Source organism: Geodermatophilus sabuli, assembly GCF_010686765.1.
Taxonomy (GTDB): Bacteria; Actinomycetota; Actinomycetes; order Mycobacteriales; family Geodermatophilaceae; genus Geodermatophilus; species Geodermatophilus sabuli_A.
The window spans coordinates 1-52,660 of the sequence record NZ_JAAGWF010000026.1 but is presented as its reverse complement, the minus strand read 5'-3'; the positions used below and the strand labels follow the sequence as shown (position 1 = coordinate 52,660).

Here is a 52,660-nt window from a genome sequence, read left to right as displayed (position 1 = left end):
TGACGCTGGTCGGGAAGCTGCCCGGCACGTGGGCGGCGCTGGCCGACGGTCGGCTGGACTGGCCGCGGGCGCGGGCGATCGCGCACGAGCTCGGATGGAAGGCCCGGTCCACCGATCCGCTGGTGCTCGCGGAGGTGGAGGCCGCGGTGCTGCCGACGGCGATGGAGCTGTCGATCCGGCAGCTGACCGCGGCGGTGCGGCGGGAGCTGACCGCCCGGGATGCCGCCGCGGCCGAGGTGCGCCGGCGGGATGCGGAGGCGGCCGCGGACGTGACCGTCCGCCCGACCGGGGACGGGATGGCCGAGCTGGTGGCGCGGATGCCGCAGCCGCTCGCCGCCGCGGTGCGGGACACCCTCACCGCTCATGCGCGGGCGGTGAAGGCCGCCGGTGACGACCGCCCCCTCGGCGTGCTCCGCGTCGGTGCACTCGCCGACCTGACCCTGCGCCCCTGGGACGACACCCGCGACCCGGTGACCGCGCAACTGACCGTCACCACACCCATGGACGCGCTGGCTCCCATGCCACCGGCGGTGGCACGGCCGGGGTCGGTACCCGCACCGACCGCGGTGATAGGTGGCGAGCCGATCACCGCCGCCCACGTCCGGGAGCTGCTGATCCAGTTGGATGCGGTCTGTCCCGGCGGGCTGCAGGCTCCGACCGGGGGCAGTCTGACGGTGGCGATCACCGACCCGGACGGCACCCTGCGGGCGACCGCGTCCCGGCGGGAACTGGAGAGCATCGCCCGCCGCGGCTGCCCCACCCACGACCAGCCCCCCGGCCGGAGACGCCGCCGACGACGGCAACCCCACGAGGGGCAAGACACGGCCGGTGCCGCCCGCGACTGCCCGGTGCTGGACCGGCCACCACCGATCGACCGCTACCAACCCACCCCCGCGCAGCGGCGGTGGGTGCAGACCCGCGACCGCACCTGCCGGCATCCCGGCTGCTCGAACCGGGCCGGCTGGGCCGACCTGGACCACGTGGAGGCCTACGCCTGCGGTGGACCGACCGCCTGCCAGAACCTGTGCTGCCTGTGCCGCCGCCACCACCGGCTCAAGACCCACGCCCGTGGCTGGCGCTATGTCATGACTCCCAACGGGGTGCTGACCGTGACCACCCCCAGCGGCGTCACCCGCACCACCCGACCACCCGGCAGCTCACCCGACGGCCCCGACCCAGCCGACCGACGCCCACCCGACCGGCGCGCAACCCGACTGCCCGTCAGCGGCGCCCGGGTGCTCACCACACCACCGGGACCCCCGCCACCAGCACCGGACTCCGCCGACGACCCACCGCCCTTCTGAACGCCAGCTCGGCGACCGCCCCCGCTCGTCGGGGCGGTCGGGGTCACGTCCGCGGACGCCAGTCCGGTCGTGGGCTGCCGAGGAACCTCGCCGCGGTCGTCCACGGCGGCGAGCCCGGCGGCGCCACGACCGTCACGTCCCCGTCCGCCGAGGGCAGGGACAGGAGGTAGGGCGCCGGATCGATCGGTCCGGCCGCAGCGAGGGCCGCCGGACGGGGTGCGTTCAGCAGCCAGTGCGCCGTCCGGGCGAGGGAGAGGTCGGCATGCCACCCACCGCCCTCCACCCGCTGCCGCGCCAGCGCACCCAGGACGGCGGCCGCGGCGAGGTGGCCGGTCGCATGGTCGAGCGCCTGGGCCGGCAGCGCCCCCGGCTCCGACACCGAGCCACAACAGACCGCGATCCCGGTCGCGGCCTGTACCAGCGAGTCGAACCCCCGCCGATCCCCCCACGGCCCGACCGAGCCCCACGCGGAGATCTGGACGACCACCAGCTGCGGATGCCGCTCGCCGAGCGCCGCTGCGTCGAGCCCGAACCGGGCGAGCGCCCCGGGCCGGTACCCGGACACGACGACGTCGGCGGCAGCCAGCAGCTCCTCGACCGTCCGGCGGTCGGCCGGGGAGGCCAGGTCGAGCACGACGTGCTGCTTGCCCGGCCCGGTGTCGACCAGCTGCGCGGGGTCTTCGGCGAGCCGGGGACCGTCCACGCGGAGCACGTCGGCCCCGTGCGAGGCGAGGGTGCGGGTCGCGACGGGCCCGGCGATGACGCGGGTCAGGTCGAGGACCCGCCGGCCGTCGAGGACCCGCAGCCCGGACGGTACGGCCCGTCCTGGCGGCCCGTCGGCGACCCGGCGGAGGTCCACCAGCGGCCGGTCGGCGACGGCCCGCCCGGGCGCTGAGGCGGTCCAGTTCGAGGCGGGGCGCACGGCGGCCGCGGCTCCCCCCGCCGCCACGACCGCCGACTCCAGCTCGACCGCCGCCCACCGGGCCGCCGAAGGGCCGACGTCCTCCCCGAGCACCCGAACCGCCGCCGCACGGTGGTGCGGGTAGTTGGCGTGCAGCCGCAGCCAGCCGTCAGCGGTCGGCCAGAACCGGGACAGCGGATGGAACCCCACCCCCGTGGGCCGGCCGCCCACCCGTGCGTACCGCTCGCTGCGGAAGGACAGCCCGACGTGCGCGGCGTCCACCTCGACCGGATCCGCGTCGGCCCGTGCCCGCCGCCCGGCGGGGGAGCGCGTCTCACCGGGGCGACGCGTCCCGGCAAGCAGACCCGTCCCGGCCAGCAGCCGCGCCGCGGCCAGTTGAGCCGCCACGGCGCCCACGGCCAGGTCCGGAACCGGGAGGACGCCGTCCAGACCGGTCGTCCCGCGCACCCGCACCGTGGGGACCGCTCCCAGCCCGAGCAGCCCCCACACCTCGGCGAGCAGGCCGGTGCCGGTCACGGCCGGATCGTAGGCATCCTCCGCGGCCGGATCAGGGCTCGCGGGCGCCCAGTGCCAGCGTGAGCTCCAGCACGCACTGCGGATCGTCAAGCCGGTTGCCGAACAGCTCCCGCAGCTGCCCCATGCGGTACCGCACCGTCTGCGGGTGCACGAACAGCTCGCTGGCCACCTTCTCCCGCCGGCCGTGGTGCAGCAGCCAGGAGCGCAGCGTCTCCACCAGCTTCTCCCGCGGCCCGGGCCCGAGGCCGTCGAGTGGGGCCAGCACCTGGGACCGCAGATCGGCCAGCGCCTCGCCGTCCGCCCGGAGCACGAGGTCGGCCAGCCGGACCTCGGTGTCGACGGCCGCGTCGCCCTCGGGTGCGAGTCCCAACTGGACCGCCCGCAGCGCCCGCGAGTAGGACGACCGGGCCTCCTGCCAGGGCCGGGGCGGGCCGACCACGGCCGACCGCCCGCTGAGCGCCCGCAGCAGTGCCGCCCGGCCGAAGCCCTCGGCGTCGGGCACGAGCAGCACGGAGCGCTCGGTCGACGGCTCGGCTCCCGGCAGGTCCTCTCCCGCCTGCAGGGTGCGCGCGTCGAGCACGGCCAGGGCCCCTCGTGCCCAGGGCTCGGGCAGCAGGACGGCGGTGAGGGTGCGCGGCGGCGTCCAGTCGGCGCGCTCGGCCGCGGCGACCAGGTCGTAGGCGGGCCCCCCGGTGAGCACGAGCCCGGCCAGGCGCTCCAGGTGCCGGCGGCGCACCAGTCCGCTGGTGGCCAGCTGCTCGCTGTGGCCGGCGACGCTGGCAGCCGACAGCTGGTCGATGTAGGCGAACACCAGCTCGGCGAACCGCGCCAGCGACTCCACGGCCATGCCGGCCCCCACCGCCGTCGCGCTCATGTGCCGCCACGCCACCCGCGCGCCCACGCGGTAGGCCCCCAGCAGCGCGTCCATCGGCCGCCCGGCCCGCGCCTCGCCCCGCCCCAGGGCGTAGGCGCCCTCGAGGGCGGGGGCGATCGGCCGGCTGGCATCGGCGCCACCGGTGGCGGTCGCGAGCTCGAGGAAGCCCCCCAGCGCCAGCCGGACGGCGTTCTCGATGGCCCGGCCCATGTCGCCCCGGAACGCCTCCGTGTAGCTGGGCACCTCGACGACGATCGCGGCCACGGTGCGCTCGGCCACCGCTGGGAGCTCGGCGTGCATGGCGGCCGCGACCTCCGGCGTGAAGGTGTTCTGCTCCGGCGTCATCGGCGTCCCCTTTGTTCGGTGGGAACAGTATCCGGGCTGACGTTCACGTCGAGAGTGCAGGTAGTTACGCGCGAGGCTGGGAACCATCAAGTCATGACCGCGACCGTCCCGCGCCCTTCCCCGGCCCGGCAGCCGCTCACCGCACTGCGGGACCGGGCGCTGCGCCTGGCCGAACTCGTCACCACGCCACTGCTGCCCGCCGACTACCTCGACATGGTCAACCCGCTGCGGGCGGGCACCGACCTGCGCGGGCGGGTCGAGGCCGTGCACCCCGAGACCCGGGACGCCGCCACCCTCGTGATCCGGCCCGGCGCTGACTGGCGGCCGCACGTGCCCGGCCAGTGGATCCGCGTCGGCGTCGACGTCGACGGCGTCCGCCAGTGGCGGGCCTACTCGCTGACCTCCGACCGGACGCGCACCGACGGCTGCATCAGCATCACCGTCAAGGCGATGCCCGGCGGGAAGGTCAGCAACCAGCTGGTGCACCGCACGGCGCCGGGCACCCTGGTGCACCTGGACCAGGCGGCCGGGGAGTTCGTGCTCCCGACGCCGGCCCCGGCCAAGGCGCTGTTCGTCACCGCGGGCTCGGGCATCACCCCGGTCATGGGCATCCTGCGCAACCACCCCGAGCTCTCCGACGTCGTCCTCGTGCACTCCGCACCCACGGCGGACGACGTCGTGTTCGGCGCGGAGCTGCGCGACCTCGCCGCCGCGGGCCGGATCCGGCTGGTCGAGCAGCACACCGACACCGCCGGTCAGCTCGACCCGGCGGCGCTGGCGGCGCTCGTGCCCGACCTCACCGAGCGCGCGGCCTGGGCCTGCGGCCCGGTGGGCATGCTGGAGGCGCTGGAGGAGTACTGGACGTCGGCGGGCCTGGCCGACCGGCTGGTCACCGAGCGCTTCCGGCCCACGGTCGTCGTGGCCGGCGAGGGCGGGACCGTCTCCTTCAGCCGCACCGGGACGACGCTCGAGGCCGACGGCGCGACGCCGATCCTCGACGCCGCCGAGGAGGCCGGCGTGCTGATGCCCAGCGGGTGCCGCATGGGCATCTGCTTCGGGTGCGTCCTGCCGCTGCGCGAGGGCGCGGTCCGCGACCTGCGCAACGGCGAGGTCACCACCGCCGCCCCCGGGGACGGCGTCCTCATCCAGACCTGCGTGAGCGCCGCCGCCGGCGCCTGCGACATCGACCACTGACCCCGCTGACCCGCGACCCCGCCGAGGAGCCCACCACGTGACCGTGCTGCAGAAGAAGTCCGACAACCCGATCGCCCACCTCACCGCCGGCGACGTCGAGCTGCTCGGCAAGCAGCTGGACGAGATCCGCCAGGAGGTCATCGACACCCGGGGCGAGGCCGACGCCGCCTACATCCGGAAGGTCATCGACGTCCACCGCAAGATCGAGCTGGGCAGCCGCGCCGTCCTGCTCGCCTCCGGGTTCCCGCCGGCGTGGATCCTCGGCACGGTCGGGCTCTCGGTCGCCAAGATCCTCGAGAACATGGAGATCGGGCACAACATCCTGCACGGCCAGTGGGACTGGATGCGTGACCCGAAGATCCACTCCACGACGTGGGAGTGGGACATGGCCAGCCCCGCCGAGCAGTGGAAGCACTCGCACAACGAGTTGCACCACACGTACACGAACGTGATCGGCAAGGACAACGACCTGGGCTACGGCATCATGCGGGTCGACGAGGACCAGCCGTGGCAGCCCTTCCACCTGGGCCAGCCGCTGTGGAGCTTCATCAACGCGTGCTTCTTCGAGTACGGCATCGCCGCCTATGACCTGGAGCTGGGCGCGGTCATCGCCAAGAAGCAGACCGGCGACCCGGAGTTCCGGGCGCGCGGCAAGGCGGTGCTGCGCAAGATCGGCAAGCAGGTGCTCAAGGACTACGTCGTCCACCCGCTGCTGTCCGGCCCGAACGCCGCCGCGACCCTGACGGCGAACTTCACCGCCAACGTGGTGCGCAACCTGTGGTCGAACTCGGTGATCCTCTGCGGTCACTTCCCCGAGGGCGTCGAGACCTTCGAGAAGCGCTCCATCGACGGCGAGACCCGCGGCGAGTGGTACCTGCGGCAGATGCTCGGCTCGGCCAACATCTCCGGGTCCAAGGCCATGCACCTCATGACCGGCAACCTGTCGCACCAGATCGAGCACCACCTGTTCCCGGACCTGCCGAGCAACCGGTACGCCGAGATCGCCCCGAAGATCCGGGCCCTCTTCGACACCTACGGGCTGAACTACCACGCGGCACCGCTGCCCCAGCAGGTCGCCTCGGCCTGGCACAAGATCTTCCGGCTGTCGCTCCCCAACGGGTGGCTGGAGCAGACGACGGTCAGGAACCTGCCGCGCCAGCTGGTGAAGCTCTACAAGATGACCACCGGCGGGCCGAAGGTCCGCCGCGCGCTGCAGCGCCAGGCCGCGGCCGCCTGACGCACCATCCCCCGCCCGACGGTGCCCCGGTGCAGCTGCCCGACGTGCTCGCTGCCTTCGACGAGCAGATGCGCCGGCGCCCGGTGGCCGGTGTCGGCGAGCGCGCGGAGGTGGGGGAGCGGCTGACCCGCCTGGTCGGCACGCAGAGCGCCTGGACGACGGTGGTCTGGAGCGACCTGAGCGAGGCGGACGCCGACCGGGTCATCGCGGCGGAGGTGGCCCGGTCGGAAGGCCCGCTGGAGTGGAAGCTGTACTCCCACGATCGGCCCGCCGACCTGCCGGACCGCCTGCGGGCCGCCGGTCTGCGCCCGGAACCGGCGGAGACGGTGATGGTGGCCGACCTCGCTGACCTCCAGCTGCCGGTCCCCACTCCCGGGGGCGTGCGCCTGACGACGGTCGAGGACGACGCCGGCGTCGAGGCGATGACCGACGTCCACCGGGGCGCCTTCGGCACGGTCCACGCGGGCAGCGGGACGGCGGTACGCGCGGCCCTGCAGCTGCACCCCCGGCCGATCGAGGCGGTCGTGGCGTGGGCCGGCGACGTGCCCGTGTCAGCGGGCCGCGTGGAGTTCCACGAGGGGACCGGCTTCGCGAGTCTCTGGGGCGGCGGCACGCTGCCCGCGTGGCGGGGGCGTGGTGTCTTCCGCGCCCTGGTGGGTCACCGCGCCGTCCTGGCCCGGGACCGGGGCTTCCGCTGGCTCCAGGTGGACGCCCTGCCGGCGAGCCGGCCGATCCTGCAGCGCATGGGCTTCCACCCGGTCGCCGAGACCACTCCCTGGGTGCGCGAACCGCGTTCCCGCTGAGCACTGCGGCCGGAGCGCACCCGGTCCGCGTGGCGTCAGTTGGCCATGTCCACGAAGCGGCTGTAGTGGCCCTGGAAGGCGACCGTGACGTTCGCGGTGGGGCCGTTGCGGTGCTTGACCAGCATGATGTCGGCCTCGCCGGCCCGCGGACTCTCCTTCTCGTACATGTCCTCGCGGTGGATCATCATCACCATGTCGGCGTCCTGCTCGATCGAGCCGGACTCGCGGAGGTCGGACAGCATCGGCTTCTTGTCCTGACGCTGCTCCGAGCCACGGTTGAGCTGCGACATCGCGATCACCGGGAGCTCGAGCTCCTTGGCCAGCAGCTTGAGCGCACGGGAGAACTCCGAGACCTCCTGCTGGCGGCTCTCGACCTTCTTGCCCGACGTCATCAGCTGGAGGTAGTCGATGACGATGAGCTTGAGGTCGTTGCGCTGCTTGAGCCGCCGCGCCTTGGCCCGGATCTCCATCATGGTCATGTTGGGGGAGTCGTCGATGTAGAGCGGGGCATCGGCGATCTCGCCCATCCGGCGGGCCAGCTTCGACCAGTCCTCGTCCGACAGCGAGCCGGCGCGCATGTGGTGCAACGGCACCTTCGCCTCCGCCGACAGCAGACGCATGGTGATCTCGTGCTTGCTCATCTCCAGGGAGAAGATCGCGGCGGGCAGGTGGTTCTTCACCGACGCCGATCGCGCGATGTCCAGGCCGAGGGTGCTCTTGCCCACGCCGGGCCGGGCCGCGATGACGACCATCTGACCGGCCTGCAGACCGTTGGTGAGCTCGTCGAGGTCGCGGATGCCCGTGGGCACGCCACGGGCGGTGCCGCCCCGGGAGGCGATGGCGTCCAGCTCGTCCATCGTCGGCTGGAGGATGTCCTCGAGCCGCGAGTAGTCCTCGCTCATCCGCTTCTCGGTGACGTCGTAGATCTCCTGCTGGGCACGGTCGACGATGTCGTCGACGTCGCCCTTGCCGCCCGCGGCGCCGTAGCCCAGCTGGACCACGCGGGTGCCGGCCTCGACCAGCCGGCGGAGCACCGCCTGCTCGGCCACGATCGCGGCGTAGTACCCGGCGTTGGCCGCCGTCGGCGTCGACTGGATGAGCGTGTGCAGGTAGACCGCGCCGCCCATCTTGGACAGCTGGTCGGTGCGGTTGAGCTCCGCTGCGACGGTGATCGCGTCGGCCGGCTCACCGCGGCCGTAGAGGTCGAGGACGCAGTCGAAGATCACCTGGTGCGCGGGGCGGTAGAAGTCGGGCCCGTGCAGGACCTCGACGACGTCGGCGATCGCGTCCTTGCTCAGGAGCATGCCGCCGAGCACCGACTGCTCCGCAGCGACGTCCTGGGGCGGCTGCCGGTCGTAGGCCGGCGCCGTCGGGGACGGCCGGCTGAAGTCGTCGGCCAACGCCACGGTTGTTCCTCCATCCACTCACCGGCGCACCCGCGCACAGGCCCCGGCCGTCGGCCGGGGCCTGGTGGGGGAAGCACCAGAACGGTGTACACCTGACTCGAACAAGCGTTCGGGTCATTGCTACCCCGGGGTCCTGACAGTTCCCGCCGGCGGTGAGCTGAGGAGGACGTTAGGAACCACGGACGAGCGAGTCCAGGACCGGTGTGCACGCCGTTCTGCACAACTTGTGGACAAGTCGGTGGACACAGACGTGTCGACATGTGGAGACAGCGGGGGACGACGCGGGCCGTCCTCCCGTATCCCGCCGCTGACCTGCACGGAGACCACCCACGGGGTGTGGACGGGAGAAATCCCGGAGAAATCGAGATGTCGTCACCGGCGTGTCGCGCAGCCGGGCCCACGGGTCCCAGCGGTCACACGTCCACAGCTCGTCCCCATCGCGTCGAGGAGCGGGCCGCGGGGCGCGGTGCGGCGCCCCTCGATGCGACGACCGGCGCACCGGCCGAGCCCCGGAGACGCCGCGAGGGGCGCCGGACCGCGGTCCGACGCCCCTCGTGGGCGATGACCCTGCCCGTGGGGCAGGGGTGCTCGCTCAGCCGGCGACGACTTCGATCGCCAGCGGGGTGCTGACCTCGGGGTGCACCCGCACGGTGACGGTGTGCTGGCCCGTGGTCTTGATGCTGCTGGGCAGCTCCACCCGGCGACGGTCCAGCTCGGGACCACCGGCGGCGGTCACGGCGTTCACGACGTCGGCGGTGGTGACCCGGCCGAACAGGCGGCCGCCCGCACCGGTACGGGCCGGCACGCGGACCGTGAGGCCCGCCAGGCGGCCGGCCACGGTCTGCGCCTCCTCGAGCGAGCGCACCTCCCGGGCAGACCGCGCCCGACGCAGCGACTCGACCTGCTTCTCGGCCCCGCGGGTGGCGACGATGGCCAGCCCGCGCGGCAGGAGGTAGTTGCGGGCGTACCCGCCCTTGACCTCCACGGTGTCACCGGAGGACCCGAGACCGGTGACCTCCTGCGTCAGGATCAGCTTCGTGGTGCTCATGGTCAGCGCGCCGTGGAGGTGTAGGGCAGCAGGGCCATCTCGCGGCTGTTCTTCACGGCCACGGCGACGTCACGCTGGTGCTGGCTGCAGTTGCCGCTCACGCGGCGGGCACGGATCTTGCCGCGGTCGGAGATGAACTTCCGCAGCAGGGTCGTGTCCTTGTAGTCGACGTAGGTCGCCTTGTCCTTGCAGAACTGGCAGACCTTCTTCTTGGGCTTGCGAATGGGGGGCTTGGCCACCGGGGTCTCCAGGAACGAGAGGTTTTCGTGAGTCAGAACGACAGTCGGCCCCTCTGCAGGGTCCCGCGCCGAGCGTCAGCGAGGCGTGGGGGCAGAGGGGTCCTCTTAGAAGGGCGGTTCGTCCGAGGGCGGGGCCGGGGTCGACCACGGGTCGCTGGACCCGCCGCCACCTCCGCCTCCGCCACCGAAGCCGCCACCGCCGCCGCCGCCGAAGCCGCCGCCACCCTCACCGCGGCTGGCCTTGGTGACCTTCGCGGTGGCGTAGCGCAGCGACGGGCCGACCTCGTCGACCTCGAGCTCGACGACGGTGCGCTTCTCGCCTTCCTTGGTCTCGAACGACCGCTGCTTGAGCCGGCCGGAGACGATCACGCGCGAGCCGCGGGTGAGCGACTCGGCGACGTTCTCCGCTGCCTGCCGCCACACGTTGCAGCGCAGGAACAGCGCCTCGCCGTCCTTCCACTCCTGCGACTGGCGGTCGAACGTCCGCGGCGTCGAGGCGACGGTGAAGTTGGCGACCGCGGCACCGGACGGGGTGAACCGCAGCTCCGGGTCCGACGTCAGGTTGCCGATGACGGTGATGACGGTCTCGCCGGCCATGGTCAGTGGGCCTCGGGGCGCATCAGCTTCGTGCGGAGCACCGACTCGTTCAGGTTGAGCTGACGGTCGAGCTCGGAGACCGCGGCGGGCTCGGCATCGATGTCGATGACGGCGTAGATGCCCTCGGCCTGCTTGTTGATCTCGTAGGCCATGCGGCGCCGGCCCCAGATGTCGACCTTGCCGACCTGGCCACCGGAGCTGGTGATGACGGTCAGGAACCGATCGAGCGAGGGCGCGATGGTGCGCTCTTCGAGATCGGGGTCGAGGATGACCATCAGTTCGTAGTGACGCACGGAGAACCCCACCTCCTCTGGTCTCAGCGGCCGCAGCGGATCTGCGGCAGGAGGGTCGTACACGCGTCGCGCGTCCCCTCCGGTGAGGTCACCGATGGAACGCGCACCGCCCAGGCTACCAGCGGCGGGGACCCACCCGTCCCGCCGTCCACAGGCCCGGCCCCCTGACGGGGCGCAGGGGGTCCTTCTAGGGTCGGCGGCCATGAGCCACCCGATCGGCGTCCACGTCGGACCCGGCCTGACCGAGGACAACGAGCTCGACGCCGGCGGCCCGCTGGCCCGCGCCGCCGAGATGGACGCCGACGGCGTCCAGGTGTTCCTCGCCGACCCGCAGGGCTGGACGGCGCCCCGGCCCCGGCCCGACGCCGCGGACCTGCTGGCCGGCGACGTCCTGGTGGTCGTGCACGCCCCGTACGTCCTCAACGTGGCGACGACGAACAACCGCATCCGCATCCCCAGCCGCAAGCTGCTGGACAAGCACGCCCAGGCCGCCGCGGCCATCGGCGCGGTCGGGCTGGTGGTGCACGGCGGCCACGTGCTGGCCCAGGACGACCCGGCCGCCGGGGTCGACAACTGGCGCAAGACCTTCGCCCGGCAGGCCGAGACCGGCGGCTTCGCCGTCCCCCTGCTGATCGAGAACACCGCGGGAGGCGGCAACGCCATGGCCCGCGACCTGGACGCGCTGGCCCGCCTGTGGGAGGCGGTGGGCGAGTTCGGCGCCGGCTTCGTGCTGGACACCTGCCACGCGTGGGCCGCCGGCTGGGACCTCGACACGGTGGTGGACGACGTCCGGGCGGTCACCGGCCGGATCGACCTGGTGCACCTGAACAACAGCCGTGACCCCGCCGGGTCCAGCCGCGACCGGCACGCACCCCTCACCGACGGCGAGATCCCCAGCGACCTGCTGGTCTCGGTGGCCCGTGCCGCGGACTGCCCCGTCGTGCTGGAGACCCCCGGTGACGCCGCCGCCCACGCCGAGGAGGTCAGCTGGCTGCGTGCCGCCCTGGGCTGACCAGCGGGCGCCCGGACCTCCCCGGGACCGCCCGGGGGGACACCCGGCGGGCGTCAGGGGCGTGGTCGAGCACCCCTCCGGCGGGGTCGTCGACGCCGGGCCAGCCGGCGCGGACGACGTCCTCGTCCGGCCGCCACACGTCACGCACCACCAGCGCCATGAGGACGACGACGGCGGCGTCCCGGACCGTCACGGCGAGGAAGAACCACTCGACCTCGACGCCCCGGTTCTGCGTGCCCAGGTACCAGAGCATCCGCGGCACCCACAGCAGCGCCTCGGTGGCCTGCCAGAGCAGCAGCGACCGCCACTGCGGCCTGGCCAGCACCGCCAGCGGCAGCAGCCACAGCGAGAACTGCGGGCTCCACACCTTGTTGACCAGGAGGAACCCGGCCAGGAGCAGGAACGCCACCTGGGCGACGCGGGGGCGTACCGGCGCGGCCAGGGTCAGCCACGTCACGGCGGCCGCCAGCGCGAGCACGCACCCCGCCACCACCGCGTTGAGCAGCACGGGCGCCTGCCCCTCGGCCAGCGGTCCGCCGAACCACCGCCCCTCGGAGACGGTGATCGCGATGTTCCAGATCGTGTCCGGGTCGGCGGGACGCTCGCTGTTGAGCCGGAAGAAGCGCGACCAGTTCTCCGGCGCCAGGACGGCGACCGGCACGTTGACGCCCGCCCACGCCAGGACGGCGCAGGCAGCGGTGCGCACCCAGACCCGCAGCCGCCCCGCCCGCAGGCACAGCAGGAACAGCGCGGCCAGCAGCACCACCGGGTAGAGCTTGGCCGCCACCCCCAGGCCCAGCAGCACCCCGGCCAGCGCCGGCCGCCGCCGGGCCCAGGCCCACAGCCCGAGGCTGGCCAGCGCGACGGCGAGCAGGTCCCAGTTGGTGAAGGCGTGCACGAACAAGAGCGGGGACAGCCCCACCATGGCCGCGTCCCACGGCCGCCGCCCCGACGTCCCGAGGACGGCGCGGGTGACCAGCAGCGCGCACAGCGACAGCAGCAGGCAGGTGACGGCGTAGTAGGCCTGCACCCCCGGGACGTCGGGCAGCAGCCCCACCGCGCCGGACAGGCCGCCGTAGACCCGGGCGATCGCCGCGGCGGCGGCCATGAACGCACCGGTCAGCACCGGGTACTCGACGGCGGACCCGAGGTAGGGCAGCTCCCCGCGATCCAGGCCGTGCAGCGCGTACAGCGGGACGGCGTCGGAGTAGCAGAGGTGGGTGTACTGCACCGAGCCGGCCCAGTTCCCGTTCGAGCAGGGCGCCTGCTTGACCCAGGCCAGCGCCAGGACCGCCGTGGAGAACAGCAGGCAGACGCGCAGCGGCGTCCAGAACAGGGCCCGGCCGGTGACCGCGTGCCGGCCCCACGGCCCCCCGACGGCCTCGCTGGCCTGCTCGGCGACGGGGTCGGTCCAGGTCGGCACGACCCGGTCCGGGGTGCGGGGGGACGCCGGAGACACCGAGGGCCCGCCCGCCGGCTGGTCAGCCGGATCGGACGGGCCCGTCGGGGTCGATCTCACGCGGTCAGTCTGCCCGCCGGGTCAGCCGGTCGGCTGCTCCTCCGTGTCGTCCGGAGCCGGCGCGCCGGGCTGGACCGGCTGCCCGCCGGGAACCGACGGCTGGTTGGGCACGGGCTGGTTCCCACCGGGCTGACCGGCACCCGGCTGGCCGGTGCCCGGCTGACCGGTGCCCGGGACCGGGACCGGCTGCTCCGGTACCGGCTGGACCTGCGTCTGCTGGTCCGGCGCGTCCTGCTCGGTGTCCTCGTCGGTCTCCGGCTGGGGGGCGGGGGCCGACGGCGGGCTGGTGGACGGGGACTGGGTCTGCGTCCGCGGCGCCGGGGCGGGCGCGGGCACGCCCTCACCGGTGTCGCCCCGGATGACCGGCCGGTTGGGCAGGTCCTCCTCCGGCGTCCCCTCGAGGACCGTGTCCATGAACTGCTGCCAGATGGCGCCGGGCAGCCCGGAGCCGTAGATGATCGCCCCGCCGGCGGTCTCGATCGGGTCGTTGGGCGAGTCGTTGCCCATCCACACCGCGGTCGAGAGGGACGGGGTGTAGCCGACCATCCAGGCGTCGGAGTTGTCCTGGGCGTTGAGGCCCTGGGTACCGGTCTTGCTGGCCACCTCGCGACCACCGGCCAGCGATCGGCGCGAGTAGTCGGCCACGTCGGTCAGCGCGTAGGTCACGTCGTTGGCGACGTCGGCCGGGAACACCTGGTCGCCGGCGTCGCCGGCGAACTCCAGCAGCACCGCACCCTCGCTGTCGGTCACCCGGCTCACGAAGAACGGCTCGTGCTCCACGCCCCCGCTGGCGAAGGTGGCGAAGCCGTGCGCCTGGTCGATCGGGCGCATCTCGTACTGACCGATGCCGATCGAGGCGCCGGTGCCACCGGTCTCCGGGTCGGCCAGGGTGGCCTTGCCGTCGAGGATGCTGCCGGTCGGGGCCCACGTCTCCGGCAGGCCGGCGGCCTCGAGGATGTTCTGCCGCACCGCCTCCGCGCCCACCTCGTAGGCCAGCCCGTAGTAGGTCGTGTTCAGCGACCGGGTCATGGCCTCCATCAGGGTGCAGGACCCGCAGGAGGCGCCACCGGAGTTGCGCACCGGCAGGTTGGGACGGTCCGGGAACTCCTGCGGCGAGCTGCCGTCGCGGCGGGCGGTGACGCTGATGCCCTCCTCGAGGGCGGTGGCGAGCACGTAGGGCTTGACCGACGACCCGGGCTGGCGCTGGGCCTGCGCGTAGTCGATCGCGCCGTCACCCGCGCCGGTGGGTCCGCCGTAGTAGGCCCGCACCGCACCGGTGCGCGGGTCGATGGCCACCAGCGCCTCCCGCAGGCCCTCGGGCTCGCCCTCCATGACGTCGGCGACCGCGGCCAGCGCGGCGTCCTGTGCGGGCTTGTCCACCGTCGTGGTGATCCGCAGCCCACCGGCACGGATCTGCTGCTCGTCGTAGCCCTTGGCCTCGAGCTCGGCCAGCGCGCGCTGGACGACCAGGCCCTCCGACCCGGCCGGGATGCCGAGGGTCGAGCCGGCCTTGGGCAGCACCGGCGGGTACACCGAGGCGGCGCGGTCGGCGTCGGCCAGCCAGCCCTCGTCGGCCATGGCGTCGAGCACGAGGTTCCAGCGGTCCTGGGCGCCCTGGGGGTCGTTCTCGGGGTCGTACCGCGACGGGCTCCGGACCAGGACGGCGAGGACGGCGCCCTGCTGGGCCGTCAGCTCGGCCGCGGGGACGCCGAAGTAGGTGTTCGCCGCGGCCTCGATGCCGTACGCGCCGCGGCCGAAGTAGATGGTGTTCAGGTAGTTCTCGAGGATGTCGTCCTTCTCGTACTGGTTGTCCAGCTTGACGGCGAGGAAGAGCTCCTGGAACTTGCGGCTGAACGTCTGGTCCTGGGTGAGGAAGGCGTTCTTGACGTACTGCTGGGTGATCGTCGACCCGCCCTGCGTGGAGCCCCCGGTGAGGTTGTTCCACGCCGCGCGGACGATGCCGGTGAAGGAGATGCCCGGGTCGGAGTAGAAGTTCCGGTTCTCCGCGGCGAGGATCGCCTGCCGGGCCGGCTCGGAGATCTCGGCCAGGCTGACGTTGGTGCGGTTCTCGTCGCCCAGACGCGCCATCTCGGTGGTGCCGTCGGCGTAGTAGACGACCGTCGTCTGGGAGTTCTGCACCGAGCCGGGATCGGGGACCTCCGTGGTCGCGTAGACCACGCCCACGAAGACGCCGAGCAGGACGAGGAGGCCGGCGAAGGCCCCGATGAGGACCTTGAGCCGGCGGCGGCGCCGCTGCTTGCGGGTGCGGGGCGCCTTGCCCGCCGGACGGCCGCGGGTGGCGACCGCGCCGCCCCGGGACGCCGTGGTGCGGCCGCCCCGACCGGGCGCCGGCCGCCGGGCGCCGGCGGTGCCGCCGCGTCCGGGCGCAGGCCGCCGGGCCGGGCCGCCGCGCGGCCCGACCGGTGTGGTCTCGTCGTGGGGAGGCACGGACGGGCCCCTCTCTGACTCGTTCGATGGGCACGGGACGATGGCGTCCCGCCGCCCAGGGTGGCGTCTCCAGCAGTGCTAGCCGGGGATGACGCGCGGCAGCGCGCCTCGGGGCGGACCCCTGTGACGGAAGGGTCCGGCGGGGCGATGTGTTCCCGCGGTCGACTACTCCGTGCCAGCGCGCCGGCGGGTCCGGCGCGGCTGGCGCCCCGGTTCCGGCTCGATCCCCAGGACGTACGAGCAGTCCAGGTGGTTCCAGCCGCAGCCGCGACAGACCTGGACGGCGTACACGGTGAACTCCTCCTGCATGGTGTCCATCCGGGCCAGCTCGACCTGCGTCTTCGCCTGGCCGGCGGTCGGACCGAGGTGCTCGCCGTAGACGTAGTTCACCAGCGTGAGGCGGTCCTTGCGGCACACCGGGCAGACGACGTCGGTCGCCTCGCCGTGGTACTTGGCCGCGCGGGAGAGGTAGGGACTGGCGTCACACACCTCGAAGAGCCCGGTGCGTCCCGCGTACACGTCGGCGAGGACGGATCGCCGCTGCAGCGAGTAGTCCACGACGGATCGTCGTCCGGGCACCCGTCCAATGTACGCATCGCGGGGACGGCCGGAGGGGTCTGCGCCCGTACCCCGCCCCCGCCCGGTGTCGCCCGGGTCGTCCGTCCGATGTATCGTGTCGATACATCGAACAGCAGGGCGACGGGAGGCGACGTGCTCGAGTTCGCCATCCTCGGCCTGCTGCACCAGTCCCCGATGCACGGCTACGAGCTGCGCAAACAACTCGCGCAGGTCCTCGGTGGGCTGCGGAGCATCTCCTACGGCTCGCTCTACCCGGCCCTCAAGAGGCTGCACGCGGCGGGGTACGTCTCCACCGACGATCCCGACAAGCACGCACTGCTGCCGGCCGACGCGCCACCCCTCACCGGCCGGCGGGGCAAGGTCGTCTACACGATCACCGCCGAGGGCAAGGAACGCTTCCACGAGCTGGTCGGCCAGGCCGGTCCCGAGGCGTACGACGACGGCGGGCTCTTCGGGGTCCGCCTGGCGTTCTTCCGGCACACCGCGGCCGACGTGCGGCTGCGGATCCTGGAGGGCCGCCGTCGCACCGTCGAGCGGCAGCGGGAGGGCCTGCGGTCCTCGCTCAGCCGGACCCGCGAACGCCTCGACCGCTACACCCTCGAGCTCCAGCGGCACGGCCTGGACTCCGTCGACCGCGAGGTGCGCTGGCTCTCGGAGCTCATCGACAGCGAGCGGCAGGCGTCCTCCGACGAGCCGCCCCGCACCCCATGAACCGAGGCGTCGCCCGACCGGGCGTCGTCTGCACCATGCAGGACCGCACGCGGTCCGGGAGACAACGACCGTTCGCGGTCCGACCAGAAGGAGACCACATGGGCACCGTCAAGGTCGCCATCGTCGGTGTGGGCAACTGCGCCGCCTCGCTCGTCCAGGGCGTGCACTACTACCGGGACGCCGACGAGACGCAGTCGGTCCCCGGCCTCATGCACGTCCGCTTCGGCGACTACCACGTGTCCGACGTGGAGTTCGTGGCGGCGTTCGACGTCGACGCCAAGAAGGTCGGCCGGGACCTCTCCGAGGCCATCGTCGCCAGCGAGAACAACACCATCACCATCTGCGACGTCCCCCCGCTCGGCGTCACCGTCCAGCGCGGGACCACCCTCGACGGGCTGGGCAAGTACTACCGCGAGATCGTCGAGGAGTCCGACGACCAGCCGGTCGACGTGGTGGCGGCGCTCCGGGAGTCCGGCGCCGACGTCCTCGTCTGCTACCTGCCCGTGGGCTCGCAGCAGGCCGCGGAGTTCTACGCCCAGGCCGCGCTCGACGCCGGGGTCGCCTTCGTCAACGCCCTGCCGGTCTTCATCGCCGGCACGAAGGAGTGGGCGGACAAGTTCACCGCCGCCGGGGTGCCGATCGTCGGCGACGACATCAAGAGCCAGGTCGGCGCCACGATCACCCACCGCGTCCTCGCCAAGCTGTTCGAGGACCGCGGCGTGCAGCTCGACCGCACGATGCAGCTCAACGTGGGCGGCAACATGGACTTCAAGAACATGCTCGAGCGCGAGCGGCTGGAGTCCAAGAAGATCTCCAAGACCCAGTCGGTCACCAGCCAGGTCGACCGCGACATGGGCAAGGACAACGTGCACATCGGCCCGTCGGACCACGTGCCGTGGCTGTCGGACCGCAAGTGGGCCTACGTCCGCCTGGAGGGGCGCGCGTTCGGTGACGTGCCCCTGAGCCTGGAGTACAAGCTCGAGGTCTGGGACTCGCCCAACTCGGCCGGCATCATCATCGACGCCGTCCGCGCCGCCAAGATCGCCAAGGACCGCGGCATCGGCGGCCCGATCCTGTCGGCGTCGTCCTACTTCATGAAGAGCCCGCCCGTGCAGTACGACGACAGCGAGGCGCGCGACGCCGTCGAGGCGTTCATCCGCGGCGACATCGAGCGCTGAGCGAGGACCCGATGGGGCCCGCACTCCCGTCCGGGGTGCGGGCCCTGTCGCGTCGTCGGGGGTGCGGCGCCCGAGGCTGCATACGCTGCACGGCATGTCCCGCCGCCGTCCGCTGCTCGCCACCCTGGGGCTTGCCGTCGCGCTGCTCACGGGGTGCTCCGGGGACGCCGGTGACCGGGAGACCGGCGACGCGGTGACCCAGGAGGAGGCCGGCGTCCTCGCGCAGCTGCTGGCGCGCAACGGGGAGGAGGGCGGCGCGGACTTCGTCGTCACCGCCCCCTACGGCGAGGGCACCGTGCTGACGCTGACCGGCGAGGTCGACTTCACCGGCGCGGTGGGCCGGGCCCAGGCGGTGACCGCCTACGGCGACGAGCGGCCCGACGACACGCGCACGCTGTTCTTCACCGCCGACCAGCTGTGGTTCGGCGACGTCCCCGGTCTGGCCCAGGCGCTGGCCGGGGCGGGCCTGCCCGAGGCGGCCTACGTGCGCCGGCCGGTGGCGACGGGGGAGGAGTCGCCGCTGACCGACGTCCTCGTCCGGCTGGTGCTCAACCTGTCCGCCGCCGAGGCCGACGACGCCGGGGCCTTCCAGGACGCGGCCTACACCTGGGAGGGCGACCGCTCGGTCGACGGCCAGCTGACGGCGGTCTACGCCTCACCGTCGGGCTGGACGGTCGCGGTGGACCGGTCGAGCGACCTGCTGGCGCAGTTCGTCACCCGGCTGCCCGGCCAGGAGGAGGACGTGACGGTCACCCTCTCCGACCACGGTCCCCGGGTGATCGAGGTGCCGGAGGACGAGCAGACCGCGGACGGCGCGGCGCACCCGGAGATCGCGGCCACCGTCGGGCTGTGAGGCAGGAGCCCGTCCGCACCGCCCTGGACGGACCCGGACATGGGGGAAGGGGGCGGCCTCTTCCCCAGACCGCCCCCTCCCGGATCCACTTCCTACCAGATGTCGCGCCGCGGCGCCGCACCTGCGGGCGTGTCCGGGTACCGGGTCAGTTCGCCGAGGGGTCGGCCGGCGCCGTGGACAGCACGGCCAGCCGCCCCGTCTGCCGGCCCATGACCCGCCGCCACAGCTCGGGCCCGGCCGCGTCGCAGAGGACGTCGTCTGGGCGGCCGGGCACGCAGGCCCAGGCACCCTCCGCGATCTCGCCGGACAGCTGACCCGGCGACCAGCCGGCGTACCCGGCGAACACCCGCAGCCCGCGGACGTGGCCGGGGAGCTCCACCGGGTCGGCGTCCAGGTCGACCAGGTGGACGTCGCCCGCGACCCGCCGCAGCCCGCTGTCGGGTGCCGGCGCCGGGGCGGGGCACACGGCCAGGCACAGCGCCGTGTCCGTCTCGCAGGGGCCCCCCACGTGGAACACCCCGGGGTCGACCGCCAGGTCGCACCAGCCGGGCAGCACGTCGCGGATCTCCACCTGGCTCGGCCGGCCGAGGACCACGCCCAGCGTGCCGCTGTCGTTGTGGTCCAGCACGAACACGACGGTCCCGGCGAAGGTCGGGTCGGTCAGCGCCGGCATGGCCACCAGCAGCGCGCCGGGGCGCACGTCGTCGAGGCCGCCGATCGAGAGCGCGGGGACCGCGCCCGCACCACGTCGGCCCGTCGCCGGCCGCGCGGGCGGACCGGGGTCGGGGTCGGACGAGGGCGGGAGAGTCATCGCACCCAGTGTGCCCCACCGGGCGGCCCCGGGCAGGGCCGCGCCGCCCGGGTGCGAGGACCGCCTGCGGCCGGTCGTCCACCCTGCGGGAGGACTCGACCACCGTAGGGTGATGGGGTGCGCCGAGCGGAGACCTCCGTGCGGCACCTGCTGCCCCGGTGGGACTTCCGCCGGCTGCTCGCCACCCGCCTCGCCGCCCAGTTCGGGGACGGCGTCCTGCAGGCGGCGCTGGCCGGGACGGTGCTGTTCAACCCGCAGCGCGCCGCCGACCCACTCGACGTCGCGCTCGGCTTCGCCGTCCTCCTGCTGCCCTACTCCGTCGTCGGCCCGTTCGCCGGTGTCTGGCTGGACCGGTGGAGCCGCCGGCAGGTGCTGGTGCGCGCCGGCCTGGTCCGGGCGGCCCTCGTCGCCGGGCTCGCGGCGCTGGTGTGGGCGGGCGTGGCGGGTGCCGGCTTCTACGTGGTCGGCCTCGCGGTGTTCTCGGTCAACCGGTTCGTGCTCTCCGCGCTCTCGGCGGCGCTGCCGCACACGGCCGACGAGCCCTCCCTGGTGTCGGCCAACGCCCTGTCGACGACGTGCGGCGCGGTCGCGACCGTCGGCGGCGGCGCGGTCGCCGTCGGCCTGCTGCAGCTCGGCGACGCGGGCGACGGCGCGTACGCCCTGCTGACCCTGGCGGCGGCGGTCCCCTACCTGGTGGCGGCCGGCGTGGTGTCGCGGTTCTCCCGTGAGCACCTGGGGCCCGACCACCCGGCCGGCAGCCCGGCACTCTCGCTGCGCGAGGTGGCCGCCGGGATGGTCGCGGGCGCGCAGCACGCGTGGGAACGCCCACCCGCAGCCGCCGCGCTGGCGGTCATCACCGCGCACCGGCTGTGCTTCGGGCTGGTCACGCTGATGTCGATGCTGCTGTTCCGCAACACGTTCACGACCGGTGGACTGGTCCCCGGTGGGCTGGCGGGGCTGGGTCTCGTGGTCGCGGCCGGCGCGGGTGGGTCGCTGCTCGCCGCCGCGGTGACCCCCGCGGTGGTCCGGCGCCTGGGCAAGGCCCGCTGGGTCAGCGTGCTGCTGGCCGGCGCCGGACCCGCGCTGGTCGCGCTGTCGCTGCCGTTCCTCCCGGTCACGGCCGTCCTCGTCGGCCTGGTGCTCGGCTTCGTCGGTCAGGCGGTGAAGATCTGCGTGGACACGACGCTGCAGGAGTCCATGGAGGACGACTTCCGCGGCCGGGTGTTCTCCGTCTACGACACCCTGGTCAACGTCAGCTACGTGACGGCGCTGCTGGCCGCGGCCCTCCTGCTGCCGCCGTCGGGGATCTCGGTCGCGCTGGTGGTCACGGTGGGGGCCGTCTACGCGGTGAGTGCGGTCGCCTCCCTGCGCATCGCCCGCTGAGCTCAACCCGAGCGCGTGGCCCACCAGGCGCGGAGCTCCGCCTCGGCCACGTCGGGGTCCAGCGGGCCGCGTTCCAGGCGCAGGTCCTTGAGGAACCGCCACGCCTCGCCGACCTCGCGGCCCGGCCCGATCCCGAGGATCCCCATGATCGCGTTGCCGTCGAGGTCCGGTCGCACCCGCGCGAGGTCCTCGGCCGCCGACAGCTCGGCGATCCGCTGCTCCAGCGAGTCGTAGGTCGCCGACAGCGCCGCTGCCCGCCGCTTGTTGCGGGTGGTGGAGTCCGAGCGCACCAGCTTGTGCAGACGGGACAGCAGGTCCCCGGCGTCGGTCACGTACCGGCGGACGGCGGAGTCGGTCCACTCGCCGCGGCCGTAGCCGTGGAAGCGCAGGTGCAGGAAGGTCAGCCGGGCGACCGCCTCGGTGACCTCCTTGGAGAAGCGCAGCGCCTGCAGCCGCTTGCGCACCAGCTTGGCGCCGACCACCTCGTGGTGGTGGAACGACACCCGGCCCCGCGGCTCGTGCCGGCGGGTGGCCGGCTTGCCGATGTCGTGCAGCAGCGCCGCGAGCCGCAGCACGAGGTCGGGGGAGTCGGCATCCGGGTCGGCCCTCTCCAGCGCGATCGCCTGGTCCAGCACGGTCAGCGAGTGCGTGTAGACGTCCTTGTGCTGGTGGTGCTCGTCGATCTCCATCCGCAGCGCGGGCAGCTCGGGCAGGACGACGTCGGCCAGTCCGGTGGACACGAACAACTCGAGCGCGGCCCGGGGCGAGTCCTGGAGGAGCGTCTTGGCCAGCTCCACCTGCACCCGCTCCGGGGTGATCCGGGACAGGTCCCCGGCCAGTGCCGTCATGGCCGCCACGACGTCGTCGTCCGGGGTCAGGCCCAGCTGGGCGACGAACCGGACGGCGCGCAGCATCCGCAGGGGGTCGTCGGCGAAGGACTCCGCCGCCGTGGCCGGCGTGCGCAACCGCTTCGCCAGCAGGTCACCGAGCCCGCCGTAGGGGTCGGTGACCGCCCGGTCGGGCCCGAGCGAGACCGCCATCGCGTTGACCGTGAAGTCGCGGCGGGCCAGGTCGTCGACCAGCGAGGTGCCCCAGGCCACCTGCGGGTTGCGGGACTCGCGGTCGTAGCGGTCGGCCCGGAAGGTGGTGATCTCCAGCCGGACGCCGCGGACCTCGGCACCCACGGTGCCGAAGGCGATCCCGGTGTTCCACGTGGAACTGGCCCAGCCGCGCAGCAGCTCGAGCACCTGCTCGGGACGGGCGTCGGTGGTGACGTCGAGGTCGCCGTCCGTCGTGCCGGCCGGCCGCCCACCCGCCGCACCGGCGGCGAGCAGCGCGTCGCGGACCGATCCGCCCACCAGGTGCGCCTCGTGACCAGCGGCGGTGAACCGCTCCCCCAGCTCGGTCAGGACGGGCGAGACGTCCACGAGGTGCCGCACCGCCTCCTGCACGGCGGGGGGCACGGGTTCCGCGGGAGGACGACGCGGGGGCTGTGCGGACACGACCAGCCAGAGTAGTGCCGTGGCGCGCGCTACCCTCCTGGCATGGCTGGGACGGGCGGGCGCGGACGCCCCGGCCGCCGGTTGCGCCGGGTCGACGAGACCTCCGCCGGGGGCCTGGTGGTGGCCGACGACCCCATCACGGGGCCGCGGGCGGCGCTGATCGGACGGACCGACCGGCGCGGCCGGCTGTTGTGGTCCCTGCCCAAGGGCCACATCGAGGAGGGCGAGACCCCGGCCGACACCGCCGTCCGCGAGGTCGCCGAGGAGACCGGGATCATCGGCGAGGTGGTCGCCCCGCTCGGGATCATCGACTTCTGGTTCGTCGCCGACGGCCGTCGCGTGCACAAGACCGTGCACCACTTCCTGCTCCGCGCCATCGGCGGCGCCCTCTCCGACGCCGACGTCGAGGTGACCGAGGTGGCCTGGGTGCCCCTCGACGAGCTGAGCGACCGGCTGGCCTACGCCGACGAGCGTGCGCTGGTCGAGCGGGCCCCCGCACTCCTCGCCGACAGCGCGTGACCGGGCCGGCCAGGGCGGGCAGGGCGGACAGCACCGGGGATCCCGGACCGACGGGCGCCGGCGGGGAGCTGTCGTGAGGCGATCGGCTGCCGGGCGTACCGGCGGCCGGTCCGTGCGGCACGGTCGTCCCCGCTCCCGCCGCGCCGCACCGACCGGTGCGGTCCTGGCCGGGCTGCTCGCCGCCCCCCTCGTCGCGCTGGCCCCGGCCGCGGCCGCCGCACCTGGGGAGCCTGCTCCGGTTGCGGAGGACGACGCCGGCGACGCGACCCGGCCGGTGCAGGTCGACGTCACCCGGTTCGAGCCGCGGGTGCTCAGCCCCGGCGCCGTGGTCACCGTCGCCGGCACGCTCACCAACACCGGGACCGAGACGCTGGCCGGGCTCGACGTCCGCCTGCAGCGCGGCGACCTGCTCGACAGCCGCGCCGAGCTGCTGGCCACCGACGCCGACCCCGACCCGACGACGGCGGTCACGACCCCGTTCCAGGAGGTCCCGGGGGAGCTCGGGCCCGGCGACTCGACGTCGTTCGTCCTCACCACGGACACCGGCACGCTCCAGGTGGACCAGGAGGGCGTCTACCCGGTGCTGCTCAACCTCAACGCCGACGGGCCGGACGGCGAGCGCCGACGGGTCGGGGAGCTGTCCACCTTCCTGGTGCAGCCGCCCGCCCAGCCGGCCGCGCCGACCAGCGTCGCGTGGCTGTGGCCCGTCGTGGAACGCACCCACCGCGACGCCGCGGGCCGTTTCGTCGACGACGAGCTGGCCGCGGCCGTGTCCCCCGAGGGTCGGCTGGACCGCGCCCTGGCCGTCGTCGAGCGGCTGCCGCAGACCGCTCCCCCCGAGGGCGGTGAACCCCGGCCCTCGGTCCCCGTGACGCTGGCGGTCGACCCCGCCCTGGTCGAGGAGCTCGCGCTCATGGCCGAGGGCCCCTACGACGTCGCCGGCCGCGAGGGGGCGGGGGAGGGCACCGACGAGGCCGCCGCGTTCCTGGACCGGCTGCGAGCCGTGGCCGCGGACCACCCGGTGGTCGCCCTGCCCTACGGGGACGTCGACACCGATGCCCTGACCGCCGCCGGGCTGGCCGAGGTGGTCACCCGGAGCCTGCCCGCCGGCAGCCCGCCCGACGACGGGTCCGACGAGGACGCCTCGGCCGTCCTCGGCGCCGACGTCCTCAGCGACGCCCTCGGGGTGACCGCGCGCACCGACCTGGCCTGGTCGGTCGGCGGCGCCGTGCGTCCCGACAGCCTCGCCACGCTGCGCGCCGGCGGGATCGACCGGGTGGTGCTCACCCCCGACGGGCTCACCGACGGCACGACCGCCCTGGGCCTCGACGGCGGGAGCGCGGCCGCACGGACGACGGTGCCCACGCCCGACGGTCCGGTCGACGCGCTGGTCGCCGACAGCGGGCTGAGCGGGCTGGTCGGGGCGTCGTCCGGCGCACCCGGCGGCACCGGGGCCGGGCAGCGCTACCTGGCCGAGCTGGCGCTGCTGGCCATGGACGGCGGCGTCGACCCGGCGGCCGGGCAGACCGTGCTGATCGCCCCGCCCCGCGAGGTGGACGCCGACCCCGCCGGCGTGAGCGAGATGATCGCCGCCTCGGCGCAGGTCCCCTGGCTGCGGCCGGCGACGGTGGTCCAGCTCGCCGAGGGCCCCTCGGTCGACACGGGGGAGCTCGCCGCACCGGCGGATCCCGGCGGGCTGGCGGCCGAGGGCCTGGCCGACGTCTCCGCGGCGGTCGCCGTGCGCGACGACCTCGCCAGCGCAGTCGTCGACGACCCGGCGGCGACGCTGGCCCGCTACGACGCGGCGGTGTCCCGGTCGGCCTCGGCCGCGTGGCGGGACGACCCGGAGGCGTTCCGGTCCGCGGCCGCGGACCTGCGGGCGACGCTCGAGCAGGTCCGCGGCCAGGTCGGCCTGCTCGCCCCCGCCGACGGCACCTACAGCCTCGCCTCGACCGACGCCCCGCTGGTGCTCACCGTCCAGAACGACCTGCCCTTCGCCGTGCGCGTCCAGCTGCGCGTGCAGACCCGCGGCAACGCCCTCACCGTGGCCGACGTCGGTGAGCAGGTGCTCGCCCCCGACCAGCGGACGACGGTGGAGGTGCCCACCGAGGTGCGGCAGTCGGGCCGGTTCGGCGTGGTCGCGACGCTCACCACCCCCGCCGGTGGCGTGCTCGGCGAGCAGGTCGAGCTGCAGGTGCGCAGCACCGCCTACGGCACGATCTCGCTGCTCATCACCATCGGCGCCGCGGCACTGCTCGGCCTGCTGTTCCTGCGCCGCCTGGTGCGGTTCGTGCTGCGCCGTCGCGCCGGGACGCCGGCGGCCGAGGCGGACACACCGGTGCCGCTGCCCCCGACGCGGAGCCCCGTGTGACCGGGCGCGGCGACGGGCCGGTGGACGAGCAGCAGCGCCGGGTGCCCCTGCCGCCGGTCCCACCCGGGCGGCCGGCGGCGTCCCCGGAGGACCAGCCGGCGCCGTCCACCGCGTCCCCCGCGCCGCCCGCCGTCCCCGGCCCGGCGACGCCGGCCCTGCCGCTGCCCCCGCCGCCCTACCCCAAGGCGACGGCCGGTCCACGGCCGATGCCCCCGGTACCGCCGCCCGCACCGCGCGTCCGGCGGCTGCCGGCACCGCCTCCGCCGCCCCGCCCCAGGACGACGTCCCGGTGGGTGCCGGGGCCCGACGACACCCAGCTGATCCCGGTGCTGCCCCCGGTGCCCCGCCCGGTGGACGAGACCGACGAGGAGGTCGAGGCCCGCGAGGGCGCCCCCGGCGCCAGCCGGGGGATCCTGCGCGCCGCCGGCACGATGGCCGTGGCGACCCTCGTGTCCCGGGTGACCGGGCTGCTCCGCACGATCGTGCTGGCGGCGGCGCTGGGCGTGACGCTGGTCAACGACGCCTACAACACCGCCAACACGCTGCCCAACATCGTCTACGAGCTGCTGCTGGGCGGCGTCCTGACGTCGGTGATCGTGCCCCTGCTGGTGCACGCCCAGGAACGGGACGCCGACGGTGGCGTCCGCTACGCGCAGCGGCTGGCCACGGTGGCCGTCGTCGGCCTGGTGGTGGTCACCGCCGTCGCGGTCGCCGTGGCGCCGCTGCTCACCGCCCTCTACGGCATCCAGGGCGACCCCGAGCAGGTGCGGCTGGCCAACTGGCTGGCCCGCATCCTGCTCGTGGAGATCGTCTTCTACGGCGTCGGCGCGCTGGCCACCGCGATCCTCAACGCCCGCGGGGTGTTCGGGCCCCCCGCGTGGGCGCCGGTGCTCAACAACCTCGTGGTCATCGCCACCGGCGCGCTGTTCATCGCCGCCAGTGGGCCCGGCGAGCTGACGCCCGCCACCATCAGCAGCGGCCAGATCTGGCTGCTGGGAGGCGGGACGACGCTCGGCATCGCGCTGCAGGCGCTGGTGCTCCTGCCGCTGCTGCGGCGGGCCGGCGTCCCGCTGCGTCCCCGCTGGAACCTGCGGCAGACCGGCCTACGGGAGATCGGCCGGCTCGGGCTGTGGGTGATCGGCTACGTCGCGGTCAGCCAGGTGGGCGTGGTCGTCGCCACCCGCATCGCCAACGCGGCGACCCGCGAGGGCGGCCTCGGGTCCAGCGCCCTGGCCATCGCCAGCCTGCTGTTCCAGATGCCCTACGGGATCATCGGGGTCGCACTGCTCACCGCGCTGCTGCCCCGGATGAGCCGGGCCGCGGCCCGCCAGGACGTGCCCGGCGTGGCCCAGGACCTGGCGCTGGGCACCCGGCTGTCCGCCCTCGGTCTGCTGCCGGTCACCGCCGCGCTGACGGTGCTGGGGCCGGCCCTCGCCACCGTCGCCTTCGCCCGCGGCAACACCAGCGTCGCCGAGGCCCAGGCCATCGGGACGGCCCTGGCCGTCGGCGCCTTCGGCCTGCTGCCGATGGCGGTGACCCTCCTGCAGCTGCGGGTCTTCTACGCGATGAAGGACGCCCGCACCCCGACGCTGGTCCAGCTGGGCATGGTCGCCGTCCGCGTGCCGCTGCTGCTGCTGGTGCCGGTCGTGGTCGGCCCCGACGCCGTCGTCGCCGGCCTGATGCTGGTCACCAGCGTCACCTACCTGGCCGGCTGGGTCCTCGGGTACCTCGCGCTCCGTCGCCGCCTGGGAACTCTCGGCAGCGGGACGGCGACGCTCGGCCCGGTGCTGCGGATCGTGGCCGCCTCGGTCGTGGCCGGGCTGCTCGGGTGGGTCGCCGTGCGGGTGACCGAGGACGCGCTGGGCTCGTCGGTCGCGGGCTCGCTCGGCACCCTGCTGATCGGTACCGTGGTCATCGGCGTCGCGGCTCTCGCAGGCATCGTGCTCGCCCGGGTTCCGGAGGTCCGGGAGCCCCTGGCCGCGGTCAGGGCCCGGCTGGGGCGCGGGTGAGCAGCGGGGCGACGCCCACGCCGGGGCGATCCAGCCGCCGGCCGGGAGCGAGCAGGGGGTCGGCCGCGTCGATGACGTCCACGACGACCGGCCTGCCCGACCGCTACCGGCCCCTCGACGAGGTGGGCCCCGCCGCCACCACCGCGACCGGGGTCATCCGGTGCTGGCGGGCCAAGGACCGCATCCTCAACCGCGACGTCGAGATCCGGGTGCACTCCCCCGGCGGACCGGCGGCCCGGGAGTGGATCACCCGAGCGCTGACCGCCGGCGGGCTGGCCACCCCCGCCCTCGCGATGGTCTACGACGCCGCCGAGGGCAGCGGCGACTCCTCCGTCCCCGGCGGCGCCGCGTACGTGGTCAACGAGTGGATCGAGGGCCAGACGCTGGCCGAGCGGCTGGCCACCGGCCCCATGCCCGACCGCGAGGCCCGCACGGTGCTGCGGCGGCTGGCCGAGGGCGTGGCGGAGGCGCACCGGGTCGGCCTGGCCGTGGGCGGGCTGACCCCCGAGGCCGTCGTGCTGCGGCCCAACGGCCTGGTGGGCCTGCGGGCGGTGCCGGCCGCGACGGGCACCATCCAGGACGACATCGCCGCCCTCGCCGAACTCCTGGAGTACTGCCTGACCGGCCGGCGCGCCGGGGTGCCGGCCGGCCCGGGCCGGGCGCCGGTCATGGCGCCCGACCTGGCGGCGCTGGTGCGGCGGGCCCGCTCCACCGAGCCCGGTGCCGGGCTGTCCAGCGTGGCCGCGATGGCCGCGCTGCTGGCCGAGCGTCCCCGCGGGACCCACCCCTCCGAGCCGCTGCGCGGCGCGGACGAGACCGACAGCGGGTGGCTGCGCCGGCTCCGTGAGCGCCGGGACGACGAGGACACCGACGATCCCGCGCCGACGCGGGCCACCTCCGGCGCCGACGTCCCGCAGCGACTGGACCCGCGCGGCCGCCCCCCGGTGCCGGCCCCCCGCGGCGACGCCGCCGACGACGACCTCCTGCCCCTGTCCGGGGGCTTCGGCCTGGAGGACGACGGCACGGAGGAGCCCGACGACCGGCCCGCCGCCTCGGCCGAGCCGGTCCCCGAGGCCCGCCGCCGGCTGCTCGTGGTGGGCCTGCCGCTGCTCGCCCTCGCCGTGGTCATCGGGCTGGCGTGGTGGGTGGGCAGCAACCTGCTCTCGGTCGCCGACAGCGTCGGTGGCGACGGGACGGCGTCCCCCCCGCCCTCGAGCAGCGCGCCGGCCGACGAGGGCGAGGAGGCGCCGGAGGCCGGCGCCCCCGTGACGGTCGCCGGCTCCTCGGTCTTCAACCCCTTCGGCGACGGTGACCCCGAGAACGAGCAGGACGTCGCCCTCTCCCACGACGGCGACCCCGCCACCTCCTGGTCCACCGTCACCTACCGCGGCTCGGCGGCCTTCGGCAACCTCAAGCCGGGCGTCGGCGTCCTGTACGACCTGGGCAGCGCCCAGGCCCTCTCCGGGGCGACGGTGACGACGACGACCCCCGGCGTGGTCGTGGAGGTCCGCACCGGCGACACCCCCGACGGTGACCTGGACGGCTACCCCGTGGCGGCCACCGGCCCGGTGGACGGCACCGCGGACCTGACCTTCGACGAGCCGGTCACGGCGCAGTACGTGCTGGTGTGGATCACCCAGCTCACCGAGGCCGAGGGCGGGTTCTCCGGGGACCTGGCCGAGGTCGAGCCCCTGTCCGCGGGCTGAGTGCGGCCGCCGGAGATGGCGCGTGGAGCTTCCGTGAGCTGGAATGTGGCCCTGCTGACCGGGGAATGTGGCTCCTACGATCCCAGTTGTGTCCCGCGTGAGCGAACCCCACCCCACCCCCGGCCCCGCCGTGACGGCTGAGCACGCCGATCCCGCGATCCCCCCGGCGGAGCACGACGGTGTCCGTGACCTGATCATCATCGGTTCCGGTCCGGCGGGCTACACCGCCGCCGTCTACGCCGCCCGCGCGAACCTGCACCCGCTGGTGTTCGAGGGGTCGCAGTTCGGCGGCGCGCTGATGACGACCACCGAGGTGGAGAACTTCCCCGGGTTCGCCGAGGGCATCCAGGGCCCGCAGTTGATGATGGACATGCGCCAGCAGGCCGAGCGCTTCGGCGCGGAGCTGGTCGCCCGTGACGTCAGCGAGGTCGACCTCACCGCCGAGCCGAAGATCGTCAAGGTCGGCGACGAGGTGCACCGGGCGCACGCGGTCATCGTGGCCACCGGCTCCAAGTACCGGTACCTGGGCCTGGACAACGAGGCCCGGCTCCTGGGGCGCGGCGTGTCCGCCTGCGCCACCTGTGACGGCTTCTTCTTCCGCGACCAGGACATCATCGTGGTCGGCGGCGGCGACTCCGCGATGGAGGAGGCCACCTTCCTCACCCGCTTCGCCAAGTCGGTGACCGTCGTCCACCGGCGGGCCGAGCTGCGGGCGTCGAAGATCATGCAGCAGCGCGCCCAGGAGAACGAGAAGATCCGCTGGGCGCTGGGCAAGCAGGTCACCGACGTGCTGGGCGAGAACACCGTCTCGGCCGTCGAGCTGACCGACGTCGACAGCGGCGTCACCGAGACGATGCCGGTCACCGGCCTGTTCGTCGCCATCGGCCACGACCCGCGCAGCGAGATCTTCGCCGGCCAGCTCAAGCTCGACGACGAGGGCTACATCCAGGTCGAGCACCCGACGACCAAGACGAACATCGACGGCGTGTTCGCCTGCGGCGACGTCGTCGACCACATCTACCGGCAGGCCATCACCTCGGCCGGAACCGGCGCAGCCGCAGCCATCGACGCGGAGCGCTGGCTGGCCGAGGCGTTCCACGAGCGCTGACCGCGGACCGAAGGGCATAGACCGGGGGGCCGCGGGGTTGTCCCCGCAGGGTCCACACCGAGCCCCGCTGATCACGAGGAGAACGACCATGGCAGGCAGCACCAAGACCGTCACCGACGCCAGCTTCGCCGACGACGTGCTGGGCAGCGACAAGCCCGTGCTCGTCGACTTCTGGGCCGAGTGGTGCGGTCCGTGCAAGATGGTCGCCCCGGTGCTCGAGGAGATCGCCGCTGAGCACGGCGACAAGCTCACGATCGCCAAGCTGAACATCGACGAGAACCCGCAGATCGCCCGCGACTACCAGGTCATGTCGATCCCGACCATGACGGTGTTCCAGGGTGGCAAGCCGGTGAAGAGCATCATCGGCGCCAAGCCCAAGGGCGCGATCCTGTCGGACCTCGCCGACTACCTGTAAGAGGACCACCTGCCCCCTGAGGGGTGGCCACCGGTGACCGTCTGCGGCCCATCTGTCCTCGTCGGACGGGTGGGCCGCTGCCGTCCGTCGGCCCCCGGTGGGCCGGGACGGCAGCGGGGGACGACAATCGAGCCACGATGGGAACCGACAGCCGCATGCGCCCCCTGGGCCCGGGGGACCGTGGCCCCGCCGTGGCCGACGTGCACGCCGCCCTCCGGAGCCTCGGCCTGTTGCCGGCCGGCACGGCCGGAGCCGAGGACGAACCGCTCGAGCAGGCCGTGTACGACCCGGCCACCGAGCTCGCCGTCCGGCACTTCCAGCAGGTCCGGGGGCTGTCCGTCGACGGCGCGGTGGGCGAGGAGACCTACCGTGCCCTGTCGGAGGCGCGCTGGTCGCTGGGTGACCGACTGCTGCACCACGACCCCGAGCGGCCGATCCGGGGGGACGACGTCACCAACCTGCAGGACCGGCTGCACGAGCTCGGCTACGACGCCGGACCGGTCGACGGTGTCTTCGGCCCCGAGACCGAGGTGGGCCTGCGCGCGTTCCAGCGCGACTACGGGCTGACCTCCGACGGCACCTGCGGGCCGGCCACCCTGCGCGCGCTGCGCCAGCTCGGCCGCAAGGTGACCGGGGGGCGCCCGCAGCTGCTCCGCCAGAGCGCCAGCTTCCTGGAGAGCGGCCCCCACCTGATCGGCCGGCGGATCGTCGTCGACCCGGGCCACGGCGGCGGGGACCCCGGGTTCACCGCCGGCGAGACCACCGAGGCCGATCTCGTGCTGGACCTGGCGTCCCGGATCGAGGGCCGGCTCGCCGCGGCCGGCGCCACCGTCTACCTGACCCGCGGCCGGCGACAGAACCCGACGGCGGCCGAGCGGACGGCGTTCGCCAACGACGCCCGCGCCGACCTGTTCCTGTCCCTGCACATGGACGCGCACGGCTCGGAGCACGCCCGGGGGGTGTCCAGCTACTACTACGGGACCGGCTCGGGGGCTTCGTCGACGGTCGGCGAGCAGTTCGCCAGCCTGGTGCGGCGCGAGGTCGTCGTGCGCACGGGCCTCCTGGACCTCGGCTCGCACCCCAAGACCTGGGACCTGCTGCGGATGAGCCGGATGCCGGCGGTCCGGCTGGACTGCGGCTACCTGTCGCACCCCGTCGACCGGCTGCTCCTGCTCGACGCCCGGCTGCGCAGCACCGTGGCCAGCGCCGTCCTCGCCGCCGTCCAGCGGCTCTTCCTGCCCGCCGAGGCCGATCCACCGACGGGCACCTTCGTCCTCCCCGGGAGGGTCTGACCCAGCCGGACGCCGCGACGCGTGGGACGGGCGGGACCGGACCGGTCCGTCCGCCGCCGTGTCCCGACCGACCGCCGCCGGCCCGTCCCTACACTCGACGGGTGGCCTCTCTCCCGCCCGGCACGCCTCCGGGCCCCGGTGCTCCCCACCCGGCTCCGCGCCATCCGCGCCTGGACCCCCTGGCCGACCGGTACGCAGCACGCACGCACGGGATGAAGACCTCCGAGATCCGGGCGCTGTTCTCCGTCGTCAGCCGGCCGGAGGTCGTCTCCCTCGCCGGCGGCATGCCCGCGGTCACCGCCCTGCCGCTGGACGCGGTGGGCTCCATGATCGGCGAGCTGGTGTCCGGCATGGGTGCCCAGACGCTGCAGTACGGCTCCGGGCAGGGCGACCCGCGGTTGCGCGAGCGGATCTGCGACGTCATGGCCCTGGAGGGCATCACCGACGCCTCCCCGAGCGAGGTCGTCGTCACGGTGGGCTCGCAGCAGGGGCTCGACCTCGTCACCCGCGTGTTCGTCGACCCCGGGGACGTCATCCTCGCCGAGGGCCCGTCCTACGTCGGCGCGCTCGGCGTCTTCCAGTCCGCCCAGGCCCGCGTCCGGCACGTCGCCATGGACGACGACGGGCTGATCCCGGAGGCGCTGGAGCAGGTGCTGCTGGAGTGCCGTGCCGCCGGCGACCGGGTGAAGTTCCTCTACACGGTGCCCAACTACCACAACCCGGCCGGCGTCACGCTGTCCGAGGCGCGGCGGGTGGCCGTCATGGACATCGCCGACCGGTACGACCTGCTGGTCATCGAGGACAACCCCTACGGCCTGCTCGGTTTCGACCGGGAGCCGATGCGGGCGCTGCGGGCCCGCGACAGCCGGCGGGTGATCTACCTCGGCTCGTTCTCCAAGACGTTCTCCCCGGGCCTGCGGGTGGGTTGGGTGCTCGCACCGCTCGCCGTCCGGGAGAAGCTGGTGCTGGCCACCGAGGCCCAGGTGCTCTGCCCGCCCTCGCTCACCCAGTACGCCGTCGCCCGGTACCTCGACACCCAGCCGTGGCGCGAGCAGATCAAGCACTTCGTCGAGCTCTACCGCGAGCGCCGCGACGCCACGCTCGAGTCCCTCGACCAGCTGATGCCCGCGGGCACCACCTGGACCAGGCCGGACGGCGGCTTCTACGTGTGGCTGAAGCTGCCGCACGGCCTCGACGCCAAGCGCATGCAGCCGCGGGCTGTCAACGCGCACGTCGCCTACGTGCCGGGCATCGGCTTCTACGCCGACGGGGGCGGCCGGGAGTACATGCGGCTGTCCTACTGCTACCCGGAGCCCGACCAGATCCGCGAGGGCGTGCGCCGGCTGGCCCGCGTCATCGAGGCCGAGCTGGACCTGCACTCCACCTTCGACGCGGTCGACACCGGCACCTTCCGGGCCGTCCCGGGCCGCACCCCCAGCCACGAGGCCGAGAACATCGTCGGTCCGGCCAACAGCGACACCTACGAGGACGGACGGTCATGACGGAGTCGGCAGCCGCACCCGCCATGGAGGCCGCCGCGACCGGGCAGCCGCTGCGCGCCGTCGTCCTCGCCGGAGGGCTCGCCTTCGAGCGCGAGGTGAGCCTGTCGTCGGGCACGCAGGTGTGGGAGGAGCTCACCCGGGCCGGGGTCGACGCCGAGCTGCGCGACGCCGACGCCGAACTGCTGCCCGGCCTGGCCGCGGCACCCGCCGACGCCGTGTTCATCGCGCTGCACGGCGCCACGGGGGAGGACGGCGCACTTCGGGCGGTCCTCGACCTCGCCGGGGTGCCCTACGTCGGTTCCCCGGCCGCGGCCTGCCGGCTGGCGTGGGACAAGCCCGCCGCCAAGTCCGTCGTCCGCTCGGCGGGCCTGACGACGCCGGACTGGGTGGCGCTGCCGCACAGCACCTTCCGGGAGCTGGGGGCGGGGGCGGTGCTCGACCTCATCGTCGCCCGGCTCGGCCTGCCGCTCATGGTCAAGCCGGCCTCCGGGGGATCGGCCCTCGGTGCCCAGAAGGTCACCCGCGTCGAGGACCTGCCCGCCGCGATGGTCAGCTGCTTCGCCTACGGGGACACCGTGCTGGTCGAGCGGTTCGTCGACGGCGTGGAGCTCGCGCTGTCGGTGGTCGACCTGGGGGAGGGGCCCGAGGCGCTGCCCGCGGTCGAGATCACCCCGGCATCCGGGGTCTTCGACTACACCGCCCGGTACACGCCCGGCCTCACCGAGTACCACTCGCCGGCACGGGTGGCCGGCGACGTCGCCGTCCGGGCGGCCGAGCTGGCTGTGCAGGTGCACCGGGTGCTCGGCCTGGCCGACCTGTCCCGCACCGACGCGATCGTCAGCCCGGACGGCGAGGTGCACTTCCTCGAGGTGAACGTCTCGCCCGGCCTGACCGAGACGTCGATGTTCCCGATGGCGGTCGAGGCAGCCGGCCACGAGCTGGGCGACGTGCTCTCCCGGTTGCTCAGCCGCCGGGCGACCTCCACCCGCTGAGCCCGGGTTCCGTCAGTGACGGAACCGGGGCTCCGGCCCTGGCGGCGTGTCTCGCCTCACTCCTCGGCGCGGCGTCCGGTGATGTCCGGGGCCATCTGACCGATGATCCGCTGCAGGTCGTCCACCGAGCCGAACTCGACGACGATGCGTCCCTTGGCCCGGCCGATCTGGATCTTGACGTTCGTCTCGAACGCGTCGGACAGCCGGCCGGCGAGGTCCTCGACGCCGGGCGCGCTGAACCGGCGGGGGCGACGCTTGGTGGCCGGCTCGTCGGCGACGGCCAGCGCGACCGCCTCCTCGGTGGCGCGCACCGACATGCCCTCGGCGACGATCCGGGTGGCCAGCGCGTCCTGCGCCTCGGCGTCGGCCAGCCCCAGCAGCGCCCGGGCGTGCCCGGCGGAGATCACGCCGGCGGCCACCCGGGTCTGCACCTTCACCGGCAGCTTCAGCAGCCGGATGGTGTTGGTGACCTGCGATCGGCTGCGGCCGATGCGGCCGGCGAGCTCCTCGTGGGTGGCCCCGAACTCCTCCAGCAGCTGCTGGTAGGCGGCTGCCTCCTCGAGCGGGTTGAGCTGCACCCGGTGGAGGTTCTCCAGGAGGGCGTCGCGCAGCAGGGCGTCGTCGGAGGTGTCGCGGACGATGGCCGGCACGGTGTCCAGCCCGGCCGACCGGGCGGCGCGCAACCGGCGCTCGCCCATGATGAGCTCGTAGCCGCCCTCGCTGCGCTCCCGGACGACGATCGGCTGGAGCAGCCCGAACTCGCGGACCGAGTGGGTGAGCTCCTCGAGGGCCTCGTCGTCGAAGACCTGGCGGGGCTGCTTGGGGTTCGGGACGACGTCCCCGACCGCGACCTCGCGCAACTGCGCGCCGGGGACGCCGACGGTCTCCTCCCGGTGGCGCGCCACGTCGGCGGCCGCCTGTGCGGCCGGCGGCAGCAGGTGGATGCCGTGCGTGGGTTCGGCCGGCGCGGCGGCTGCCGCCGCGCTGCCCGCGTCGCCGTCGGGCAGCGCGTCGGGCTCGGCCACCGGGGCACTGGTGGGGATGAGCGCCGCCAGGCCGCGCCCCAGACCGCCACGCTTGGTCATGCTCGCTCCTCAGGACGGGACGGGTGGGCGACGGGCACGGTGGCGGCGTCGGTGTCGGCGAACGCCAGCCGGTCCAGCGACGCCGCGGGCCGGGCCGGGGGAGCCGGGGGCGCGACCGGGGTCAGGTGGACGCCGCGCTGGGCCACCTCACGGGCCGCCTCGACGTAGCTGGTCGATCCGCGCGATCCCGGGTCGTAGGTGATGACCGACTGGCCGTAGCCGGGCGCCTCCGAGACCCGCACGTTGCGGGGGATCACCGCGTCGAGCACCAGGTCCCCGAAGTGGTTGCGGACCTCCTCGGCCACCTGGTCGGCCAGCTTGGTCCGCCCGTCGTACATCGTCAGCAGGATGGTCCGGACGGCGATCCCCGGGTTGAGGTGCTGGCGGACCAGGTCGATGTTGTTGAGCAGCTGGCCCAGCCCCTCCAGCGCGTAGTACTCGCACTGGATGGGGATGAGCACCTCGTCCCCGGCCACCAGGGCGTTCAGCGTCAGCAGGCCCAGGGACGGCGGGCAGTCGATGAGCACGTAGTGCGGCTGCTGGTCGGCCGGCAGCGAGTGCAGGTAGGCCTCGATCGACCGGCGCAGCCGGTACTCCCGGGCCACCACGGAGACGAGTTCGATCTCCGCGCCGGCCAGGTCGATCGTCGCCGGGACGCAGGAGAGCAGCGGGCTGGCCGTCGTCGGGTGCACCACCTCCGACAGCGAGCTGTCCCCGACCAGGGCGTCGTAGATCGACGGCGTCCCGACGTTGTGGGGCACCCCGAGGGCGGTGCTCGCGTTTCCCTGCGGGTCGAGGTCGATCACCAGCGTGCGCAACCCGTACAGGGACAGCGCCACGCCCAGGTTCACCGTCGACGTGGTCTTCCCGACGCCGCCCTTCTGGTTGGCGACGGAGATGACCCGGATCCGCCCCGGTGCGGGGAACGGTTCCTGGTCGGCGGCGTGCAGCACACGGGTGGCCCGCATCGCCTCCATGGCGATGGGGCTGTCGAAGTCCGCTCCGGTGCTGGCCGCCTGGTCGGCGAGGCTGCTCCGCAGCCGTTGGCCCGGATCGGTCATCTCGGGTCCTCCCTGCCGTCCCGTTTCACGTGGAACGCGGTCGGGACGTGGTACGGGTTCCACGTGGAACAGCGAGCCCGGCTCACCGTGCTCCCCGCGTCATGACCACCACGGTAGTGGCAGCGTCGCCCAGCCCGGCCCCGACAGCCCGGGCGTGCACCTCGCGCATGCCGGCCGCCTCCAACTCGGGGAGCAGCGACGGCAGCTCCTCCAGCGCGCGGGCGCCGACCAGCGCGACCAGCTGGGCGCCGGGCCGCATCAGGCCCCGGCACCACGCCACCAGCCGCGGCAGCGCCGCCACGGCCCGGGCGGTGACGACGTCGACCCGCCCGACCGCGGTCCGCACCGACCGCTCCTCGGCACGGCCGCGCACCACCTGCCAGGGGGTGCCCAACTCCCCGACGACCTCCTCGAGGAACTCCACCCGCCGGGCCATGGGCTCCACCAGGGTGAGGGCGAGGTCGGGCCGGGCCAGGCCGAGCGGTATCCCGGGCAGCCCGGCGCCGCTGCCGACGTCCACCACCCGGGCACCCTGCGGCACGGCCTCGGCGACCGCGGCGCTGTTGAGCACGTGCCGCTCCCACAGCCGCGGGACCTCGCGCGGCCCGATCAGGCCCCGGGTGACGCCGTCGGTGGCCAGCCGGGCCACGTAGCGCTCGGCGTCCGCCAGGGCGGCCCCGAAGACCTCCCGGGCGGCGTCGGGAGCCGGCGGGACGTCCGGCTGCCCGCTGCCGGCGGACGCGGGGGCGCTCACCGATCCGGCAGGACCACGACGCGGCGGTTGGGCTCCTCGCCGTCGGACTCGCTGTGCACACCGGTGATGCCGGCGACGACGTCGTGGACGACCTTGCGCTCGAACGGGTTCATGGCCGCCAGGCGCTCCGGCTGTCCGCTGGCCGCGACCCGGCGGGCCGCCTCGCCGGCGAGGGAGGTCAGATCGGCCCGGCGCTTGGCCCGGAACCCGCTGATGTCGAGCATCAGCCGGCTCCGGACGCCGGTGGACTGGGCGACCGCCAGGCGGGTGAGCTCCTGCAGCGCCTCGAGCACGGAGCCGTCGGAGCCGACCAGGTCCTGGAGCTCGGCCCCGACGATCGCCACCGAGGCGCGGTCGCCCTCGACGTCGAGGTCGATGTCGCCGTCCACGTCGAGGATGTCGAGCAGCCGCTCGAGGTAGTCCCCGGCCACGTCGCCCTCGGTGACGAGCAGCGCGTCGGTCCCACCTGCCCCGTCCGCCCCACCCGTCGCGTCCACGGGCTCGACGACCGCGTCGGCGCTGTCGGGGTCGGCGTCGGGGAGCTCGGTGGGGGCCGTGTCGACGTCGTCCGGCACGGGGCTGAGGACCGCGCCGGAGGTGGCCTCCGCCGTGGAAGCCGTCTCGGTGGGGTGCTGCGGGGCACTCATGGCTGAACCTCTCCGTCGATGCGGGCGTCCGGGCGTACCCGGTGGTCGGTGGCCGGCTCACGCCGGTGGGCGTCCGGAGCGGACGCCGGGGCGCTGGTCAGCGCCGCTTGCGCTTGCCGCGGTTGGCCGGGCCCTGGCTGCCCCGCCCGCCGCCACCGCCGGCGCGCGGCCGGGGTGCCGAGCCGCGGGCGCCCGGGGCCTGGCCGTCCGCGCCGTAGGCCGTGGCACCCGGTGGCAGCGCGCCGTCCCCGGCATCCGGGCGGACGTCGTCGACGGCGGCCGGCTTGGTCATGTCCACGGGGCCCGACGACGCGGCGGGACGGCCGCCCTTGGGCCGGACCGGCTTGGCTCCGGGCTTCGGCGCCAGGGTCCTGGGGTCGACCGGGGGCTTCTCGGCGTCGGCCTTGGCCTTGGCGGCGGCCGACCCGGGCGGGGGCAGCTTGCGGAGGATGAAGAACTGCTGGCCCAGCGTCCACAGGTTGTTGGTGAACCAGTAGAGGAGGACGCCGATCGGGAAGAAGAACCCGGTGACGAAGAGGCTGATGGGCATGCCGTAGAGCAGCAGCTTCTGCACGGTCGCCGCCTGGCCCTCGACCGGGCCCGAGCGCTTCATCGTCTGCTTCTGCGTCACGTACGTGGTCGTGCACATGATCACGATCAGCACGAAGGCGACGATGCGGATGTTCGTGTAGCCCACCCCGGGCAGGGCGAGGATCAGGTCCTCCTTCTGCCCGGCCATGCTGAACTGCGAGGAGATGGGTGCGCCGAACAGTGCGGCCGACGCCGCCTGGTCGGTCAGCTGGTCACTCCAGCTGTAGAGCCCCGGCTTGCCCGGCGCGAGCCGACGCAGGACGTGGAACAGCGAGAGGAAGACCGGGATCTGCGGCAGGATCGGCAGGCAGCCGGCCAGCGGGTTGACCCCGCGCTCCTTCTGCAGCGCCATCATCGCCTGGCTGAAGCCCTGCTTGTCGCTGCCGTACTGCTTGCGGAGCTTCTGGATCTCGGGCTGGATCTCCTGCATCGCCCGCTGCGACTTGATCTGCTTGACGAACAGCGGGAACAGGATCAGCCGGATCGTGACGACCAGGAACACGATCGACAGGGCCCAGGTGATGCCGCCGGCCGGGTCCAGGAACGTCGAGAACAGCGCATGCCACCGGGCCATGACCCAGGAGATGGCGGTGTACAACCAGTCAAGCAACGCCAGCCTCCTGCTGCACAGCCCGGCATGGTGCCGGCGGGTGATCTCGGTCGGGTTCCGGTGGAGCCGTGCGCGCCGGCGGCACCGGGTCGAAGCCCCCGGGGTGCCAGGGCGCGCACTTGAGCAGGCGGCGGACTGCCAGCCAGCTCCCGCGGCCGGCGCCGTGCACCGCGAGGGCCTCGGCTGCGTAGGCGCTGCAGGTGGGCGCGAACCGGCACCGCGGCGGCAACGCCGGGCTGATGGCGCGCTGGTAGAAGCCCACCGCCGCCAGCAGCGCGCGAGCGACCGGCCCCCGCCCGGCGGAGGCCGGGCCGGGCACGGCGCGCGCGTCGGCGGTCACGAGGTGCCCGCCCGGACGCCGAGGACCCGGTCCAGCCCGGTGGCCAGGTCCCGACGCAGCTCGGCCGAGCTCGCTGCAGCCGCCTCCGGGCGGGCGCGGACCACGAGGTCGGCCTCGGCCGGCAGCCGGTGCAGCTCACCGAGGACGACGGCGCGCAACCGTCGGGTCACCCGGTGCCGCACGACGGAGTTGCCCACGGTCTTGCCCACCACGAAGCCGGCCCGTGGACCACTCGGCTCCCCGGCGGTGCCGGGGGCCGCGGTCACGGGCCGTTCGGGGAGGTAGTGGAGGACCATGGTCGGCCGCCCGGCACGCCTTCCGGACCGGACGACCGCGGTGAACTCCGGACGCCGGCGCAGGCGTGCCTGCGCGGGCAGCACCTCAGGCGGAGAGCTTCTCGCGACCCTTGCGCCGGCGGGTGGCGACGATCGCCCGGCCGGCACGGGTGCGCATCCGCAGCCGGAAGCCGTGGGTCTTGGACCGGCGACGGTTGTTCGGCTGGAACGTGCGCTTGCTCACGAGGTACTCCCACTACATGACATCGACGGTGCGCACCGGCCGGGGGGCAGGCACGCGGAGGGACGACCAGGACGCGACGACCTCGGTGGGCCGCCGACGTCCCCGTCCACAGACTCCCGCCAGCATAGCCGAGGATCCGGGCAGGCCGGGGGCCGGTCGGACACCGACTCCCCAGGCTCCACCACGCCCGGCGGCGGAGCGCAGCGACGCGCCGGACCGCGGCGGCGACGCGCCCCGCGGCGCGCCGGGGTGGCCTCCGCCCGTCGTTGCCGGGCTGTGGACGGGGCTGTTAGCGTCGCCGTCGCTCCGCACCGGACATCCGAGTCCGGCGCAGAGGCCGCCCCGCAGGGTCGACCGACCGCCGCGCCGTCCGACGAACCGTTCCTCTCTCCTCTGACCAGCGACGACGCCACGGCACGATCCGCCCACGCGGATCAGGCCGGTCGGGTCGCGGGTCGTGCACAGCCTGTGGACACCGGTGTGGACACCGTGTGTCCGGCTGTCCACAGTGGGAGACCGACCGGGGACGGCGCAGGCCGGCAGCGGGTAGACGCGGCAGGGGCACGACCACACGGTTTGGGAGGACAGGGCCATGGCCGATGCCACGGTGGACCTGGCGGCGGTCTGGGACCAGATCCGCGAGCGGCTGGCGACGAGCCTGTCCCCGCAGCAGAACGCGATGCTCAACCTCACCCGCCCGGTGGGGGTGTTCGAGGACACCGCGGTGCTGTCGGCGCCGAACGAGTTCACCCAGACCGTGCTCGAGTCGCGCATGCGGCGGGTGCTGGCCGAGGCGCTCTCGGAGCAGTTGGGACGCGACATCCGCGTCGCCGTCCAGGTCGAGGACTCGCCGGCCGCACCCGAGCAGGCACCGGTGGAACCGACGCCGACCCGGCGGCCGTGGTCGGCGGTCGAGGCGCAGCGCGCCGAGGAGGACCGGGAGACCCGCGACCGCGCCGACGACGGACGCAGCGCCTTCGGGGTCCGCGCGGATGCCCGCCAGCCGCTGACCTGGGAGCGCGACGCCGCCGAGCGACCGGCCGCGACCGCGGCCGAGGCCCCGCCGGGCGACCGGGACGGCGAGGAGTGGCCGGCCGGCGACTGGAGCCCCCCGGCCCAGCGGGCCACCGGCCGCGGCACGCGCGCCGCCGACCGGGACTGGGGCGGCACCGACCTCGACGAGGACGGCGCCGCCGTGCTGCCCTTCGACCTGGACACCGGCACCGGCGCGGCCGCCGAGCAGCGCCCGTCCCGGGGCGAGCGGGGCCGGCGCGGGGAGAACCGCGGATCGGGCGGCCGCGGCGGCGACGCCGTCCCGCTGTTCGGCGACCGGCGTCCGCCGTCCGGCGCGCAGGACCCGGGTCTGAACGCCAAGTACGTCTTCGACAGTTTCGTCATCGGCAACAGCAACCGGTTCGCCCATGCCGCCGCGGTCGCCGTCGCCGAGGCGCCGGCCCGGGCCTACAACCCGCTGTTCATCTACGGCGACTCGGGGCTCGGCAAGACCCACCTGCTGCACGCGATCGGGCACTACGCGGCGCGGATGTTCCCCAACGTCCGGGTGCGCTACGTGAGCACCGAGGAGTTCACCAACGAGTTCATCAACCTGGTGCACTCGGGGCGGGCCGAGGAGTTCCGCCGCCGGTTCCGGGACATCGACTTCCTGCTCATCGACGACATCCAGTTCCTGGAGCGCGCCGAGCGGACGCAGGAGGAGTTCTTCCACACGTTCAACACGTTGCACAACGCCAGCAAGCAGATCGTCATCACCTCCGACCGGGCGCCGAAGAAGCTGACCACGCTGGAGGACCGGCTGCGCACCCGCTTCGAGTGGGGCCTGATCACCGACGTGCAGGCGCCGGACCTCGAGACCCGCATCGCCATCCTGCGCAAGAAGGCGTGGGGGGAGCGGCTGCAGGTGCCCGACCCCGTGCTGGAGTTCATCGCCAGCAAGGTGCAGACCAACATCCGCGAACTCGAGGGCGCGCTGATCCGGGTGACCGCGTTCGCCAGCCTCAACAAGCAGCAGGTCGACCTCTCGCTGGCCGAGCTGGTGCTCAAGGACCTGATCAGCGACGAGCAGGGCCCGCAGATCACCGCGGCGATCATCATGGCCGCGACCGCGGAGTACTTCTCCGTGACGATGGAGGAGCTGCAGGGCGCCAACCGCAGCCGGACGCTGGTGAACGCCCGGCAGATCGCCATGTACCTGTGCCGCGAGCTGACCGAGCTGTCCCTGCCCCGGATCGGGGCCTCCTTCGGCGGCAAGGACCACACCACGGTCATGCACGCCGTCAAGAAGATCACCAACCTGATGAGCGAGCGGCGCGCGACGTACACGCAGGTCACCGAGCTGACGGCCCGCATCAAGAGCCGCGCCCGCCAGTAGGGCCCCGGAGGGGCCGACCCGGTCGACTTCTCCACACCTGTGGGCAATCGTGTGCACGGAGGAAGGGCACGTCCCGGGCGAGGGAGTCGTGGTCAGCGGCCGCCGGACGGTCGACTCGTCGATGAGTTGTCCCCAGGGATGTGCACAGTCTGGGGGTATCTCGTAGGGACGACCTCACGCGGCGTCACCTCCGGCGGACGGCGTGCCGCGGGGCCGTCGCCCGCCCGCCGCCCCGTTCCACCGGCCTGACCTGCACCGTCGACGTCCGCGGTCGCTCGGCCGTCGCGGACGGTCCTCCAGTGGGTTCGCCGTCGTGCACACGGCCTGGGGACGGCCCTGGGGGAACCCGGGGACAGCAGGTGGACGGACGGGGACCGGTGTGCACGGACCGCGAGATGTCCACGTGTCGACACAGGGAGCACCCGACTCGCCCACAGTCGGTCAACATGTCGATTCGGGCGCTGACCAGCGGACGAGGGCTCCGTCCCCAGGATCCACACCCCTGATGACGAAGATGAGGTAGTTGTCCCAGAGAATCCTTGAACCACGTTCTGGGTGGGGACGCTCCGCTCGGGGTGCCCCACGAGCGGAGGACCACGCCCCCGGACAGGGATGCCAGGCGGTCGTCCGACCCCCGATCGGGACAGCGGTTACCCGCATCCGCCCCCGAGACGGCACGATGAGCACCGCAGTGGCAGAGCAGACAGAGCTGGGGTGGATCAGGTCATGAAGTTCCGGGTGGCACGTGAGGTGCTCGCCGACGCCGTCGCCTGGACGGCGCGCAGCCTCCCGCCCCGGCCGTCGGTGCCGGTCCTGGCAGGCATCCTGCTGGAGGTCGACGGCAGCCAGCTGTCGGTGTCGGGGTTCGACTACGAGGTGTCCGCGCGCGCCGAGGTCGACGTCCAGGCCACCGAGAGCGGGCGCACGCTCGTGCCCGGCCGGCTGCTGGCCGAGATCACCCGAGCGCTGCCCCCGCACCCGGTGGACATCACCGCCGAGGGCCCGCGGCTGTCCATCGCCTGCGGCAACGCGCGGTTCAGCCTGCCGACGCTGCCGGTCGAGGACTACCCCTCCCTGCCGTCGATGCCCTCGTCGGCCGGGGTGGTGGACAGCGACGTCTTCGCCGAGGCGGTCGGCCAGGTCGCCGTCGCCGCCGGTCGCGACGACACCCTCCCCATGCTCACCGGCGTCCGGCTGGAGATCGAGGACGACCTGGTCACCCTGGCCGCGACCGACCGGTACCGGCTGGCCGTGCGTGAGTTCGCCTGGCGGCCGGACACCCCCGGGCTGTCGGCGGCGGTGCTCGTCCCGGCCCGCACCCTGGCGGACGCGGCGAAGACGCTGACCAGTGGCCCGGAGATCGTCCTGTCGCTGTCCTCGGGCGGGTCCGGTGAGGGCATCCTGGGGCTGTCGGGCAAGGACCGGCAGACCACCACCCGGCTGCTGGACGCCGAGTTCGTCAAGTACCGCGCGATCATGCCGTCGGAGTCCCACGCGCACGCCGTCCTGCCGGTCGGCCTGTTCACCGACGCCGCCAAGCGCGTCGCCCTGGTCGCCGAGCGCGGGACGCCGCTGCGCTGCGAGTTCACCCCCGGCCAGGTCACCCTGCGCGCCGGCGGCACCGACGACGAGGGCCAGGCGGAGGAGCGCTGCGACGTCGAGTTCGACGGCGAGCCGCTGACCATCGGCTTCAACCCGACGTTCCTGCTCGACGGCCTGGCCGCCGTGCACACCCCGCGGGCGCGGATGGACTTCACCAGCCCGCTGAAGCCGGCGGTGCTCTCCGGGGTCGAGGAGCCACCGGCCGACGACGACGGCGGGGCCTCCCGTCCGGCGCAGCGCCCGGGTACCTACCGGTACCTGATCATGCCGGTGCGCCTGCCGGGGTGAGCAGGAGGACCCTCCTGCCCCCACCGCTCGCACGCTCGCGGCGGGACCCTGCAGAAGGGCCGATGGCCGGGCACGATGACACCGGAGACGTCGCGATGAGAAGAGGAAAGCCGTGCAGCTGGGGCTGATCGGGCTGGGCAAGATGGGCGGCAACATGTCCGAGCGGCTGCGCCGCGCCGGTCACGAGGTCGTCGGCTTCGACCACCACCCGGACAAGCGGGACGTCGACAGCCTGGAGGCGCTCGTGGCCGCGCTGGCCGCCCCCCGCGTGGTCTGGGTGATGGTGCCGGCCGGGGAGCCGACCCGCGCGACGGTCAAGGAGCTCGCGGACCTGCTCAGCCCGGGGGACGTCATCGTCGACGGCGGCAACTCCAAGTACACCGACGACCAGGTCCACGACGTGCTGTGCCGCGAGAAGGGCATCGGCTACGTCGACGCCGGCGTCTCCGGCGGGGTGTGGGGCCTGGAGAACGGCTACGCCCTGATGGTGGGCGGGTCGAAGGACGACGTCGCGAAGGTGCAGCCGGTCTTCGACGCCCTCAAGCCGCCCTCCCCGGTCGACGAGTCGGGCCAGGAGCTGCCCGGCGCGGGCTTCGTGCACGCCGGCCCGGTGGGTGCCGGGCACTTCAGCAAGATGGTCCACAACGGCATCGAGTACGCGATGATGCAGGCCTACGGCGAGGGCTACGAGCTGCTGGCGGCCGTCGACCTGATCGAGGACGTGCCCGGCGTCGTCAAGTCCTGGACGCAGGGCACCGTCATCCGCTCCTGGCTGCTGGACCTCCTGGTCCGCGCGCTCGAGGAGGACCCGGACCTCGACCGCATCCGCGGATACGCCGAGGACTCCGGCGAGGGCCGCTGGACCGTCGAGCAGGCCATCGAGAACGCCGTCCCCATGCCGACGATCGCCGCCTCGCTGTTCGCCCGCTTCTCGTCGCGGCAGGAGGACTCGCCGACGATGAAGGCCGTGGCCGCGCTGCGCAACCAGTTCGGCGGGCACGCCGTCCAGGCCGTCCGGCAGGCGGAGGCCGAGCGACCCGCGTGAGGAAGGACCCCCCTGCCCCCCGGGGAGGACCTCCCCGCCCCCGACCGCTCGCACGCTCGCGGCGGGCCCCTGCAGGAAGGCCGACAGGGGCTCGGCGCGGGGCCCTGCAGCGGGGCCGTCCCAGTACCTCCCGAGCGGCCTGACCGTGTACGTCCGGCACCTGCAGCTGGGGTCCTTCCGCAACTGGGACCGGGTGGACCTGGCCCTGCAGCCGGGGCCGACGGTGCTGGTCGGCGGCAACGGCGAGGGGAAGACGAACCTGGTCGAGGCGGTCGGCTACCTCGCCACGATGGGCAGCCACCGGGTCTCCGGCGACGCCCCGCTGGTGCGGCAGGGCGCCGCGCAGGCGGTGGTGCGGGCCGCGGTGCGCCGCGAGGACCGCGAGCTGCTGGTCGAGATCGAGATCAACCCCGGCCGGGCCAACCGGGTCCGGGTCAACCGCGCGCCCCTCCCCCGCCCCCGTGAGCTGCTCGGCCTGGTCAAGACGGTGCTCTTCGCGCCGGAGGACCTCGTGCTGGTGCGCGGCGACCCCGCCGAGCGCCGCCGCTTCCTCGACGACCTGCTGGTCAGCCGGACGCCGCGGCTGGCCGGGGTCCGGGCGGACTACGACCGGGTCCTCAAGCAGCGCAACGCCCTGCTCAAGACCGCACGGATGGCCCGCGGCAACGCGCTGGCCACGCTCGACGTCTGGGACGGGCACCTGGTCGACCTCGGCGGCCAGCTGCTGGCCGCCCGGCTGCGGCTGGTGGCCGATCTCGCGCCGCACGTGTCGCGGGCCTACGCGGACGTCGCCGGCGACGAGTCCGCCGTCGCGGCCCTCGCCTACAGCAGCACGGTGCCGATGGCCGGGGACGGGACGCCCCGGCCGCCCGACGCCGACGTGCCCGGCGCCGCCGCGCTCGGGGAGGCGCTGCGGGAGCAGGTCGCCGAGCGACGCGGCGACGAGGTCGACCGGGGGATGACGCTGGTCGGCCCGCACCGCGACGACCTCGTGCTCGCGCTGGGGTCGCTCCCGGCGAAGGGCTTCGCCAGCCACGGGGAGTCCTGGTCCCTGGCGCTGGCGCTCAAGCTCGGCTGCTTCGCGCTGCTGCGGGCCGACGGCGAGGAGCCGGTCCTCGTGCTCGACGACGTCTTCGCCACCCTGGACGCCGACCGGCGGGCGGCTCTGGCCTCGGTCGCCCGGTCGGCCGAGCAGACCCTCATCACCGCGGCCGTGCTGGACGACGTCCCCGCCGAGCTGCGCGCGACCGTCGTGCAGATCGCCGGCGGCCAGGCGGTTCCGCTGGGCCACGGCGCCGCCGAGGATGCAGCCGTGGACGACGCGTTGCGCGAGGAGGTCCGGTGACCCCGGACGAGCGGCCGGCGCGGCCCAGCGACATCGCCCGCGCCGCGCTGGAGGCGGCCCGCGCGGCGTCGGCGTCCCGCCCGCGGCCCACCCGCCGGCGCATCGCCGGCCCCCGCCGGAACTGGACCGGCCCCCGGCCGGGCGAGGACGACCCGCAGCCGCTGGGCCGGCTGGTCGACTCCCTGGTCAGCGCGCAGGACTGGACCGAGCACACCCGCGTCGGCGCGGTCTTCGGTCGCTGGTCGGCCCTCGTCGGCCCGGACATCGCCGCCCACTGCACGCCGCAGACCCTCAGCGAGGGAGAGCTGCTGGTGGTCGCCGAGTCCACCGCCTGGGCCACCCAGCTGAGGCTGCTGGCACCGACCATCCTCGGCCGGCTGCGCGCGCAGATCGGCGGGGACGTCGTGACCCGGCTGCGCGTTGTCGGACCGACGGCCCCCAGCTGGAAGAAGGGTCCGCGGTCGGTCCGCGGGCGCGGGCCGCGCGACACGTACGGATAGGAGCGGGCCCGGGCGCCGGGCCGCTCCGGGAGGACGATGCAGCGATGAGCAGCCCCCGGAACCGCGACGGCGACGGCTTCGACGACCGCCCCGACGAGGGCAGCACCTGGCGCGAGCCGGTCCACCTGGGCAAGGACCAGCCCACCCGGCCCGACCAGGCCGACGAGGCCGACGAGCCCACCGGACCCCCGCGGGAGCAGTCCGCCTGGCAGCCCCCGGGCTGGGACCTGCCCCCCGCGACCTCGGAGCGTCCCGCCGCGCCGCCGGCGCAGCCCGCGCCGGAGCAGCCGCAGGCCGGTGGCGAGCAGCCGGTGGGTGGCGGTCTGCTCGGCGGGCGGCGACCCCGCGCCCCCGGTGAGGTGGAGCAGGTCTTCGCCTACCAGGGGGACGCCGTGGGCGCGCAGGCCTGGGCGGTGCAGCACGGCTGGGAGGTCTCCGACGGCACCGCCCCCCAGGACGCCGTCCTCGCCGAGCTGGTGGCCTCCTCGCCGGTCCGCGCCACCCGGGACCACCGGCCGGCCGGTGTCATGCGCGGCCGCCACGGCTCGCTCGAGCTGGTCGCCTTCGACGTCCTCTACGCGTCGGGTCGCTACGCGGTCCCGGAGTACGCGATCACCGCAGCGCCGGTGCTCGGCGCGGTACCGGCCCTGCGGCTGTCCCCCGCCCGGCTGTGGAAGCACCGGACCGGCGGGCTGGTCCACCTGCCCTCCGGCGATCCCGAGTTCGACGCCCGCTGGACGCTGCTGGCCGCCGAGGACGGTCCCGCCGCCCGCCGGCTGGTCGAGGACCCGGCCGTGCGAGGGCTGCTGCTGGGCAGCGACGACGGCGACGAGTTCTGGACGGCGGCCGGCTTCGTCGCCGCCATCCGTCCCGACGGGCACCGGCCCGAGCTCATCGAGCACCACGCCCGGCTGCTGACCGCCGTCGTCGGCGCGCTGTCCGCAGCCTGGTGAGCGACCAGGCCGGCGGCACGGCGGAGGCCGCCGCGGCACCCGCCCCCACCGCGGGTCTGCGCGAGCTGCTGCCCCTGCTGCGTCCGCACCGCCGCCCACTGATCGGCGCCGGGGCACTCTCCCTCGTCGCGGCCGCCGGGGCACTGGCCCAGCCGGCGCTGGTGGCGCGGGTGATCGAGGCGGTCGGCGCGGGACGGGCGCTGCTCCCGGCAGTGCTCGCCCTGGTCGTCGTCCTGGTGGCCTCGTCCGCGCTCGGTGCGCTGCAGCAGTACCTGCTGCAGCGCACCGCCGAGGGCGTGGTCCTCTCCACCCGGCGGACCGTCGCCGACCGGCTGCTGCGGCTCCCGGTCGCCGAGTACGACCGACGGCGCACCGGCGACCTGATGTCGCGGGTCGGTTCCGACACCACGCTGCTGCGGGCGACGGTCACCTCCGGCGTCGTCGACATGGTCGGCTCGGTCGTCGTCGGCGTCGGCGCGCTGATCGCGATGGCGCTGGTGGACATCTGGCTGCTGCTGGTGACGGTCGGGTCGGTGTCGGTCGGGCTGGCCGTCGTCGTCTCGGTCGCGCGCGGCGTGCGGCGGTTGTCGCGGCAGGCGCAGGAGGAGGTCGGCGCGATGTCCGCCGCGGTGGAGCGGGCACTGTCGGCGGTGCGCACCATCCGGGCCAGCGGGGCGACCGGCCGGGAGGTGGAGGTCGTCGGGGCCAGCGCGGGCCGGGCCTACGAGGCCGGGGTCCGGGTGGCCCGGCTCGAGGCGCTGGTCTCGCCCGCCGGCTCGATCGCCGTCCAGGGCGCGTTCCTCGCCGTCCTGGGGCTGGGCGGGTACCGGGTGGCCGCCGGGTCGATCCCGGTCGCCGACCTCGTCGCGTTCATCCTGTACCTGTTCCTGCTGGTGATGCCGCTGGCGCAGGCCATCGGTGCGTGGACCCAGCTGCAGACCGGCCTGGGGGCGCTGGCCCGCATCCAGGAGGTCCTGGCGCTCGCGCCCGAGGACGACGCCCGGCCCGAGCGCGGCGGCGCCGTGGTCCCCGTCCCGGCCCCGCCCGCCGCGGGGGAGCCGCTGCTCGAGCTGGACGGCGTCACGTTCGCCTACCCCGACGGCACCGAGGTCCTGCGCGACGTCTCCCTGACGGTGCCGGCCGGCAGCCGGGTCGCCCTCGTCGGCCCCTCGGGGGCGGGCAAGTCCACGGTGCTGGCGCTCGTCGAGGGCTTCTACCCGCTGACCGGCGGCGCGATCCGGTGGGCCGGCACCGACGTGCGCGACCTGCCGCGGGCGGCCCTGCGGGCGCGGCTGGGCTACGTCGAGCAGGAGGCGCCGGTGCTGGCCGGCTCCCTCCGCGACAACCTGCTGCTCGCCGCGCCGGAGGCCTCCGATCCCGAGCTCTGGGCCGTGCTGGCCGACGTCGGGCTCACCGACGTGGTGCAGCGCTCACCGCGGGGACTCGACGTCCCGGTGGGGGACGACGGGGTGCTGCTCTCGGGCGGGGAGCGGCAGCGGCTGGCCATCGCCCGGTCGTTGCTGTCCCGCCCGGCGCTGCTGCTGCTGGACGAGCCGACCGCCAGCCTGGACGCGCGCAACGAGGGCCTGCTGCGCCGGACGCTCGCCGCTGCGTCGGCCGACCGGTCGCTGCTCGTGGTGGCCCACCGTCTGTCCACGGTGCTCGACAGCGACCAGATCGTCGTCCTGGACGGCGGCCGCGTGGTCGCCCGCGGCACCCACGACGAACTGGTCGAGTCCAGCCCGCTCTACCGGGAGCTCGCCGCCGCCCAGCTCCTGGTCTGAGCGCCCGCCTCGGCGCCGCTCGTCGACGTCCCGGCGGCTCAGGCGGCGTCCTCGCGGGCGCGCGGTCCGGCTCCGGTCGCCGTGCCGGCCTCGGCGGCGTGGCAGATGTTGCGGAGCATGCCGCCGAAGACGAACCCGTGGAAGGGCACCAGCACCCACCAGTAGAGGTGGCCGAACAGCCCGTGGGGCCGGAACGTCGCCTTCTGCCGCAGCCGGGTGCGGTCGCCGTCCTGTTCCACGTGGAACTCCAGCCAGGCCAGCCCGGGCACCCGCATCTCGGCGCGCAGCCGGAGCAGCCGCCCCTGCTCCACCTCCTCCACCCGCCAGAAGTCGAGCGCGTCACCCACGTACAGGTCGGTGGGCGAGCGCCGGCCGCGCCGCAGCCCGACGCCGCCGACGGCGCGGTCCAGCCAGCCCCGGACCTCCCACGCCAGCCGGAACGAGTACCAGCCGGTCTCCCCGCCGATGCCCTGCACCACCCGCCACAGCGCCTCGGGTGCGGCGGTCGTCTCCCGGGTCCGCTCGTCGAGGTAGAGACTGCCGCCGGCCCAGTCGGGGTCGGTGGGCAGCGGGTCCGACGGGGCACCGGGCACCGACGCCGAGGACCACCGCGTGGCCACCGCCGAGTCACGGGTGCGCTGGATGGCCAGCCGCACCGCCTCGTCGAAGCCGAGCAGTCCCTCCGGTGGGTCGGGCACGTACTGCGCGATGTCGTGCTCGGTGCACACGACGGTGTTGCGCAGCGACTCGACCAGCGGGCGCGCGATGCCGGCCGGCACCGGCGTGACCAGCCCGACCCAGTGGCTGGACAGGGACGGCGTGAACAGCGGCACCGGCAGGATCCGGCGCCGTGGCAGGCCGGCGACCAGGGCGAACCGCTGCATCATCCCGGCGTAGTCCATGACGTCCGGGCCGCCGATGTCGAAGCACCGGTGCACGTCGGCCGGCAGCTGCGCGCAGCCGACCAGGTAGCGCAGGACGTCGCGGATGGCGATCGGCTGGATGCGGCTGTGCACCCACCGCGGGGTGACCATCACCGGCAGCCGCTCGGTCAGGTGGCGCAGCATCTCGAACGACGCCGAGCCCGAGCCCAGCACCACCGCGGCCCGCAGGACGACGGTGGGGACGCCGGAGCCGAGCAGGATCTGCGCCACCTCGGCCCGCGAGCGCAGGTGCGGCGAGAGCTCCTCGTCCTGCGGCTCGAGCCCGCCCAGGTAGACCAGCCGGCCGATGCCGGCGGTCCGGACCGCTTCGGCCAGGACCCGCGCCGTCCGCCGGTCGGTCTCCTCGAACCGCGGCCCGGCGCCCAGGGCGTGGACCAGGTAGTAGACGACGTCCACGCCCGCACACGCCGCGGCGACGGCGTCGGCGTCCCCGGCGTCGGCGCGGGCGATCTCCACCCGCCCCGCCCACGGGTGGTCACGCAGCTTCTCCGGCGACCGGGTCATCACCCGCACCCGGTGGCCGGCGGCGAGCAGCTCGGGCACCAGCCGGCCGCCGATGTAGCCGGTGGCGCCGGTGACGAGGCAGGTCTTCGGGGCGGCAGCTGGTTCGGCCATGTCCCGAGTGTCCGGCCCGGGCGCCACCCGCGCTCGAGTCGCGGACGGTCCGCGGACCCACCACCATCGGCCCACACCTCGGCCCACGGCGGTCCGACCGGCTCGAGTCGCGCAGGAGGGCACATGGCCGACACCACCGAGGCACCGGACCGCACCGAGGACGGTCAGCCCAGCCTCAAGCGGGTCATGGGCCCGGGGCTCCTGCTGCTGTTCATCATCGGCGACATCCTCGGCACCGGGATCTACGCGCTGACCGGCCAGGTCGCTGCCCAGGTGGGCGGGGTGGTGTGGCTGCCGTTCCTGGTGGCCTTCCTGGTCGCCCTGGTCACCGCCTTCAGCTACCTCGAACTGGTCACCAAGTACCCGCAGGCGGCGGGTGCGGCGCTCTACACGCACAAGGCCTTCGGCGTCCACTTCATCACCTTCCTGGTCGCGTTCGCGGTGATGAGCTCGGGGATCACCTCGGCGTCCACCGCGGCGCGGGCGTTCAGCGCGAACGCCGCCGACGTCTTCGGGCTCGACATCACCGACGGCATCGGGATCACCCTCATCGGGCTCGGGTTCATGAGCCTGGTCGCGCTGATCAACCACCGCGGCGTCGGTGAGAGCGTCAAGGCCAACGTCCTGCTCACCTGTGTGGAGCTCACCGGCCTGCTGATCGTCATCGGGGTCGGCGTCTGGGCGCTGGGCATCGGTGAGGGCGACTTCTCGCGGGTGACCGAGTTCGACACCGGTGACCGCTCGGTGGTCGGCGGGGTGATCGCCGCGACCGGGCTGGCGTTCTTCGCGATGGTCGGCTTCGAGGACTCGGTGAACATGGCCGAGGAGTGCAAGCAGCCCCGGAAGATCTTCCCGAAGGTGCTGCTCGCCGGGCTGCTGACCACCGGCCTGATCTACGTG

General features: G+C 74.4%; 47 protein-coding genes. 26 read left to right on the top strand and 21 right to left on the bottom strand.

Annotated features, from left to right (window positions below):
* Positions 1-1,304, top strand: a 1,304-nt coding sequence (locus tag GCU56_RS20365; RefSeq protein ID WP_163483708.1) for an HNH endonuclease signature motif containing protein, incomplete at its 5' end; no start/stop codon positions are given.
* A gap of 43 nt (positions 1,305-1,347) precedes the next feature.
* Here GCU56_RS20365 and GCU56_RS20360 read toward each other — a convergent pair.
* Together GCU56_RS20360 and GCU56_RS20355 are read right to left on the bottom strand one after the other, a co-directional pair.
* Entirely contained in the window at positions 1,348-2,742 is a 1,395-nt protein-coding gene (locus GCU56_RS20360; RefSeq protein WP_204332534.1) for a CoA transferase, read from the bottom strand.
* Between the two features lie 31 nt (positions 2,743-2,773).
* Positions 2,774-3,961, bottom strand: coding sequence for a PucR family transcriptional regulator (locus GCU56_RS20355; protein WP_163483707.1), 1,188 nt, complete (start codon positions 3,959-3,961; stop codon positions 2,774-2,776).
* A 93-nt stretch (positions 3,962-4,054) separates the two neighbouring features.
* Here GCU56_RS20355 and GCU56_RS20350 point away from each other — a divergent pair, with 93 nt between their 5' ends.
* From GCU56_RS20350 to GCU56_RS20340, 3 genes are read left to right on the top strand one after another with little or no spacing between them, the layout of a single operon-like run.
* On the top strand, positions 4,055-5,155 hold the full coding sequence (locus GCU56_RS20350) for a ferredoxin reductase (protein WP_163483705.1): 1,101 nt from the start codon (positions 4,055-4,057) through the stop codon (positions 5,153-5,155).
* A 37-nt stretch (positions 5,156-5,192) separates the two neighbouring features.
* Entirely contained in the window at positions 5,193-6,392 is a 1,200-nt protein-coding gene (locus tag GCU56_RS20345) for a fatty acid desaturase (RefSeq protein WP_163483703.1), read from the top strand.
* 29 nt (positions 6,393-6,421) lie between these two features.
* Positions 6,422-7,195 carry a GNAT family N-acetyltransferase gene (locus tag GCU56_RS20340; protein WP_204332533.1) on the top strand — a complete coding sequence of 258 codons (774 nt, stop codon included), beginning with the start codon at positions 6,422-6,424 and terminating at the stop codon, positions 7,193-7,195.
* Between the two features lie 35 nt (positions 7,196-7,230).
* Here the strand turns inward: GCU56_RS20340 and dnaB are convergent, their stop codons facing one another.
* The 5 genes from dnaB to rpsF all read right to left on the bottom strand — a co-directional run bounded on the left by dnaB (position 7,231) and on the right by rpsF (position 10,778).
* Complete coding sequence (gene dnaB / locus GCU56_RS20335; protein WP_163483701.1) at positions 7,231-8,601, bottom strand: replicative DNA helicase; 1,371 nt, start codon at positions 8,599-8,601, stop codon at positions 7,231-7,233.
* A gap of 592 nt (positions 8,602-9,193) precedes the next feature.
* On the bottom strand, positions 9,194-9,649 hold the full coding sequence (gene rplI, locus GCU56_RS20330) for a 50S ribosomal protein L9 (protein WP_163483699.1): 456 nt from the start codon (positions 9,647-9,649) through the stop codon (positions 9,194-9,196).
* Positions 9,650-9,651: 2 nt separating this feature from the next.
* Positions 9,652-9,888 carry a 30S ribosomal protein S18 gene (gene rpsR, locus GCU56_RS20325; RefSeq protein WP_163483697.1) on the bottom strand — a complete coding sequence of 79 codons (237 nt, stop codon included), beginning with the start codon at positions 9,886-9,888 and terminating at the stop codon, positions 9,652-9,654.
* Positions 9,889-9,993: 105 nt separating this feature from the next.
* Entirely contained in the window at positions 9,994-10,485 is a 492-nt protein-coding gene (locus GCU56_RS20320) for a single-stranded DNA-binding protein (protein ID WP_163483695.1), read from the bottom strand.
* Between the two features lie 2 nt (positions 10,486-10,487).
* Positions 10,488-10,778, bottom strand: a complete 291-nt coding sequence (rpsF, locus tag GCU56_RS20315) for a 30S ribosomal protein S6 (RefSeq protein ID WP_163483693.1) — start codon at positions 10,776-10,778, stop codon at positions 10,488-10,490.
* A gap of 202 nt (positions 10,779-10,980) precedes the next feature.
* On the opposite strand from rpsF, the gene GCU56_RS20310 reads away from it, so the two are divergent.
* On the top strand, positions 10,981-11,790 hold the full coding sequence (locus GCU56_RS20310) for a deoxyribonuclease IV (protein WP_163483691.1): 810 nt from the start codon (positions 10,981-10,983) through the stop codon (positions 11,788-11,790).
* Here the strand turns inward: GCU56_RS20310 and GCU56_RS20305 are convergent.
* The 3 genes from GCU56_RS20305 to GCU56_RS24860 form a co-directional block, all read right to left on the bottom strand.
* Complete coding sequence (locus GCU56_RS20305; RefSeq protein ID WP_345771972.1) at positions 11,762-13,213, bottom strand: glycosyltransferase family 87 protein; 1,452 nt, start codon at positions 13,211-13,213, stop codon at positions 11,762-11,764. The genes GCU56_RS20310 and GCU56_RS20305 overlap by 29 nt on opposite strands.
* A gap of 117 nt (positions 13,214-13,330) precedes the next feature.
* Positions 13,331-15,757, bottom strand: a complete 2,427-nt coding sequence (locus GCU56_RS20300; RefSeq protein WP_345771971.1) for a transglycosylase domain-containing protein — start codon at positions 15,755-15,757, stop codon at positions 13,331-13,333.
* Between the two features lie 165 nt (positions 15,758-15,922).
* Entirely contained in the window at positions 15,923-16,336 is a 414-nt protein-coding gene (locus tag GCU56_RS24860; RefSeq protein WP_345771970.1) for a DUF5318 family protein, read from the bottom strand.
* Positions 16,337-16,468: 132 nt separating this feature from the next.
* Between GCU56_RS24860 and GCU56_RS20290 the strand changes: the two genes are divergently transcribed.
* From GCU56_RS20290 to GCU56_RS20280, 3 genes are all read left to right on the top strand, one after another.
* Positions 16,469-17,047 (top strand): helix-turn-helix transcriptional regulator, encoded by a 579-nt coding sequence (locus tag GCU56_RS20290; protein ID WP_163483687.1) that lies wholly within the window; start codon positions 16,469-16,471, stop codon positions 17,045-17,047.
* A 98-nt stretch (positions 17,048-17,145) separates the two neighbouring features.
* Entirely contained in the window at positions 17,146-18,225 is a 1,080-nt protein-coding gene (locus tag GCU56_RS20285; protein WP_163483685.1) for an inositol-3-phosphate synthase, read from the top strand.
* Between the two features lie 94 nt (positions 18,226-18,319).
* Positions 18,320-19,078: a hypothetical protein gene (locus tag GCU56_RS20280; protein WP_163483683.1), complete on the top strand. Its 759-nt coding sequence runs from the start codon at positions 18,320-18,322 to the stop codon at positions 19,076-19,078.
* A 145-nt stretch (positions 19,079-19,223) separates the two neighbouring features.
* Here GCU56_RS20280 and GCU56_RS20275 read toward each other — a convergent pair whose 3' ends face one another.
* Positions 19,224-19,889, bottom strand: coding sequence for a YqgE/AlgH family protein (locus tag GCU56_RS20275; RefSeq protein WP_163483681.1), 666 nt, complete (start codon positions 19,887-19,889; stop codon positions 19,224-19,226).
* 117 nt (positions 19,890-20,006) lie between these two features.
* Between GCU56_RS20275 and GCU56_RS20270 the strand changes: the two genes are divergently transcribed.
* Positions 20,007-21,272 (top strand): MFS transporter, encoded by a 1,266-nt coding sequence (locus tag GCU56_RS20270; RefSeq protein WP_163483679.1) that lies wholly within the window; start codon positions 20,007-20,009, stop codon positions 21,270-21,272.
* Between the two features lie 2 nt (positions 21,273-21,274).
* Here the strand turns inward: GCU56_RS20270 and GCU56_RS20265 are convergent, their stop codons facing one another.
* A complete protein-coding gene (locus tag GCU56_RS20265; protein ID WP_163483677.1) occupies positions 21,275-22,735 on the bottom strand; it encodes a CCA tRNA nucleotidyltransferase in 1,461 nt (486 codons plus the stop codon).
* Positions 22,736-22,816: 81 nt separating this feature from the next.
* Between GCU56_RS20265 and GCU56_RS20260 the strand changes: the two genes are divergently transcribed.
* The 9 genes from GCU56_RS20260 (at position 22,817) to GCU56_RS20220 (ending at position 34,688) form a co-directional block, all read left to right on the top strand.
* Positions 22,817-23,293, top strand: coding sequence for an NUDIX hydrolase (locus GCU56_RS20260; protein WP_163483676.1), 477 nt, complete (start codon positions 22,817-22,819; stop codon positions 23,291-23,293).
* Between the two features lie 73 nt (positions 23,294-23,366).
* Positions 23,367-25,664, top strand: a complete 2,298-nt coding sequence (locus tag GCU56_RS20255; RefSeq protein WP_163483673.1) for a DUF6049 family protein — start codon at positions 23,367-23,369, stop codon at positions 25,662-25,664.
* The gene (gene murJ / locus GCU56_RS20250; protein ID WP_345771968.1) at positions 25,661-27,673 is read left to right on the top strand and encodes a murein biosynthesis integral membrane protein MurJ; all 2,013 of its coding nucleotides are present in this window, start codon (positions 25,661-25,663) and stop codon (positions 27,671-27,673) included. Before GCU56_RS20255 ends, murJ begins: the two co-directional genes overlap by 4 nt.
* Before the next feature lie 71 nt (positions 27,674-27,744).
* Positions 27,745-29,379: a protein kinase family protein gene (locus tag GCU56_RS20245; protein ID WP_163483671.1), complete on the top strand. Its 1,635-nt coding sequence runs from the start codon at positions 27,745-27,747 to the stop codon at positions 29,377-29,379.
* Between the two features lie 97 nt (positions 29,380-29,476).
* On the top strand, positions 29,477-30,487 hold the full coding sequence (trxB, locus tag GCU56_RS20240) for a thioredoxin-disulfide reductase (RefSeq protein WP_440588752.1): 1,011 nt from the start codon (positions 29,477-29,479) through the stop codon (positions 30,485-30,487).
* 88 nt (positions 30,488-30,575) lie between these two features.
* Positions 30,576-30,902: a thioredoxin gene (gene trxA / locus GCU56_RS20235; RefSeq protein ID WP_163483669.1), complete on the top strand. Its 327-nt coding sequence runs from the start codon at positions 30,576-30,578 to the stop codon at positions 30,900-30,902.
* Positions 30,903-31,039: 137 nt separating this feature from the next.
* Positions 31,040-32,194 (top strand): N-acetylmuramoyl-L-alanine amidase, encoded by a 1,155-nt coding sequence (locus tag GCU56_RS20230; protein WP_239522635.1) that lies wholly within the window; start codon positions 31,040-31,042, stop codon positions 32,192-32,194.
* Positions 32,195-32,295: 101 nt separating this feature from the next.
* Positions 32,296-33,696, top strand: a complete 1,401-nt coding sequence (locus tag GCU56_RS20225; RefSeq protein ID WP_345771967.1) for an aminotransferase-like domain-containing protein — start codon at positions 32,296-32,298, stop codon at positions 33,694-33,696.
* Complete coding sequence (locus GCU56_RS20220; protein ID WP_163483667.1) at positions 33,693-34,688, top strand: D-alanine--D-alanine ligase family protein; 996 nt, start codon at positions 33,693-33,695, stop codon at positions 34,686-34,688. Before GCU56_RS20225 ends, GCU56_RS20220 begins: the two co-directional genes overlap by 4 nt.
* A 56-nt stretch (positions 34,689-34,744) precedes the next feature.
* Here GCU56_RS20220 and GCU56_RS20215 read toward each other — a convergent pair whose 3' ends face one another.
* The 8 genes from GCU56_RS20215 to rpmH form a co-directional block, all read right to left on the bottom strand.
* Complete coding sequence (locus GCU56_RS20215; protein WP_163483665.1) at positions 34,745-35,773, bottom strand: ParB/RepB/Spo0J family partition protein; 1,029 nt, start codon at positions 35,771-35,773, stop codon at positions 34,745-34,747.
* On the bottom strand, positions 35,770-36,834 hold the full coding sequence (locus tag GCU56_RS20210; protein ID WP_163483664.1) for an AAA family ATPase: 1,065 nt from the start codon (positions 36,832-36,834) through the stop codon (positions 35,770-35,772). The genes GCU56_RS20215 and GCU56_RS20210 overlap by 4 nt, the downstream gene beginning before the upstream one ends.
* A gap of 82 nt (positions 36,835-36,916) precedes the next feature.
* Positions 36,917-37,588: a 16S rRNA (guanine(527)-N(7))-methyltransferase RsmG gene (gene rsmG / locus GCU56_RS20205; protein WP_163483662.1), complete on the bottom strand. Its 672-nt coding sequence runs from the start codon at positions 37,586-37,588 to the stop codon at positions 36,917-36,919.
* A complete protein-coding gene (locus GCU56_RS20200) occupies positions 37,585-38,235 on the bottom strand; it encodes a Jag family protein (protein WP_163483660.1) in 651 nt (216 codons plus the stop codon). The genes rsmG and GCU56_RS20200 overlap by 4 nt, the downstream gene beginning before the upstream one ends.
* Positions 38,236-38,332: 97 nt before the next feature.
* Positions 38,333-39,436, bottom strand: coding sequence for a membrane protein insertase YidC (gene yidC, locus GCU56_RS20195; RefSeq protein WP_163483658.1), 1,104 nt, complete (start codon positions 39,434-39,436; stop codon positions 38,333-38,335).
* A complete protein-coding gene (gene yidD / locus GCU56_RS20190; protein ID WP_345771973.1) occupies positions 39,429-39,755 on the bottom strand; it encodes a membrane protein insertion efficiency factor YidD in 327 nt (108 codons plus the stop codon). Before yidD ends, yidC begins: the two co-directional genes overlap by 8 nt.
* 17 nt (positions 39,756-39,772) lie before the next feature.
* Positions 39,773-40,156: a ribonuclease P protein component gene (gene rnpA / locus GCU56_RS20185; protein WP_163483656.1), complete on the bottom strand. Its 384-nt coding sequence runs from the start codon at positions 40,154-40,156 to the stop codon at positions 39,773-39,775.
* 1 nt (position 40,157) lies between these two features.
* Positions 40,158-40,295: a 50S ribosomal protein L34 gene (gene rpmH, locus GCU56_RS20180; RefSeq protein ID WP_163483654.1), complete on the bottom strand. Its 138-nt coding sequence runs from the start codon at positions 40,293-40,295 to the stop codon at positions 40,158-40,160.
* A 592-nt stretch (positions 40,296-40,887) separates the two neighbouring features.
* Here rpmH and dnaA point away from each other — a divergent pair.
* The 7 genes from dnaA (at position 40,888) to GCU56_RS20145 (ending at position 50,201) form a co-directional block, all read left to right on the top strand.
* On the top strand, positions 40,888-42,684 hold the full coding sequence (gene dnaA / locus GCU56_RS20175) for a chromosomal replication initiator protein DnaA (RefSeq protein ID WP_163483651.1): 1,797 nt from the start codon (positions 40,888-40,890) through the stop codon (positions 42,682-42,684).
* Positions 42,685-43,410: 726 nt separating this feature from the next.
* Entirely contained in the window at positions 43,411-44,574 is a 1,164-nt protein-coding gene (gene dnaN, locus GCU56_RS20170; protein WP_163483649.1) for a DNA polymerase III subunit beta, read from the top strand.
* 112 nt (positions 44,575-44,686) lie between these two features.
* Positions 44,687-45,619 carry a phosphogluconate dehydrogenase (NAD(+)-dependent, decarboxylating) gene (gene gnd / locus GCU56_RS20165; RefSeq protein WP_163483647.1) on the top strand — a complete coding sequence of 311 codons (933 nt, stop codon included), beginning with the start codon at positions 44,687-44,689 and terminating at the stop codon, positions 45,617-45,619.
* A gap of 145 nt (positions 45,620-45,764) precedes the next feature.
* Entirely contained in the window at positions 45,765-46,964 is a 1,200-nt protein-coding gene (gene recF, locus GCU56_RS20160; protein WP_163483645.1) for a DNA replication/repair protein RecF, read from the top strand.
* Positions 46,961-47,464, top strand: coding sequence for a DciA family protein (locus GCU56_RS20155; protein ID WP_163483643.1), 504 nt, complete (start codon positions 46,961-46,963; stop codon positions 47,462-47,464). The genes recF and GCU56_RS20155 overlap by 4 nt, the downstream gene beginning before the upstream one ends.
* A gap of 44 nt (positions 47,465-47,508) precedes the next feature.
* Entirely contained in the window at positions 47,509-48,417 is a 909-nt protein-coding gene (locus GCU56_RS20150) for a hypothetical protein (protein ID WP_163483641.1), read from the top strand.
* Positions 48,414-50,201 carry an ABC transporter ATP-binding protein gene (locus tag GCU56_RS20145; RefSeq protein ID WP_345771966.1) on the top strand — a complete coding sequence of 596 codons (1,788 nt, stop codon included), beginning with the start codon at positions 48,414-48,416 and terminating at the stop codon, positions 50,199-50,201. The genes GCU56_RS20150 and GCU56_RS20145 overlap by 4 nt, the downstream gene beginning before the upstream one ends.
* Positions 50,202-50,239: 38 nt before the next feature.
* Here the strand turns inward: GCU56_RS20145 and GCU56_RS20140 are convergent, their stop codons facing one another.
* Positions 50,240-51,760: an SDR family oxidoreductase gene (locus tag GCU56_RS20140; protein ID WP_163483639.1), complete on the bottom strand. Its 1,521-nt coding sequence runs from the start codon at positions 51,758-51,760 to the stop codon at positions 50,240-50,242.
* 123 nt (positions 51,761-51,883) lie between these two features.
* On the opposite strand from GCU56_RS20140, the gene GCU56_RS20135 reads away from it, so the two are divergent.
* Positions 51,884-52,660 (top strand): APC family permease (locus GCU56_RS20135; RefSeq protein WP_163483637.1); only part of this gene is annotated, 777 nt, incomplete at its 3' end.

Coding starts and splice junctions, on each gene's coding strand:
- GCU56_RS20355 (WP_163483707.1), bottom strand. CDS start 3,961: ATGACGCCGGAGCAGAACACCTTCACGCCGGAGGTCGCGGCCGCCATG.
- GCU56_RS20350 (WP_163483705.1), top strand. CDS start 4,055: ATGACCGCGACCGTCCCGCGCCCTTCCCCGGCCCGGCAGCCGCTCACC.
- rplI (WP_163483699.1), bottom strand. CDS start 9,649: ATGAGCACCACGAAGCTGATCCTGACGCAGGAGGTCACCGGTCTCGGG.
- GCU56_RS20320 (WP_163483695.1), bottom strand. CDS start 10,485: ATGGCCGGCGAGACCGTCATCACCGTCATCGGCAACCTGACGTCGGAC.
- GCU56_RS20310 (WP_163483691.1), top strand. CDS start 10,981: ATGAGCCACCCGATCGGCGTCCACGTCGGACCCGGCCTGACCGAGGAC.
- GCU56_RS20285 (WP_163483685.1), top strand. CDS start 17,146: ATGGGCACCGTCAAGGTCGCCATCGTCGGTGTGGGCAACTGCGCCGCC.
- GCU56_RS20280 (WP_163483683.1), top strand. CDS start 18,320: ATGTCCCGCCGCCGTCCGCTGCTCGCCACCCTGGGGCTTGCCGTCGCG.
- GCU56_RS20275 (WP_163483681.1), bottom strand. CDS start 19,889: ATGACTCTCCCGCCCTCGTCCGACCCCGACCCCGGTCCGCCCGCGCGG.
- GCU56_RS20260 (WP_163483676.1), top strand. CDS start 22,817: ATGGCTGGGACGGGCGGGCGCGGACGCCCCGGCCGCCGGTTGCGCCGG.
- GCU56_RS20245 (WP_163483671.1), top strand. CDS start 27,745: ATGACGTCCACGACGACCGGCCTGCCCGACCGCTACCGGCCCCTCGAC.
- trxA (WP_163483669.1), top strand. CDS start 30,576: ATGGCAGGCAGCACCAAGACCGTCACCGACGCCAGCTTCGCCGACGAC.
- GCU56_RS20230 (WP_239522635.1), top strand. CDS start 31,040: ATGGGAACCGACAGCCGCATGCGCCCCCTGGGCCCGGGGGACCGTGGC.
- GCU56_RS20220 (WP_163483667.1), top strand. CDS start 33,693: ATGACGGAGTCGGCAGCCGCACCCGCCATGGAGGCCGCCGCGACCGGG.
- GCU56_RS20215 (WP_163483665.1), bottom strand. CDS start 35,773: ATGACCAAGCGTGGCGGTCTGGGGCGCGGCCTGGCGGCGCTCATCCCC.
- GCU56_RS20210 (WP_163483664.1), bottom strand. CDS start 36,834: ATGACCGATCCGGGCCAACGGCTGCGGAGCAGCCTCGCCGACCAGGCG.
- GCU56_RS20200 (WP_163483660.1), bottom strand. CDS start 38,235: ATGAGTGCCCCGCAGCACCCCACCGAGACGGCTTCCACGGCGGAGGCC.
- dnaA (WP_163483651.1), top strand. CDS start 40,888: ATGGCCGATGCCACGGTGGACCTGGCGGCGGTCTGGGACCAGATCCGC.
- dnaN (WP_163483649.1), top strand. CDS start 43,411: ATGAAGTTCCGGGTGGCACGTGAGGTGCTCGCCGACGCCGTCGCCTGG.
- GCU56_RS20150 (WP_163483641.1), top strand. CDS start 47,509: ATGAGCAGCCCCCGGAACCGCGACGGCGACGGCTTCGACGACCGCCCC.
- GCU56_RS20140 (WP_163483639.1), bottom strand. CDS start 51,760: ATGGCCGAACCAGCTGCCGCCCCGAAGACCTGCCTCGTCACCGGCGCC.